This window comes from Pseudoalteromonas sp. MQS005 (genome assembly GCF_001661605.1).
GTDB lineage: Bacteria > Pseudomonadota > Gammaproteobacteria > Enterobacterales > Alteromonadaceae > Pseudoalteromonas > Pseudoalteromonas tetraodonis.
In genome coordinates this window covers 57,672-115,342 of the sequence record NZ_LYRQ01000001.1, presented here as the reverse complement: position 1 = coordinate 115,342, position 57,671 = coordinate 57,672, and the positions used below count along the sequence as shown (strand labels likewise).

Below are 57,671 nucleotides of genomic sequence, written 5' to 3'. Positions count from 1 at the left end.
AACCATCATGTTATTACCCTAAAAAAAGACTTTGAGCCTAATAGTTTCGATGAATTAAAAGACGCTATTGCAGTGCGAGGCGGTGGCGGTGGTTATTTGTCTAACGAAATTTCGTATCGCAGTATTCGCCTGCGAAATCAGCTAAATTCAGATATTCCGACAGGACATATTCACACCCCACGAATTGCTCAGTTTGAACCCGAAACTGAAGCTAAAATAGTAAAGCAAATTCAAACTATGTTAGAACACAGTCTAATAGCGCTATAAATCCCCTCTAACAATAGCTCTAAAAAAGTCATTATTGGTTAGCAACATGACCAATAATGACTTTTTAACGTTACGTCACTTTACCCGCTAAATTAAAACGTGGCTGGGTATATAGCTGGGTTTTAACCACCTCAGCTAAAATAGTTACTGCTTGGTAAATATCTTCAAACGAGGTGTAAAGAGGTGTAAAACCAAAGCGTAAAATATTAGGCGCACGAAAATCTGCAATTACCCCTTTTTCAATTAATGCTTGGCATATAGCAAATGCGTCGGTATGTGAAAACGCTAATTGGCTGCCTCTTTGGCTCGAGTTCTCAGTAGAACATAAATGCAAATCACGTAAGCATAAATGTGTTTGCACTAATTTAATAAATACGTCGGCAAGTGCAATCGACTTTTCTCTTATTTTTGAAATATCTACATCTTGCCATACATCAAGCGCAGCATCTAAAGCACTCATAGCAATCACACTGGGTGTGCCACATAAATACTGATTTATATTGTTAGCACGTTGATATTTTGCATCAAAAGCAAATGGTTTGGCATGACCCATCCAGCCTGATAAGGGTTGTTTTACAGCAGCTTGGTGGCGTTTTGCTACATATAAAAACGCAGGCGAACCAGGGCCGCCATTTAAGTATTTATAGCCACAACCAACAGCAAAATCAGCATTACAGTCATCAAGTTCAACCGGTATAGCACCTGCACTATGGGCTAAATCCCATATCACCAAAATGCCTTTTTCATGAGCTAGCTGAGTGATTTTTTGCATATCCAACAATTTACCGGTCCTAAAGTTCACTTGTGTTAACAGTAATACTGCCACTGAATCATTTAGGCTTTGTTCAATATTTTGCTCTGAGACGAGTTTTAGCTGACATAAATCGGAGCCTAATAATTCACTTAACCCTTGTACCATGTATAAGTCAGTAGGAAAGTTATCCTCGGTAGATAACACCATGTTACGCTCAGAGTTTAACGATAGTGCACTACTTAATAGTTTAAATAAATTAACCGAAATAGAATCACAACAAATAACTTGGCCTTTGTCGGCACCAATAATAGGCGCTATTTTCTCCCCTACCTGAGTAGGTAAATCAATCCATTGGTGATCATTCCAACTTCTAATTAGGTGACTACCCCATTGCTGGCTTACCACCTCTGCTACGCGCGACTTTACTGCTTTAGGCAAAGCACCTAATGAATTACCATCGAGGTAAATAGTGTCTGCGGGTAAATCAAATTCGTCACGCTTGTGAGCCAGCATATCCGCTTTATCAAGCGCTATAATCTCATTAAAATTCATTGATACATCTCATTCAAATTTTGTATTAGTGTCTTAAATGCAGCTGATCCCGGATGGATCCAATCAAAATGCCCCACGCCTTCTAACATAACAACTGGACGTTTAAGCTGTTCTAAATTAAAAGCAGGCACGATGGCATCTTGGTCACCTTGTAAAATAATGCTTTGCGGATGAAGCGATTGCTCACTCGGGTTAGCTTGCGTGTATGCCTTAGGTTTATCGGTTGGCATACCTTGCATAAAATCTTGAGTCACTTTTTGACAACTATTATCACCACGCGCATACGCTTTTATATCAGTAATAGGGGCCAAGCCAATAACCCCTTTAAGCTGGCTTATTTCACCACCAGCAAGCAATGCTAAATGCCCACCTGCCGAATGCCCTACCGCAACTGATCCTGCTAATTTAAACTCGCCATTATTGTAAGTACTTGCCGCTAAAATACCGGCTTTAACATCATTAAACGTTGCAGGCCAGCCACCACCGCTTGCACCGCTTCTTCTATACTCTAAAGACCATACATTAAAGCCAGCTTGTGCAAGCCCCGTACTTAACGCATACGTATGTTTAATATCGTATGCACTTAGCCAACAACCACCATGGAGTAAAATAACTAATGGCGTTTGCACCAGTGTTTGTTTTGCGCGCCAAAGTAATGCGTACTGTGACTCATCACTGCCGTAGGCTACTTTTTCATCAGCCGAGTTAAACCCAAGCGAAGCCACACTTGCGTATGCAACATTATTATCTACATCAGGAAATTTAACTTGCTGCGCGGTGGCGTTGACCAAAAAAGGCCATACAGAAAAAAATAAAACTACTAAGTTTTTCAAAATAAAGTACTTCCTTTTATAACCTTAAAAGCGATATAACTGAAAACGCTGGCAGTCGTTTATAAATGTTCTATACGACTTACCAGCGCTATTACGCCATTATTAATAAAATAAATCGAATGATTTATTGTTGTTTAAAAACCGTGCCTTCTTTCATAACAAAATCAACATCCAATAAAGCACTTATATCACTTAATGGGCTAGAATCTAAGGCAATAATATCGGCAAACTTACCAGCTTCTATAGTGCCTAAACTCTGACTCATATCAATTAAATCAGCAGCATTGACGGTTGCCGACTTTAAAATATCGGAGGTACTCATACCAGCTTCATACATCAATACGGCTTCTTTTGCGTTAATACCATGCTTTGATACGCCACTGTCAGTGCCAAAAGCAATTTTAACGCCTGCTTTGTAAGCCTTGGCAAAATTGTTGAGCATATCGCCCCCCACTCTCGTTGCTTTAGCCTTAATAGGTGCAGACATAAAATCTGAATTTTTTGCCATATTGACCACAGTATCGCCAGCTAATAACGTTGGTACAAGGTAAGCGCCTGTTTCTTTAAAGAGCTTAATGCCTTCTTCATCGGTGTAACTACCGTGCTCAATACTATCAACCCCAGCACGAAGTGCGGCATTAATACCTTGGGCAGCATGGGCATGACTAGCTACTTTTCGCCCTAAACCATGTGCGGTATCAACTACAGCTTTAAGTTCATCGTCTTGCATTTGCTGCCCTGTGCCCGTAGTAGTATCCGAAAGCACGCCACCGGTAGAAGCAACTTTAATTAAATCAGCCCCATATTTAATTGCATAGCGAGTTTTTTTGCGGCACTCTATTGCACCATCGCACACTGTGGGCGGTGTTTTCATCGTGAGTAAATCAGGGCTCATACCATCAACATCTAAGTGTCCGCCAGTAATAGTAACGCCAGCACCAGCAATAATACGCGGCCCATCAACCCAGCCATTTTCTACGCCTTTACGTAATGCATACATTTGCTCGCTTTGACTTCCCACATCACGCACAGTAGTAAAGCCCGCCAGAAGGGTTTTGTTAGCAAAATGCACACTGCGCATTGCTACATCTGCATCAGACATTTCCACCAGCTCTTTTTTGTTATCTGGCCCAAGCTCACCTTGTAAATGCACATGCATATCCATGAGCCCTGGCATAACAAAGCTGGTCGATAAATCGATTAGCTGAGCATTTTCACCAAAACGGTTGATAGGTAAAAAACCCGCTGATACCGAGAGTACTTTGCCATTTTCTATTACTATAGTTTGTTTTTGTTGTGGTTTTTCTCCGGGAATAGCTAGCAACTCTCCTGCATGAATCACTTTAGTATCCGCATGTGCATTAGTAGCAACGATGTTGACTGCGAAAAAAAACGAGGTAACCACACTCAATCGAAATATGCTCATTAAACTCTCCAATGAATCGTCATTCGTTAATAACAACGAAACAACGTTAAAATATTGTTATATCACTAATACCTTATCAGGAAAGTTATAAAAACAAACCACTATCATACTTTTATTACAAAAAACGGCTGAAAGTCAGACTATTAAAACAAAAAAGCAGCACACCTAATTGGTCTTGCTGCTTTTAAACATCGCAATTAAAAATAAACCTTATATCGTTTCCTGGGCCTAAAGTTAAACTTTAAAGAAGGCAATTTCTTTTTTAAGCGAACCTGACAAATCAGTAAGTACTTTAGTTGCCGTGTCATTTTTATTCATCGATTCAATGGTTTCTTCAGACATTACCGCAACTTGCTCCATTGCAGCACTAAATTCAGTTACCACTTGAACTTGTTCAGATGCCGCGCTCGACACCTGCTTCACCAAGTTCAACGAGTCCATTGCTTGTTCCTCAATGTGTTTGAGTAAATCTGTTGCCTGCATAATTTTCGCTTTGCCGTTTTCAACCTGTGGCTGCGTTGTTTCCATAGCACTTACAGATGCTGCCGTTTGAGTTTGCACATCGTTAATCATAATCTCAATTTGTGAGGTGGCTTCACCGGTGCGCTGTGCTAACTGGCGTACTTCGTCTGCAACAACGGCAAAACCACGCCCCGACTCACCCGCTCTTGCAGCTTCTATTGCGGCATTAAGAGCCAGCAAATTAGTCTGCTCAGAGATACCACTGATCACACTCGCAATGCCGCCTATTTGTTTTGTATTTTCAGCTAATAACCTTATTTGCTCTACCGTTTCATCAACGGTGGTCGCTATGCGTTCCATTTCGGTAGCGGCGGCATTCACCACTTTACGACCTTCCATTGCATAGTTAGCGGTTTGCTCTGAATTAGTCTCTGTTTGTGCTGCAATATCAGCCACTTTATCAATGCTAGCGCTCATACTGCTTAATTGTGAGGCTGTTTGAGTAGTTAATTGAGCTTGTTGCTGCGCACCATTTAGCACCAAAGTAGAACCATCAGACACTTCTTCTACTTTGTCTTGCAGTTTGTTAGACGCATAAATAATATTCTTTGCGATACTGGTCAACTTTGTGCTCATGGTATCTAACGAATCAAGAATACTGCCTGTGTGAGGTGTTTTTAAACTCTTGGTTAAATCACCGTCTGCCAATACAGCTATAACTTGCTGTGCTTCATTAGGCTCACCGCCTAGGGTCGCTCTGAGGCTTTTATCAATAAGTATACCCACAGCAACAGAGAAACTGATCGCGATAGCGCTCAGTATCAGCATAAAGTTTTCAAATGTTCCGGCAACGTCTCTTGCTTGAGGTGTCGCTATTTGGTTTTGATCTTCCTGATAATCAATAAACTGATTGATAGTGTTAAGCCAATTAATAAAAGCAGGTCGAGCTTCATCAAGCACCTTTTCATCAACCGGCTGACCAACCTTTTTCATTGCAATAATTGTCTCCACAATAGGCAATGTTTCAGCCTGAATAGCCTCAATACGGCGTAAAATATCACGCTCTTTTGCTGTAAATATCGTGTCGTTATTTAGCATTTGCCTCATCTGCGTTTCAGATTCAGCATAAAATCCTTCTAATCTTTTGATTTCCTTTTCATATTCTCTAACCCTTGCGTCATTATTTGCAATAGCTATATCTCTAATGGCAATAGCACGGTCATGCACACTGCCTCTAAAGTTAATAGCGTAGCGTTGCTTTACTGAGTTTACATCAGTGATTTTTGCTAGGGTTCTATCGATATAGTTCACACGATTAATACCTTGCGCAGTCAGTAGAACTAACAACGCTAGTACAATTCCAAAACCAATAGAGAGTCTTGCCCGAATGGACAATGACGAAAAGAAGTTCAACATAAATAGGCTCAATGAGAAGTGATAGGCAGTTATACGAATGTTACCAAAAAATAGCCTTCTTTATTATCAATAAAGCTAAGAATAATATAAAAGAACTATTTTTAATTGCAAAAAACGCAAACTATTAAAAAAAGCCAAACAATTGGTTTAAAAAATAACCACAAGCAAAAACAAATATCACTGTTCAATAACAATGATGGCAACGTAAGATCAAAAACTTTTTAAGCTCAAACCCAAAATGAAATTAGTTTTTTCATGCAGCTAAACCTGATAGGTGTGCCTATACTTAATCCAGGTGTTGTAATACTTTTCATATACAGGGAGCTTATGGATATTAAAGACATAAATATTGCACTGCTAGAAAAATGCAACTTTCTTTTAATGCTATTTGATAACCATGATCAGCTCAGTTATCTCTCAGATGGGTGGTCAGAGCTCAATATTACAGCTAAAAACATACCAACCATTGAAAGCCTGTATGCCTGTTGTACAACTGAAAGCAAAACACTATTACAACAACAAATTCTCGCACTAAAATCGCAACATAATGAGTTAGACCAATTTGATATTGAGCTCACATTTGCAACCGATTACTCTATTAAACTGAATTGCTGCTTACATAATGTGGATCAAAACCAACACCAATATATGGTTTTAGTTTTTAACCAGCATTTTGCCCAAGTGTCCTCTGTTATTAATAATAACGAATTACAAACCATCATAGAAAACGCAGGCGAAGTTTTAAAAGTAGGTTATTGGCAGCTCGACTGTAATAGCAACCAATTATTTTGGACCGATGAAATTTACACTATCCATGGTGTTTCCCCTAGTCGCTATTCACCACAGTTAGATACTGCAATAAACTTTTATCATGCAGATGATAAGCCCAAAATAGCCAGCGCTGTCGAAAATGCGCTTTTAACTGGGCAAGAATGGAGTTGTATAAAATTACGTGTTGTAGATGACGACCAACAAGAACGCACGGTAATATCAAGCGGTAACGTATCAAGAAATAAAAATGGTGAAATTACTAAGCTATATGGCATTTTTCAGGATATAACAGGAAGTGAAAAAATAGCCCTTGAACGAGACTTTTTAGTCACTGCACTCAAAGAAACCACGGTGGGAATGGTCATTGCCGATAAAAATAAGCATGTCATTTGGGTTAATGGGTCATTCGAAAAAATGACGGGGTATAGCCTCAATGACGTAGAAGGAAAAAAGCTCGGCTCTATTTTGCAAGGTGAAAATACTGATTTAAAAACGATAGCTAAACTTAAAACTCACCTTAAAAAAGGACTGCCTATAAGCACACGAATTTTAAACTACACACAAGGCGGAGACCCCTACTGGAATGAGCTGGCAATATCGCCGATTTTTAGAGACGGAAAAATCGCTTATTACTTTGCCGTGCAAAACGATGTAACCAAAGAAATAAATATAGAACACAAACTCATAGCCCTTAATACCAGTTTAGAGCAAAGAATACAGGCGCGCACTCAAGAGCTATCTACACTTAACAAAGAGTTAGAAAAACAAGCTAATGTAGACCCACTTACAGGATGTTTAAATAGGCGAACCTTATACAGGTTCCTTACCGATGAGCTATTAAAAACACAAGATGAAAATACCTATATTTCATTATTAATGCTCGATATAGATCACTTTAAAGCCATAAATGATAACTACGGCCACGAAGCTGGAGATAAGGGTTTAAAAGAACTCGCTAATATTTTACATGGCCTCACCAGAAAAAATGACGCCGTATTTCGCCTTGGCGGTGAAGAGTTTTTAATTATTATGCCTAACACAAACAAAGCCGAAGCTAAACAAGCCGCTGAGCGTATTAAAAACGCAGTGAATGAACATAAAGTTTACTATCGTAATAAAAATATTAGCTTTACTGTCAGTATTGGACTGCTTACCCACGATGGCACAATTAGCCTACAAAGCAGCTTAAAATACGTTGATGACTATTTATACGAGGCAAAAAATAGTGGTCGAAATAAAATTGTTGATTGACTCCCTATAAGACGGATTGTTTTAAATCAATTCGTAAAAATTTAAAAGGTCATATAAGCTAAATACTTAAGCACAATAATTTAGCTTGAATTTTCAACAGTAGATGAATTCGTAAATAAAAATACACTTTAAGCAAATTGACATTAAACGCGTATTTTTTCATTTTATACTAGCCAATGCGTTATTATTTTTATTCTATTACTCATTGTTAAGCATAACAAAAACAAGGTTACATAATGATAAAAGCGTCAACACCTAAAGATGAACTATCACGGCTAAAAGACTTATATGAGTATGACGTTTTAGACACTGAAGCTGAAAAATCCTTTGACGATTTAACCCAGCTTGCATCTGATATTTGCGAAACGCCAATCTCACTAATAAGTCTTGTTGATCCTGACAGGCAATGGTTTAAGTCAAAGCATGGTATTGATGTAGCCGAAACCGCACGAGATATTTCGTTTTGTTCTCACGCAATTCTAGAAAACCAAGTATTCGAAGTTCAAAATGCACTTACTGACACCCGCTTTCACGATAATCCCTTAGTTACAAACGACCCAAATATTCGCTTTTATGCAGGTGCACCTCTCATCACACCAAGAGGAAACGCTATAGGTACATTATGTGTTATTAGCGATAAACCAAAAAAGCTTTCAAGCAAACAAATAAATGCACTCACAGTTTTGAGCAAAGAGGTCATTGCGCAATTAGAGCTTCGGCTTAATAATAAAAAGCTGTCTATGGCATTAGAAAAACAAAAAAAACACAATAAAGAGCTAGAAAAGTTAAAAGAAGCCGCGGATATCGCCAATAACACAAAGAGTAAATTTTTGGCAAATATGACTCATGAGCTGAGAACCCCATTACATGGAATTTTAAATTTAGCTGAGTTTGCTATCTCAGAGACCACCACAGAGGAAAAAAACAGCACCTTAAAAAGCATATTAAAGTCAGCACATTACTTATCAAATATTATTAACGATATTTTAGACTTTTCTAAAATTGAGGCTGGCAAATTAGAAATTGAACATATCAACTTCAGTCTTAATGAGGTTATTAGCGATGTAATAAAACCCCTGTTACAGCAGGCATCTGCTAAAGGCATAAAGCTGATTACATCGATAGACCCAAAAATAGCAGACAATTTAAAAGGCGATCCTCTTCGGATTTCGCAAATTTTAAATAACCTGTGCTCAAATGCGATTAAATTTACCAACTTTGGCCAAGTAGAACTGAAGATAAGTGTTAAAAATAGTACATTGCAAACACAAGTACTCACCTTTGAAGTTATTGATACAGGCCTTGGTGTTAATGAGACTGTTCAAGCGCATTTATTTAAAGAATTTCATCAGGCCGACTCATCAACCTCAAGGAAATATGGAGGCACAGGTTTAGGCTTATCAATTTGCGCTCGTTTAAGTGAGTTAATGCAGGGGCACCTTAGCTTTACCAGCAAAATAGATAAGGGCTCCACGTTTACCTATGAGCAAAGCTTTGAGATTGCTTTATTGCCACCAACCTCGAAGCAGTGCACTGATATAACAAACCTTCAAGGTAATACTGTTTTAATTGCCGAAGATAATAAAATAAATCAGCTTATTATTGTTAAAATGCTCAAAGCACATAATGCTAATTTAATTATCGCAGAGGACGGTAAAGAATGCGTTAAGTACTTCAAGGAGCACTCGGTAGACTTAATTTTCATGGATATACAAATGCCTGAAATGGATGGCATAAAAGCTACGCAAGCTATTAGAGCGCTTCCTACAGGTCAAACCGTTCCGATTATAGCTATGACAGCAAATACCATAAAACAAGACATTGAACATTATTTAGATATTGGTATGGATGGCTACTTAACTAAACCGTTTGATAAAGCTAAGATCAATAGCTTACTCAATGTTTATAATCCTAAAAACCTCAACCTAAAAAACTTAGCAGTAAAAATTAGCGATCCTAATGTTTCTAGCGACCGGAAGCTAAAGCAAATATGCAAAGAGTTAAAAGTGCTTATTCCCAATGCTAATCGAGTGAGCCTTTGGTTATTTAATAAGGGATACAGTACATTAAATTGCTTAATTTGCCTTGATGAAAATAATGACGTGTCAAGTGGAACTGTTCTATACACAGAAAACTCCCCTGCTTATTTCAACTATATTTTAGCTAACCAAGTACTCGACGCTTCTGATGCCAGAAATAACGAAGTAACCAAGCCGTTCTCTCACTCTTACTTTGAGCCACTCGATATTTATTCTTTACTTGATTACATTTATACACTTAATAGCAAACCGTTAGGTGTCATTTGTTGTGAAAGTGTGGGCTCAAAGGTAACTTGGAGTCAAGCTGATAAAGAGTCGTTAATTAAAGTCGCAGACGTTACTAACTTGTTTTTATCTAAACAAATAAAGCATGAATAAAACAGGCCTATTTAGTGGCTAAAATTACCACTAAATAGGGATAAAACTATTATCAGCCCTTCGTATTAAGCCTGCTCTAACTCACGCTGGGTTTGTTGTTTATCTGCTTTAACCGGCTTTATTTTAAAGAAAAAAGTATACACAACCGGAACAAACCCTAATGTTAAAATTGTTCCCATTGCAAGACCAAACGCAATAGTGCTTGCTTGGCCATAAAACAAAACATCTTTAGATAAAATGAGCGGCATTAAGCCTATTATTGTTGTACAAGTAGACATTAATATAGGTCGTAAACGTCTTAAAGAAGCGCTGATCACCGCCTCATAATTTTGCTGATTATACTGCTCAGCAGTTTGTTGTTCACTGTGCTCAATTTGTTTACGTTCAATATTGATTCGATCTATCAAAATCACCGCATTATTAATGATAATTCCGGCAAGCGCATATAGACCTAAAATAACCATAAACCCAAAGTTTGCCTGCATAATTAACAAACCAAAAGCGGCACCAATGATGATCAATGGCACAGTCAAAAACACAATACTAGTTGCACGGTAAGAGCGAAATTGCGCAATAATAATAAACACCATAATGGCAATACACAGCGGTAAGTTAGCTAAAATTGACGCTTGCGATTCCGCAGAGTCTCCAATTACACCGTCATATTCTATTTCATAACCAGGGGGTAATTTTTCTCGTATTTTATCAAGCTTTCCTTCAATTAATGGCACCATACTTTGCGCCGACATAATCTGGTTTTTAGCTTGTACTGTTACAGTACGAAATAAATTTTCACGCGCAATACGCGCAAATTGCGTTTCATAGCGAATGTCGGCCACTTGCATTAAAGGAACATTAACGCCTCGAGCCGAAGAATAAACATTTACGCTGTTAATACGGTCCAGATCGTAACGTTCACTGTTTTGTGCCCTTAATACTATGGGGAATATGTCATCACCTTCACGAAACTCAGAGATTGTACGTCCCGAAAAGTAGGTTTCTAATGCTTGGGCAACATCGTTTGAACTAACCCCAGCACGACGAGCATTTTGCTGGTTAACCTCAACTTTAAGTGTAGTAATGCGGTTTTCCCAATCACTTTTAATATCGAATGCGCCGTCTGTATTGCGCAATAAGGTTTTAATTTCCTCGCCAATAGAATAAATATAATTACTGTCTGGGCCTTTAATTTGAATCTCTATCAGTGAAGAATCTGATGGCCCTAAAAACATTTTAGTGGCGCGCCCCATAACTTCAGGAAAGTCTTGAGCAAACATGTCGCGCACGCTATTTATTGTTGGCTCAGCTAGTTTTCGCTCTCCAACATCAATCATAAAGAATGCTTTTGAAGGCTCAGGATCAATCGGTGTGAGTGACAAAACAAACCGTGGCCCGCCAAATCCACCATAAGCAGCATATTTTTTAATATGCGGAAAACGCGCTTTATCATCCAATTTTTTTAAAATGGCTTGTATCGTTGCATCAGTTTTACGCATTGACGTGCCGGCTGGCATATCTAAATACACTAAAATTTGCGCGCGGTCGGAGTCTGGAAAAAACTTAGCAGGCACTAAACTCATAGCCCAACCACCAACAAAAAACAGCCCTAATATAACAACAACAAAAATTATGCGAGCGCGCATAATTCGTCTTAATACTTTTTCATAAAGCGGACTAAGGCTATCGAAAAATCCATTAATTTTACGGCGAATAATATTTTGCTTTTGCCTCGTTTCCTTTTTCACAAAGCGATGACACAAGTAAGTAGTAAAGGTTAGGCTCAACGCCCATGAAATAAGCAATGCAATTAACACCACCAGCGAAATAGAGCGTGTATATTCACCCGCACTACTTTGCGCCAACATCAATGGCAAAAACACAAGAATAGTAGTCAACGATGAGGTTAAAGAGGGTATCGCAAGCGTACCCGAGGTATTACGAATAGCTTCGTCACGCGTTTCGCCCTCTTCTATACGCTTTTTAAAATCTTCAGCCATTATTATGCCATCATCAACCAGTAGCCCAAGCGCTATAATTAACGTGGCAAGCGACATACGCTCCAGCGGAATACCCATGAAGTTCATAATTGAAAGCGTGATTAGAATAGCTGCAGGTACAATCGAACCTACAATCAAGCCGGTGCGTAGACCTAAAAACATAATAACCACAATAGAGACAACAACAATGGTTTGTAACACACTAAAGCTCACACCAAATACAGCATCGGCAACCACATCGGCTTGGCGGGTAATATTTTTTAATTGATAGCCCGCAGGTATAGTTTGATTAATTTGAGCTATCATCGCTTCCATTTTAGGAGTGAACTTCAGCACATCCGCTTGTTCATCCTTAGAGATTGCAAAAATAATGGCTTGACGGCCATTGTAGTAACTTGTTCTTGATGGGGGGTCGATCACTTCACGGCTTATTTTGGCAATATCACGTAATAAGATGGTTTGTGATTGATTGGGAACAGTGATCAGCGTATCGCGTATATCAGCTAGGCTTTGGTAATTCCCAGAAGGCTGGATAATAAAGTTTTCACCATCGGCATCAATAATGCCACTGGGGCGTATAATATTTTGATTTTTTAAAGCCGCAATCAATTGTGTGGGTGCAATCCCCAATTGAGCGAGCTTAGCGTTTTTAGTTTCAATAAAAATACGCTCTTGCTGAATGCCTAAAATATCAATTTTTTTTGTGCCCTCAACTTGATGCATCATATCAGCAATATGTTGCGCCACATCTTGGCGATCCCCCATGCTATAAGCGGGATCTGCAATAAGTGCCACCGTTAACACGGCAACATCACCAAAATCATCATTAATAACATAAGGTAAAGTACCACTGGGTAGCTCACCTCGAACCGCGTTAATTTGGTCACGCAGTATATCCCACTGCTGATCAAACTCACTTTGCTCAACACTTTGCTTGAGCTCTGCGTGAATAATAGAGCGACCTGGAATAGATACTGAACGAATTTCGGCAATACTGGGCATTTCACGTATCGCTTCTTCGAGTGTTTTAGTGATCAACAGCTCTACTTTTTTTGCGCTCATGCCAGGGTAAGCGGTTGTTACAACCGCCTCACGAATTTTTATTTTAGGATCTTCTTGTTTGGGTAGTTGATAATAACTAAATGCGCCAAATAGCATAAGACCAAAGACGATGGCCAGCATCAAGCGATTATGATCAAGAGCAAGCTCTGAAATAGTAGGGATTTTCATCGTTTAAATCTCCGTCACGGGTTATGGATTAAGGCGCTTGATTTCACCCTCGATAAGCGTCACTTTTTGCCCATCGTGTAAAAAAGCCATTCCCGCATTAACAATTCGCTCCCCTTCTTTTAAATCGCCTTTAATTTGCGCTTTCTGCGCAAAAAACGTTACTACGTCCACGGTTATTTTTTGTAAAACATAACCTGCTTGTTGTGATTCAGCTTGCGCTGTAGGTACCAGCTTAAAAACAAAATGCTGATTATTTTCTTGCGCCATAATGGCACTTACAGGTACTACAAAAGCACCTGTGGCTTCCTGCTGTTGTTTAAATTGTACTTCAGCACTCATACCCGTTCTAATGTCTGCAACATCATTTGCAGATATCTTTAAAATAACAGGAAACGCATTCGCGCCTTGAGCAGCTGTGCCAATTTCTTTAATTTTGGCATTCAACGTTTTATCTAATGCTGAAATAGTTACCTTAGCAGGCTTATCAATAGCTAATGAGGAGAGAATCGCTTCAGGGGCAAGGGTAGAAACTTCAAAATTTTCTTTACCTTGAATTATAAATGCAGACGTATTTGGGCTTACCTGTTGTGAAGGTTCAATATTACGTTTTGAAATAGTCCCTGCATAGGGCGCAATTAGCGTGGTATCTTGTAACTCTTCTTTTGCCATCGCTAGTCGAACTTTAGCAATATCGACTTTATCTTTGGCACTCTCATATTGCGACTTTGCTACATCGTATTGCGCGCGTGACACAGCGCCATCATCAACCAGTGATGCTTTGCGCTCAAAATCTTGCTTAACATTTAGCAGCATAGCCTTCGCATTAGATACCTGCCCTTCGGCCTCTTGCACTGCCAATAAATACTTTGTTTGTTCCAGCCTGGCTAACGGCTCACCTTTTTCAAAAGCCTCACCAATTTCAAAAAAAACGTCTTCGACCTTTCCGCTAACCTCAAACATTAAAGTGGCTGTGTTAGCAGGTTGGATAACACCTGATAAAATACGACTATCAAACGATTTAGTTTTATTTAACTCTATGACAGAAACAGGTTTTAATTTTTGCTCAGAAACAGGCTCTTCAGAGCACCCTGACAACATAAAAATAATAACTAAACAAACAACTATATGGTTCATAATTTCCCTTGATAAATAGTGTATTCGAACTGATTGTACCACCAAACCAAACCACAATCAGTCTTCACAGTAAGCCATTTAATTTAAAGTATAGCTAACATTGTTATCGACCTAAAAGCTTGAGTATAATGCAATATTCCGGCTGTATTTTTAGCCTCTAAATTGGATCCCCACATGAAAAAACTATCTGCTGTGCAAGTAAAACAACAAGCACTCGTCCTCAGTGTTGCTGATAAAATAGAAGAACAAGGCCGTGCTGAACTCCCTGGTATGTTGCAATGCTGGTTTGATGTGGAATATCATTTATTTCCAGGCTCTTTACTGATGTGTTTTCAATTTGAAAACCAACAAGCATTAACAGCGGCAGAGCCAGAGCTATTAAAATGGCAAAAGCGCTTAAGCGGCGCCATGCTCAAAAAAGGCGTGATTTTAAAAGATATGCGCAAGCATTTAGTGTTTACCTTAAAAGGGCCTGACGACTAAACCACTTATATTGAATGCACACTCTATTTTGGTGCGCTTTCCAAATTAAACTCATTAACGTGCTTAATCAGCTCAGGAAAAAACGCTAAAAAGAGCTCATCTAGCTCACTATAATGGCGGATTATATCTTCAGAGGTACCTGCAAAATTATTAGTAAAGCGAATTCGTTTAGCAATATTATCAAGCGCCCGCCCCACCCCATCAATGCTTTCGTACTCCTTAAACCAATCGTTTTTCGTCATACTGGTTACTACACGCTGCATTTTCTGTGGCATTACAGGTATACGCCTGTCCAAAAGGTCATAACTGGTGTGCTTAAAATCAATTAGTGATTGGTTATTAAACTGCTGCCAATGCGCAATAAGAAAATGATCAAACACCACATCAACTGCCACACCTGCAAAGCGCCTGCGCTTGGCTGAAAAAAGCTGCTTAGCTTCTTTGACTAAAGGATGTGCGTCTGTAAATTTATCCACTAAATAATGATTATCAAGCGCGCTTTTAACGCTTTTAGGTATATGCGTTAACTGCCTTTGACCACCAAAATCTCCCAACAAATTCCCAAAGTGAGAATCAGCCGTAGGCTGTGCTAAATAAAGGTGGGCTAAGTAATTCAAGGTGATCTCAGCAGTTGATCAAAGTAATAAAATAATAACGCAGTTTTGGATAAAATTCATTTTAGGGAAGAACAGTTTTATTAACTTTATTCTTCGAAACTATCCAACCCAATTACAATTGTATTTTATTAATTCAGTAAAGAGTCAGGCCAACTTTGTTATCACTGTTGCTGCATTTTTTCGGTGCTGCATGAGTCATAAAACGCCTTGCTTAGCCTTTAATACAAAATGCTATTTTCTATTGTAACCAGGGCTACTCACGCATCATGACAACAAGCTTTTTAAGTCAATCACAACAGGTCGCACTGCAACAAGCACTGTTCAACAGCAAACTATTAAAAAATGACGCAGTAACGAGTGGTAACCCACCATCACTTGAGCACAAAGCCTATAGCGATATCGCCGTAATGCTCTATCGCTTTAATTTACAAAAAATAAAATGGTCATCTTTTTTAAAAGCAGCCATAAACACTGCAAGCAATGAGTGCCCGTGGTTAACCCGCGAACTTGCCAGATGCCAGCAAAGCTACAAAGCCCAGCCTAATGACGCTGTAATAATTGAACAATCTGCATTCTTTAGTGGTATTTTTAGCGAAGAACTCGCCTACATTGACGCTTTACTTGGAACAGATGCAAAGCCTGAGTAAAGTGATGGGGCAAGCATCTTTAAGCCTGCCCCAAGGGTAAGTTAAAAGTTATATTTTAAGCTCAGTTTATAATTGACTGGCTCACCTGGTTGAGTCCAAATTGCAGAGTAAGAATTTGAGTAATATTCTTTATCCTGCACATTATTAACGTTCAACTGTAAACTCACATCATCATTAACGTTATAAGTTGCAAACAGGTTCACCAGCGTATACGAAGGTAAATAATATGTAGGGTCTATGGTTTCACCTAAGCGTTCACCTTCATACTGTAAAGCTATACCAACAGTCGCATTTAAATCGATTAAGTCATTTAACTCTCTTTTAAGGCGCATATTTGCACTGTGTTTAGGAATGTTAAGTAATGGGCTACCTTTTGGTAATTTTACCCACCAATCTGTATTAACCGTGTCGTTTGCTGTTTTTGCATCGGTGTAGGTATAGGCCAAATCAAATGAGGTGCGCTCGAGCCGTCACGGTCACGAGGCGTATCGAGCTCAAACTCACCATCCTCGGTTTTAACGCGCTTGCTGCTTTTACCGTTGCGACTGTTTGATGATGTAGATTTTTGATTTTTCACATAGCCAAGATGCTCATCCATTTGCTGCATTCAATGCCGCTTCAACGGTGATTTTCTTCAACATCTGACTAAACTCGTTTAAGTCCTCAGGTGTTTTAATGCCTTTGGCTGCTTCCTTTGCGAAAGCTTCTAGCTCTTTTTTATTCATATTCATCTGCCTATCCTTAACTCTCTGTAGAGTATATTGAGATAGGCAGTTACACAAAATTAGTTACAGCCTCTCAAAAAGGTATTTTCACGCCCTCTTCCACGATTCATCAAATGATAAAACGCATTTTCATACTCTATTCGCAACGGCCTAGACATAGCGATTCACTCAATAAACTATAAATCTAGAACTTTGATATCTGAAGTCAAGATTTGACCCCTTTGGTTCTTTCAATAAACTTTAAACTATAAATCTAGAACTTTGATGTCTGAAGTCAAGATTTGACCCCTTTGGTTCAAATTGCAGTAGCAGTACACGTTACATATACGATTTAGGTTACCCTCATTTGTTTTTGTTACTAAAGCTTTTTAAGTATTCCATTTGCTTTTTTTGCCGTCTTTTAAGCCTTTTAATAACATTAACACTCACCTTTAAATACTTACTTTTAAAAAGTAGCAATGTAAATGAATTAAAAATCATAAATAAAAATGAAAGTTCTAAACCATTAAATGAACGTTCATTTTTTTGCTCAAATATTAAACCCAAAATATAAATGAGGGGCACAACTATAGAGCACCCAGCAACTAAGCGGTAAACTTTAATAACCCAGCTTCTACCTGTAGATATGAGCGCCCCAAGAAAGATAAACACGCATATGCCAATAAAAAACCCGATAGCCCTAGGCCCTAGCTCATTTACAGTATCATAAGGCCAAAGCATAACTAATATTGTAAATGCTAATGATGAGTAGCTAATAACGCTTGATACAATAGCTAAAGCACAGACTAAGCTGTATTTTAGTTTTAATATTGAATGACTCTGTAAGTTAGTAGCTCTCATTCCTCTTACCATCACCTAAAGCCATTATTCAAAAATACAGATGAAAACATTAATAGTGCGCAAAGCATAAAAATTACAAAATACACTTTAAATAATCTCGAGACGTAAGCTGGTACCTTGTTTCTATCACTTAATAAATTATACCGTTTTGCATACCAATCAAATAAAAATACACTGCCATAATGAAGTAAACCATGAAGCGCCATAAAAATATTTAGGGAATAGTAGCGATTTCCATGCTCTAAAATATCTTCAACCGTTCTGAGCTTTTTTCCTTTTAAATAAAAAGCTAAAGGTAAAAGAATGATAAAAATAACACTTAAGCCAATACCAAAAAATATCAAATCCATTATTTAATCAACAAAAAAGAAAAGCAGTTAATCTAAACAAAGAAAAGCAGTTAATCTAAACAAAGTAGGCCATTAAGCATGCTAATAAAAACATAAGGCTAAATGTTATAAACAAAATATAATAAAGCTTAAACCACATCTGCAAATTTTTGGGTACCTTTTCTCTCTCCTCTATTACCTTATAACGTCTAGCATACCAATCGAATAGAAATATAGAACCGTAGTGCAATGCTCCGCTACCAGCAGTTATGATATTTAATGAGTAAAAACGATTTCCATCATCTAGAACATCCTCTACCAACCGTGTTTTTTTATCTTTTATAGCTATTAAAATTGGTAATATTATAAAAAAGAAAAGACCCGCAGATGTAAGAAACAGAGTTAAAAACCACAACTTAATAGGCTCCATTACTTTTCAACAACCTCATATATTAACTCGCCTGCAACCCCTCCAGAATAACCTCCAACAGAGCCACCTAGAACACCGCCTGCTCCGCCCGCAACAATACCACACCATAAAAGACTCGTTCCTCCGGATGGTAAACCAAAAACTACATTACATAATGAATAGCCTCCAAGATAGCCTAACCCAGCACCACCTAAAACAGCACCTCCAGCCTTACCTGTCTCAACATACTTGGCCTTGGTACAAGCTTGCTCATTTCCCTCTGTGCATGCTTTTATGATATTTGCACTGGCCTCGACACCTGTCAGCGCAATTCCAACATACCCAACTCTTTTTAGGTTTTTGGCCATATTGGCTACAGTTTTGTAGTTTTGGGCAAATTCAGGAATACTTTTAGCCACCCCTCCTTGTTGTTGCCAATGATGTATCATGCTTTTAGAGCTTAACCCTAAATTTCGTCTTATATCACCCGCCACTAAACTTCCGCCCAAGGCAGGTTGAGCAAAGCGACTTAGAGCCGTATCTAAGCGAGTAAAAAGAAGTTTGCGTCTATGAAAAAACTGTTGATTATTTAAGTTACCATGCGCATTGTATTGATTAACGTATGTCTTTTCTAATTCCTTTAAAATCGCTTTAACTTGCCCAACATGTGAGTTCCATGAGTTGTTAGCAACACCTAAATACAACCCATTATACTTAGCGACGTTACTAAGTAGCTCATAACGTTTAGAAAGTATTTCTTTTTCATGCTCATCAAGCTCTCTTAGCTTTTTATCTACATCAAGGGCTGAAGCTTGAAATTGCTGTTCTAGCTCAGTGCATTCCATTGTATTGATTGGAGATATCAATACGATCTGCCCAGGTTTTGCATAGCCATCAACAATGTGTGAGTTTACAAATTTAAAGTGTTTGAATGTCTTTTCAGAGGGGGTGTTATAGAGTGCGATTATTAAAGCATCGATACTCATTCGCTTTTCTACAATATGAATAGCGTAGTCGTTTGGTACTAAGAATTGGTTAGTCATGTCCGCTCCTTGCGTTATTAATTTTCCCTAAAAAAGCATACTACAGCATGTAGTAATTTGTGCTGTCTCAATGCTTACATATTTTGAAAAGTGAATCAATAAAACATTTCTAAGCTCATGAGAAGTACAATTTATAAAAAACTATATTAACTTAAAAAAAGTGGATGAAAGCGCTTCACTGTCATTAAACAATATGAATGTACTTCAATATTAAAGCGAAGGCTTGCTTGCTCAATGCAATGTAAAAAATACTTAAAGTCGTTATCACTTAAAAAGATATTTTCGCGCCCTCTTCCACGATTCATTACATGATAAAACGCATTTTCATACTCTATTCGCAGCGGCCTAGACATAGTAATTCACTCAATAAGCAGTAAACTATAAATCTAGACCTTTGATGTCTGAAGTCAAGATTTGACCCCTTTGGTTCTTTGGTTCCATTTATCGCACCAAGCATCAGGGCATAATTCGTCTGGGTTATCAGGGTCGTAACCCAAATTAAAACCTAAACCATCTCCTCTGGCTAAGTGTTGGCAAATGAAAGTTGCGTTAGAGTTGCCGTGAGTATCGCAAGCGATTTTACTATCATGGTTAGACACTAAATTACATCCATCCTTTGGTTAATTCGGGTAGTTTGCTTTGTGAGATAGTTACTCGGCATACTTCTCTAATGCTTCTTTAAACTGTGAATCACACTCGTCCTTAAAAACTTTTCTTTCATCAAACAATTTAAGGAGCTTTTCATAAATATTAGAGTAAATTATCTTATGAGCATCATTGCCAATTTTACTCTCTCGTGGGTCATCCATAAAAAACTCGTTTTCTAATGCATGATCAACTATTGATAACAGATCTTCTTTTGTTATCTGTTCTATCGAGTTCCATTGCTCTCCATCGATAGAATACTCAGCTTTCAGTTCATTAATTCTTAAGTATTTCATATGATTTGCCTCTATCCTTGTATGGTTCTATGCCTGCCTCTAAGCAGTTAAGTTGAATTGTATGATTTGGATGAATCTCCCCATTGGGGTTTTTTAAGTGCTTATCATTTGGATAACCAGAATAAATGTCGTACTCGACCTCTCCATTCTTCACCTCTTTCTTCGTGTATAACAAATAATCAGGTTCGATAGACGCGCCAACAGTACTGTTATGTGTAACAACTACAACTGGCATTTGCTTAGATAAATCCTTTATCAATTTGTTTACTTTGTTCAACAAGAAAATATTATCAAAGGATGACTCCGGTTCATCTATCAAAAGTATGTCATATTTATAAGCATCTTTAATACTTTGAAGTAATCTAAATTCAGAGCGCTCACCGCCAGAAACCTTATAACCATTGTTGTTTAAAACTTCATACTTAATGCGTGAAAAAAACCTGTAATAATCACTTGAGTCTACTGAGTCGTTTTCTTTTAAAGTTTGTAAGAATTGGTAAGGGTTAAAGTATGATTTATATGCATCAGTAAACGATCCAACATTTCTATTCACGGCTCTCAATTCCCCAGCACCACTATATTGGCCTTTTCTAGCTACAACCTGAAACCCCTGAACATATTCAATAGTCTCATCTGCTGGTTGCCTTAAAGAATCTGAAATTTTTGAAAACTTTCTCACCTTTTGTCTGTCAATTGCACTCTGGTATAAATCAACTTCTGAGATTGGAGTTGTGGCAGACTGAACGTTTAATTGCGCCTGAATGTCTTTAACGATCCCATTAACAAATATCTTTTCCTTATTTACTTTATAAAGCAGCCTATATTCGTTAACTAATTCTGATAGTAAATTAACTAAATTATTCCGATCTATATTTTTATCAACTATCTCTTTATAGGCCACATTATCTAGTAGTACTTGAGTTGCCTTAATTAAGCTTGTTAAAGAATCCGTGCTTGTAGGCTTAAACTTTTCTTCATTGAACATTGAAGTCGAAGAATAGGAGTCATGTCGGTTTTTATTAAAAGCAAATGTTTTTAATGATTCTAAGTAATTTCCTATTAACTTATCTGAATAATCAAGATCTATATGCTCAACTTCTTCAACAACAGATTTAAATTCTTTTAGATAATCCTCGATATAAGAGCGCCTACCATTTCTCAACTTTTCTTCAAATTTTGATTCATCTTCAGATTCACTTTTTTCTAGCAATTCAAACTGCTTTATATATTTTACTTCTTCGTCTAAAGCCCCTTCCAAAATCGAATCAAGTGTATGTGACTTTCCGCTTGATCTTTGCCCTAGAATCACATTAAGACCAGTCGAGATTTGTACACGCCCATCTAGTATTGAAAAAAAGCTATTACCTTCAAGCTCTGACAGAAACAACTTGTCTCTATTTCTAATTGTAAGTTTTAAAGATTGAAAACTAAGTTCACCTAGATCCACATATGTTTGTCTAGTAGGGAACTGCTTAAGCCCATCCTTGGCTCTCAAATCACTGAATAAAACAGGTGGCAACTTCGCCCCTTGTTTCATCGCATAAAGAAACTTCTTAACACTACGTACTTCTCCACAGTCTAAAAAGTCACCAAACTTATCAAGTGTTTGCTTATTAATTGCGGGGGATTTATCGATATGAGGTATCAAAATGTAATTAGATAAATCACCAAAAATTTCAACAAATCGATTAAAATCTATGTGCGTTTTAGCATCTGGTATATCTTGATTAACCAATTCGCATTTCTTTGTGAATTCATCTATCTCAGAAGGGTCACAAATCACTAATATATGTCCCCCCTCAAGATCTACTTCAATCCCCGGTAATACAAGTATTCCTAAGTGCTCACATATTTTTAAGTATTGGGTTTTATCAAACGTATTGTGATTTGTTATGGCAATACAATCTAACTTTGCTGAAGCAACATATTTTGAAAGCGCATCAATAGAAAACTCAAAATAACTATCGCTAGGTGTTGATATTGTATGCAGGTGCAGATCAATTTTTTTCATATTTTATCCCTACCTATGAAATACATGTAATTTTTAAAGAGTTATGAATAACAAACTAACAAAAACCGTAATTTTGTCCACAAAAAAAGGTGAGCACTAGACTCACCTTTTCTATTCTTTATGAGTCACAAACTATATTCGACTCACAAACTACCAAAATAAAGTCACAGACTTTATTAGAGTACGACAATTGGAGAATCGTTGGGTTTCGTTTCACTCAACCCAACCTACATAAGCATTTGAAATGGTTTTTCACCACACACAAAAAAGCCGTTGCATTGCTGCAACGGCTTTTATAATTTCGATAAATCCCACTCTACAGTGGAACTTACTACCCATTAAAGTTCAAAAATTAGTCGCGGTATGTCTCAATCGGAGGACATGCACATACTAAATTACGGTCGCCGTATACGTCATCGATACGCGTAACCGTTGGCCAGAACTTATCTTTAGCAACTGCTGGGACTGGGAATGCAGCGTAAAAACGGTCATACGCGCGGTCCCATTCATTACCTAACACATCAGCTTGTGTGTGCGGTGCAAATACCAATGGGTTGTTTTCGATAGACCATTCACCAGAAATGATTTTATCAATTTCACCTTTAATCGATACCATCGCTTCGATAAAGCGGTCAATCTCGCCCTTAGACTCAGATTCAGTTGGCTCAATCATTAATGTGCCCGCTACTGGGAACGACATTGTTGGTGAGTGGAAACCATAATCTTGTAAGCGCTTAGCAACGTCCATTTCAGTAATGCCTGAGGCTTCTTTTAATGGGCGTAGGTCAATAATACATTCGTGAGCAACGCGATTATTACGGCCACGGTATAAAATTGGGAAGTGCTTGCTTAGCTCATTGCTTAAGTAGTTAGCATTTACAATCGCCATTTCTGTCGCTTGTTTTAAGCCCTCAGAGCCCATCATGGCAATGTAAGCCCATGAAATAGGTAAAATAGCTGCAGAGCCGTAAGGCGCTGCCGATACTGCACCATTTCCTTCATTAGTACCTGGTACGTTAATTACGCTGTGGTTTGGCATAAATGGCGCAAGGTGCGATTTAACACCAATTGGGCCAACACCTGGGCCGCCGCCACCGTGTGGAATACAGAAGGTTTTATGTAAGTTTAAGTGCGATACGTCTGAGCCAATGAAGCCTGGGCTAGTAACACCTACTTGCGCGTTCATGTTTGCGCCATCCATGTAAACTTGGCCACCATGCTGGTGAACAATTTCACATAATTCACGAATCGTTTCTTCGTATACACCGTGGGTAGATGGGTACGTTACCATGGCACATGATAGGTTTTCAGAGACTTCTTCAGCTTTCGCTTTTAGGTCTTCCATATCGATGTTGCCATTTTTATCACAGTTAACAACCACAATTTTCATGCTGGCCATTTGTGCCGAAGCTGGGTTAGTACCGTGTGCAGAACTTGGGATTAAACATACGTTACGGTGCGCATCCCCTCGTGACTCGTGGTATTTACGAATTGCGATTAAGCCTGCGTATTCACCTTGTGCACCTGAATTTGGTTGCAATGAAACCGCATCGTAACCGGTAATGTTAACTAGCCAATCGTGTAGCTCGTTAATCATTACTTGATAACCCTCTGCTTGGTCTAGCGGGCAGAATGGGTGAAGGTTTGCAAATTCAGGCCAGGTAATTGGGATCATTTCAGCGGTCGCGTTTAGTTTCATGGTACATGAACCTAACGAGATCATAGAATGATTAAGCGCTAAATCTTTGTTTTCAAGGCGCTTAATATAGCGAAGCATGTCTGTTTCGCTGTGGTAGCTGTTAAAGTTTGGATGCGTTAGTATTTCATCATCACGCACTAGGCTTGCAGGAATAGAGTCGCTGCCATTTGCTTCAACATCAGCAGCAATCGCATCTACGCTTAGGCCATGGCCTTCGCCTAAAATAATATCAAATAACTCGGCAACGTCTGCACGGGTTGTGGTTTCTGATACTGAAATTGAGTATTCACCCGCATGGTTAGTAGCAAAGTTAACACCTTTAGCTACAGCACGCGCAATCACGTCGGCTTTGTTTTCATCAACTACGGTTAATGTGTCAAACCAAGTAGTGTGCTTAAGTGCCACACCTTTTGCTTTTAAGCCAGTTGCTAAAATATCAGCAAAACGGTGAATGCGTTGTGCAATGGTTTTTAAGCCTTGCGGGCCATGGTATACCGCATAAAACGCAGCCATGTTCGCTAGTAATACTTGCGCAGTACAAATGTTTGAATTGGCTTTGTCGCGGCGAATATGTTGCTCGCGGGTTTGCATTGCCATACGTAATGCATCGTTACCTAAACGGTCTTTTGATACACCAATAATACGACCTGGTAATGAACGTTTGTACGCATCACGTGTTGCAAAAAATGCAGCATGTGGGCCGCCGTAACCCATAGGTACGCCAAAACGTTGTGCTGAACCCAGTACTACGTCGGCGCCTAATTTACCGGGTGCTTTTAATAGTAATAAGCTCATGATATCGGCAGCTACACAGGCAATCGCTTTTTTGCTTTGTACGCCAGCTATTAGGTCTGTTATGTCAACAATTTCGCCTGATGTTGACGGGTATTGGAATAACGCGCCAAAAATATCGTGGTTCACAGCATCGGCCGCTTTACCTACAATAATTTCAAAACCAAATTGCTCTGCACGGGTGCTCACTACGTCAATGGTTTGCGTGTGTACGTCGTCGGCAATAAAGAACGCATTGGCTTTTTTAGCTTTAGATACACGTTTTGCAAGGCCCATAGCCTCGGCTGCAGCGGTTGATTCGTCAAGCAGTGAGGCACTTGCTAAATCTAGGCCGGTAATATCTAGGGTCATAGTCTGGAAATTTAATAGTGACTCTAAACGCCCTTGTGCAATCTCTGGCTGATACGGTGTGTACGCTGTGTACCAACCCGGATTTTCAAGTACATTACGTAAAATTACGTGCGGTACGTGAGTTGGGTGGTAGCCTTGGCCAATATACGATTTGAAAACTTTATTCTTGCTTGCTACTGATTTTAAGTAGCTTAGTGTTTCAACTTCGGTGTGGCTTTCGCCGATATTAAGACCTTGCTCAAGACGAATACCAGCAGGTACAGTTTGACCGATCAGCTCTTCAACGCTCGATACTTCAAGAGCGCTAAGCATGTCGTTTACTTGCGCTGGGCTTGGCCCAATATGGCGGCGAATAAAATCTTGCTTTTGCTCTAATTGTTCAAGAGATTTGGCGTTTGACATGTGTCCAGATTCCTATGATCCAAATACTAATGGGTAACTAGTATTGATTAAAATATGTGATGATTTAGCTGCTTACTTTGTATGGAAAAATAAGCGCTTTAATCATAAAAGCCCCAATGTTTTAACATAGAGGGGCTTTTATTAATTAACGATTAGTCTTCGTCAATTGTATGCGCGTAACCTTCAGCGTCTAATAAGTTATCTAACTCAGACTCTTCTGACGCTTTAATGCGGAATAACCAACCGTCGCCGTATGCGTCGTTGTTTACTGTTTCAGGCGCATCTTCTAGCTCTTCGTTAATGGCAACAATTTCACCGCTAATTGGCGCGTAAATGTCTGATGCCGCTTTTACTGACTCTGCTACTGCACAGTCTTCGCCAGCATCTACTTCGTCGCCTACTTCTGGTAATTCAACAAATACCATGTCGCCAAGCAGTTCTTGTGCATGCTCAGAAATACCAACAGTGTAAGTGCCGTCGCCTTCGTTACGAACCCACTCGTGTGAAGGTGCGTATTTTAACTCGCTAGGGATATTGCTCATTTTTTTCATCCTTTGGTTTAGATTGGGAGAATACCAATGAATAAGGCTAACTTATTTATTGGTATAACCAAATTATTTAGATTATTGATTTACCGTTACGTACAAAGCCCGATTTAACTACTTTTACGTTAACTAATTTTTTACGCATTTCTACTTGAGCTGTGTCGCCGGTTGAACGTGGCACACGTGCTAATGCAACACTATAGCCCAATGTTGGTGAGAATGTACCAGATGTAATAACACCTTCGCCACCATCAACAATTACTTTAGAACCACTGCGTAGTACGCCTTTTTCTTCAAGAATAAGACCTACTTGCTTGTGAGTACTTTTTTCTGCACGTTGTTTTACCAAAACATCACGACCAATAAAGTCACGATCTTCTGGTTCCCATGCAATAGTCCATGCCATGTTAGCTGCCAGTGGTGATACGCTTTCGTCCATATCTAGGCCGTAAAGGTTCATACCTGCTTCTAAACGCAGTGTATCGCGCGCGCCTAAGCCCGCAGGCGCTACACCGGCATCAAGCAGTTGCTGCCATAAATCGGCTGCTTGCTCGTTTGGTACTACAATTTCATAACCGTCTTCGCCAGTATAACCTGTTGTAGCAATAAATAAATCACCGGCTTGAACACCAAAAAATGGCTTCATGCCTTCAACTGCAGCTTGCTGGTCTGCGTTTAATACCTGGGCTGTTTTAGCACGTGCATTAGGGCCTTGAACCGCAATCATGGCGTATTCTGGGCGCTCAGTAACCGTTACAGCAAAGTCACTCGATACCTTAGCTAAATGTGCTAGGTCTTTTTCACGGGTCGCTGAGTTAACCACTAAGCGATAAAATGTTTCGCTAAAGTAGTAAATAATTAAGTCGTCAATTACACCACCTTGCTCGTTAAGCATGCCGGTGTAAAGCGCTTTGCCAGGTACTGTTAATTTAGCAACGTCGTTAGCCACAAGCTTGCGTAAAAATGCTTGTGCTTGCTCACCTTGTATATCAACAATGGTCATGTGCGATACGTCGAACATGCCCGCATCGTTACGTACGGCGTTGTGTTCTTCTATTTGTGAACCGTAGTTAATTGGCATTTCCCAGCCATGAAAATCAACCATTTTTGCCCCGGCTTCAAGGTGCTTTGCATGTAATACTGTTTTAGAAGTCATAATATTCCTTCACTTTTAAATTAACCCATGTGTGTGGGCGTGGCCTCAATTAAATGAGGGGGAATAACATGGTAGCCATTAATACGCCTACCAAATTGTAATCTTTAACTTTTACTCGTTAGGCTGCTTGCGTGTTGTTAACACTAAAGCCCTGTTGCTGCATATACTGTTGCCACTTATCAAGCGTGGCTGTTTTAGCAATAACAATAAACTGCTGTTCGTTGTTTTGATCTACCGCGGTAACAAACACGTCTCCACTTTGCGCGCCATAACAAAGCTGCGCATCAGCAAGGCGTAAGCCAGGGGTTAATTTAAACGCATCAACTAAGGTATCAAAGGCGTTGCTACCGGTTAAGGTAAAGGTTGCTAAATCGGTGCGTACCACAAAGTCGATATCGTATCTAAGCTGTTGCTCGTTAATAAGCGATTGTAATTGCAGGCTGGCATTAACTGGAAGCACAAATCGAAAGGCGGTTTCGCTAAAGTAGTAAACGGCGTAGCTAAAATCAGAATTTAAATCGCCATCCAATGTGCCTTTGAAACCAAAGCCACTGGCGGTTAGTTTGGTGAGGTCATGACCTAAAATAGCACTTAAAAATACCGATGCTTCACTGCCACTAAAATCAATAACAACGTGGCTGTTATTAGCTTGTAAGGCATTAATAACCGCGCTGTTAGCGTTGCTATGGCGGGCAAACATTATCGGGTTAAAAGTCATAACAAATACCTATCTATCTTTAATAGCAAAAGTATATTGCGCAAGGCTTACAACAACAAATTGTAATTACTTATCAATTGATAAATAATACTTATATATATAGCCATATAAATAGTAATTTTAAATATGAAAAACATTTCAACCGACAGTTTACGTACATTTGTTATGGTGGTTGAGGTAGGTGGATTTGCCAAAGCAGGCGATTTACTTGGCCTTTCGCAACCGGCGGTAAGCTTACAAGTAAAACGTTTAGAAGACTTATTAGGCTATAAATTATTTAAAAAGCAGGGGCAACGCCAAGTACTTAATCAATATGGTGAACTGTTACTGCCTATGGCAAAACAAATGGTGCAACATAACGATGCCATTTTACAGTTATTCACCTCAGAAAGTGTCACTGGTAAAGTGCGCCTGGGGATCCCTAGCGAATTTGCAGCACGTATTTTGCCCTCCATTATTGGCGACTTTGTGGCGCTCTATCCTGAGGTATCACTTGAAGTAAAATCACGTTTGAGTAAACACTTACTTTCGGATGAGCGCCAAGATCAATTTGATTTAGTACTGGCGCTAAATGAGCAGCTTGACTCAGAAAAGTTCCCTATTTTTATTCAAGACCAATTAGTGTGGGTTGGCGATCTTTCACTGGCGCAAAATGAAACCGTTACCTTAGTAACAGCACCTGAAGGCTGTATTTATCGCCGCAGAGCAACCCAAGCGCTTGAAAAAGCAGGTATTAAATACCGTATTGTTTACAGCAACGCCGATTTAACCGGTTTAATTGCGGCATTAAAAGAAGGTTTAGGTATTACTGTATTGGCAAGAAGTACGGTGCCGAACGATTTAACCTATCAATTACACACTAAAAATTTACCTGCGCTCGGTAGCATTGGCATTAGTTTAGTTAAAACTGCCCGCGAACCTGAAAACGCCGTGTTTAAACTCGCTGAGTTTATTAAGCTACGCTTAGGTTACCCCACTCCTTAAATAACCTGAACTCTGGATAATAAATCTATCTCAAGCAACGTTCAGGTTAAATTAACCGCCACCAGCCAATACATTATGTTGGTTTTATAAAGCAAAGCTAAACACTTAGTTAAAAATGTTATAAAAATAGCGTGTTTTTACGGCAAATGTAAATATAACTAAAACTTAATAATATTGATTCTCATTCGTTAACATGTTTAAATTACGCCAATTTTAGTAGTTGAACTATTTTTAGGGTAATCAATGTCACATAAATTTTTAGTTTCCTCGTTAACTGCAGCCGTAGCGCTGTCTTTAAGTGCTACAGCAATGGCAAAAGATGCCGGCGGCGTTGAACGCAACTTTGAACAAATTACCGTTATTGGCTCACAAGCAGCAATTAACGATATTCCAGGATCGGCTACGTTTATTTCAGATGAAGAATTGCAAAAATTCGAATTTACCGATATTTCTCGCGTATTAGCATCTGTACCAGGTGTATACGTTCAAGAAGAAGATGGCTATGGTCTGCGTCCTAATATTGGTATGCGCGGGACAGGTACTGGCCGTAACGATAAAATTTCTGTGATGGAAGACGGCGTACTTGTTGCTCCGGCTCCTTACTCTGCGCCATCGGCTTACTACTTCCCGACTATGGGTCGTATGGAGTCAATTGAAGTGCTAAAAGGTGCTGCCTCTGTTAAATACGGCCCGCGTACAACTGGTGGTGTATTAAACTTACTTTCTCGCAGCCTGCCAACTGAGCCAAATAGCTCAACAGGCATGCTAGATGCTGCCCTTGGTAGCGATGGTTACTACAAAGGTCACGCTTACTTCGCAAAAGAAAAAAACAACACTGCAGGCTTAATTGAAGTGTTTTCTTACGGCGCTGATGGCTTTAAAGAATTACCAGTAGGCGATGACAACACAGGTTTTGAAAAAAACGACGTATTGGTAAAGTTTGGCCATACCTTTGGTGAAAACGATGCGCATAACATTGAGTTCAAAGTAAAGTACTCTGAAGAAACATCAGACGAAACTTACATGGGTTTAACCGATGCTGATTACCAACAAAACCCGTACCGTCGTTACGCAGCATCACAAAATGATGAAATGAACACTCGCCATAATGCATACCAAGTAAACTATGCATACCGTTTTGGTGAAGGTTATGAAGTTTTAGCAACCGCTTATCTAAACGACTTCCACCGTAACTGGTACAAAGCAAGCAGTGTTGGTTCAAGCACACTTGAGCAATACAGCGAGTTTGAAGCAAACCCAACAGCTGCGGGTATTGAAAACATCGGTGTTAAAGCCAATAACCGTGACTACCAAGCAAAAGGTGTGCAGTCTGAATTACACATTCCAGCGGGCGATCACTACATTACGGTTGGCGTACGTTACCACGAAGATGAAATGGATCGTTTCCAGTGGGAAGACAAATACACGCTTAATCAAGATTTAAGCATGACTCTTACCTCACAAGGCGCACCTGGCTCTAATAGCAATCGCTTAGACAGCGCAAAAGCAAGCACCCTATTTATTCAAGACGAATGGACAATGGATGCATTAGTAGTGAGCGCAGGTCTGCGTTATGAAGACATTACTATTACCCGTGAAGAGTGGGCGAAATCAGATCCAACTCGTAGCCAAGGCTTAACGAAAGATATCTCTAACGATACTGAAATTTTAGTACCGTCTTTAGGTGCTACTTACACACTTAACGACAACGTGACGTTACTTGCTGGTATTCAAAAAGGTTACGCCCCTGCAGCACCGGGTAATGCCGACCAAGACGAAGAAGAAAGCGTCAACATCGAGTTTGGCTCTCGTTTTAATGCGGGCGGTTTTAACGGTGAAGTAATTGCGTTTTACTCTGATTACGACAATATGCATGGTAACTGTACTGCATCAGTAGGTTGTAATGACGATAACATTGGTGACCAATACAACTACGGTGAAGTAGAAGTATCGGGCTTTGAATTTAGCGCAGGTCGTACGTTTAATACTGCATCGGTTGCGTTCCCAGTAAAATTCACTTACACCTACACAGATTCAGAATTTAAAAACACGTTTGATTCAGAAATTTGGGGATCAGTAGAAAAAGGCGATGCAATGCCTTACGTACCTGAGAACCAAGTTGCTTTATCGTTTGGCGCAGAAGTGAATAACTTTGTTGTTAACAGCCAAATACGTTACGTGTCTGATGCACATGCTGATTTAACTAACTCAGGCTTAAATGCGATTGATAGCCGTGTTGTATGGGATTTAGCTGCTAAGTACTTAATCGACGAAAACCAAAAAGTATACCTAAGCGTAGATAACCTGTTTGATAAAACCTACATTGCTAACCGTGCAAATGGCGGTATTCAACCTGGTAAACCGCGTTCAGTACAAATGGGCTACTCTTACAGTTTTTAATAAAGTGCTAACTTAAAAGTACAAAAAAGCCGAGGTTGATTAAATCAATCTCGGCTTTTTAATGCCTATGTAATTAATAGGCTTAATTTGTTTCTGCGCGCTGGCGTAATACTTCAAATAAACAAATACCGGTTGCTACCGATACATTTAAACTTGAAACCGTGCCCGCCATTGGAATTTTAACGAGTACATCACAGTGCTCACGGGTTAAACGGCGCATACCCTCGCCTTCAGCTCCCATCACAATCGCCATTGGGCCTGTTAAGCTGGCATCAAATACGTGTGTGTCGGTTTCACCGGCTGTGCCTACAACCCATACACCTGCGTCTTTTATTTCACGTAATGTACGTGCAAGGTTAGTTACCTGAATAAGCGGTACCGTTTCTGCTGCGCCACAGGCCACTTTACGTGCCGTGCCATTAAGCTTTGCTGACTTGTCTTTAGGAACTATCACGGCATGAACACCGGCAGCATCGGCGCTACGTAAGCAGGCACCTAAATTATGCGGATCGGTAATGCCATCAAGTACCAATAAAAACGGGGTGTCTTCGCGTTCAATGATCTCATCAAGATCTTTTTCGTTAAACACACGTGCCGCTTTTACGTTGGCAATAATGCCTTGATGCTGTTCATCTTTCGCTTTGTTATCAAGCGCTTTTCGTTGCATAAACTGTACTGAAATACCAAACTGACGCGCTTGCTCAATCACCGGCGATAAACGCTTATCATCACGTCCCTTAAGGGCGTATATTTCTATAAAGCGCTCTGGCTCTTTTGCTAAAATTGCTTCAACAGAGTGAAAGCCAAAAATTAATTCATTACTCACGAATTGTTTGCTCCTGGGCTACTACGTTTACGGGCATTTTTACCTGGTCTTTTAGGCTTTTTGACCGCTTTCTTTTTGGTTTTTTTCTTAGCGGTGGTGTCATCCGCTTTTACTTTTGATTTGCTCGCTGATTTGCCTTTTGCGGCAGGCTTTTTACCCGCCTTTGGCTTTTTGTCATCACTTGCTGACTTTTTACCCGGGATTTTACCGGCTTTAAGTTGCGAGCGAACGCTCGCTGGAGCATTTTTTTTAGGTGCACGACGACGCGCATAACGATCTTGAGCAACATCGCCTTTAAGCGTTAAGTTTATACGACGATCATCTAAGCTTACCGAGGCAACCTGCACAGTGACTTTGTCGCCTAAACGATAAACCGTATGTGTGTGCTCACCCACCAAACAATGTTTAGCTGCATCATGCTGGAAATATTCATCACCTAAATTAGTAACATGAATTAATCCATCAATTTGTAAGTCATCTAAACGAATAAATAAACCAAAGTTAGTAACCGATGAAATAACACCGTTGAACTCCATGCCTACATGATCTTGCATGTATTCACATTTTAACCAATCGGCTACTTCACGGGTGGCATCGTCTGCGCGGCGCTCAGTGGTAGAACACTGCTCACCAAGTTGATCGACTTCATCATCGCTATAAGCGTATTCACCAGAGGTTTGCTGCCCTTGTGCTTTTAATACTGCTTTAATTGCACGATGCACCACTAAATCTGGGTAACGGCGAATTGGCGAGGTAAAGTGCGCATAAGCCGATAATGCTAAACCAAAGTGGCCTATGTTATCTGGCTGATAAACCGCTTGCTTCATTGAGCGTAGCAACATGGTTTGAATAAGTTCAGCCTCTGGGCGGTCACCTAAACGAGCCAACACATGAGTAATTTCTTTTGGGGTTGGTTCATCACTTAGCGTGCTTTCAATCCCCAGCTCAGTTAAAAACTGAGTAAAGTTACCCAGCTTTTCGCTATCGGGCTCATCATGTACTCGATACAGTGCGCTAGCTTCATGTTTTTCCAGTAATTTAGCCGCCGAAACATTGGCTAAAATCATACATTCTTCAATGAGCTTATGCGCATCGTTACGAATAACCGGCACAATTGATTCTATTTTACGCTGTGCGTTAAATACAAAGCGAGTTTCGAGTGTTTCAAACTCAATGGCACCACGCTCTTGGCGCGCTGCTTTTAATGCCATGTACATTTGCTGTAAGTCAGTTAAATGTGGCACCACGGCTGCGTATTCTTTACGAAGCTTTTCGTCATTTTGTAAAATAGCATTTACTTTGGTGTAGGTTAAACGAGCATGTGAGTTCATCACCGCTTCGTAAAACTTATAACCTGAGAGCTTACCCTCTTGCGATACGGTCATTTCTGCAACCATACACAAGCGATCAACCTCAGGGTTTAGCGAACACAAACCGTTAGATAATACTTTTGGTAGCATTGGAATAACTTGCTCAGGGAAATACACTGAGTTACCGCGCTCTATCGCCTCTTTGTTAAGCGGCGTGTTCATACCTACATAATGTGATACATCGGCAATGGCTACCCATAAGCGCCAGCCACCCGACTTTTTAGGCTCACAGTATACGGCATCATCAAAATCACGAGCGTCTTCGCCATCTATGGTCACAAGCGGTAAGCCGCGTAAATCAACTCGACCTTGTTTATCGGCTTCTTCAACAAATTCACCTAAGTGGGCAACTTGTTGTTCAACCTCTTCAGGCCATACGTGTGGAATATCGTGATTACGCAGCGCAACTTCAATTTCCATACCCGGCGCTAAATGCTCGCCCAGTACGTCGATAACTTTACCTACCGCATTCATATTACGGCTTGGATTTTGGGTTATTTGCACTTGCACCATTTGGTTATGACGCGCGCCTTTTTCGTTACCCGGTAGGATAATAATGTCTTGGGTAATGCGCGGATCTTCAGCCACAACAACGGCAATACCATGCTCAACAAAATAACGCCCTACAATGGGTGCGCGCTCGTTAGTGAGTACTTTGATGATGCGTGCGTCGCATTTTGAGCCTGAGCCGCGTTTAGTGCCTTTGGCAAGAACGATGTCACCGTGTAGCACCATATTCATTTGATGCTTGGCAATAAACCAATCTTTGCTCTCGCCTTCAACTTCTAAAAAGCCAAAACCGTCTCTGTGACCGACTACTTTGCCTTTGGTTAAACCGGCTTCGTCAATCAGGGCATAACATTTAAATTTATTAAAATACAGCTGCCCATCACGCTCCATGGCGCGAAGTCGGCGCTTAAATGCTATTTGTCGTTCTTCATCGTTGACTGCGAGTTCTTCACATAGTTGTGCGTAGTTAGCAGGTTTGGAACGCTCTTGCAGGTGAGTAAGTATAAACTCACGACTAGGGACTGGGTTTTCGTACTTTTCTTGTTCTCGACTGAGATTTGGATCTTGGTTTGACATTCACTATCTTGTTAGTTGGTTATGTAAGTATTTTAACTCATATACTCGCAATGAGACAGGTAAAAGCCATTAAACTTTTAATAAAGCGTTATTACCTTTTGCATTTTGTGAAAATATAACTAAATAACGCTTAACATGTACTTAATTTAAGAGCTTAAAAGTGAGTAAAATAGCAGTGCTGATGTTTACTCACTTTTATATAAACAGCTTACTTTTGCTGTAGCTTCTTCCACAATAGCGTGCTGATGTGTTCAATAAAAGCCGCATCTTGTGCAGCCATAACATCGAGTATTGGTTTGTTCATTTGGCTTTTATTTTGAGAGTATATCCAGCGATTTTTATTAAAGCTTTGCGCAAACTCTAACACACCCGTTTGCAAGGCTTGCTCATCAGCAAAAATTGCTTCTACCACATTTTGCTGTAACAATTTTTGCGCATCAACACGCTCGCCTGTCATGGCTAAGCGGTTAAAAAATTGCAGATTAATCGCTTTATTAATAATCGGAAACATAGACGGTACAAACGGCACTAATACATCGACTTCGGGGAAACAAAAGAAGCCTTTGTCTGATTTCATAAATCTAAAATCACAGGCACACGCCAGTACCGAACCATTACCATAAGTGTGGCCGTTTAGCGCGGCAATAATAGGCATAGGAAAAGTAACAATACGTTTAAACAAGGCACCTATCGAGTTCATGAAAGCGGCAATTATTTGTGGTGTGTTGTCAGGGTTTGCCATCCACTGTAGATCAATTCCCAATGACCAGCTTTTATCGCTGCTTGAGGTTAATACTACGGCGTTAATATCGCCATTGGCTTCTATGCTATCTAAGTGTTGATTAAGTTCAGCTATAAAACTAGGGTTATGGCGGTTTTCAGCGGTATTCATGGTAAGTATTGCCACGTTTTGCTCAGTGGTAATTTTTATTAATGCGGTCATTCGAGCCTCTTTGAGTGCATTTAACTGCGATTTTAGCACTTTTCGTTACTTTTATAGTTATTAATAGCATAGTAACGTGTAGTTTTGATTTTACAATCGCTATTGCACTTAAAAAGTTAACTCCTTAATGGTTGCATGTTAATTATTAAGCCTTTTAAAAATTTCATCTTCTGAGTGTAAAAGCAATGCTAATATAGCCAAAAAAAGTGACAAGGAAATCTCGTGCAGTCCCAACAACAAAGCTTAATTTACTTACATATTGCCGTCCTTTTATTTGGCGGCACCGCCTTATTCGCAAAGCTAATTGGTTTGAATGCATTAGATATTACCGCTTATCGCGCGGCTATTGCTGGGGTGGCAATTTGTGTGCTACTAACTTTGCAAAAAAAACCAATTAAGCTGCATCGCGCTAAAGATTATGTGATTGCCATTTTATTAGGTGTTGCCGTAGGTATTCACTGGGTAACCTACTTTGCTGGCATGCAATTGGCAGGAATAACCGTGGGCATGTTAGCCTTTTTTACCTATCCCGTGATCACGGTATTTTTAGAGCCCCTATTTAATAAAAGTAAGCCCAAGACAAAAGATATAATAAGCGCTGTAGTGGTGATTACTGGTATTTATTTATTGATCCCTAACATTAATTTAGGCGATGACATCACCTTAGGTGTTGTAACGGGCGTGGTATCAGCATTGTTTTTTGCTATTCGTAATATTACCCATAAACGCTACTTTAGCGAATATGGTGGGCCTCAAACCATGTTTTATCAAACGTTAGTCGCAAGCTTGATGCTGTGTGCTTTTATTGAAGTGCCCATAACACAAATTAATGATACTGATTTAATATTTCTGCTTATTGCCGGTGTGGTGTTTACTGCGATGCCGCATTCCTTATTTGCAGCAAGTTTAAAACATTTATCAGCAGCGACCGCTGGATTGATTTCTTGCTTACAGCCCCTTTATGGCACAATACTGGCTATAATTATTTTGCACGAACGCCCCTCAGTGATGACCCTGATTGGTGGCGCACTGATTGTTAGTGCTGCGTGCTTTGAAACTTGGTCAATCTCACGGAAAAAGCAGCCATGAAAATATTTGCTCATAGAGGCACAAGCACACACTTCCCCGAAAATACGCAAAGCGCCATTATGGCGGCGTTAAAAGCAAATGTAGATGGCATTGAAGTTGATGTACAAAGCGCACTTGATGACTACGTGATTATTCATGATACCTACCTAGATAGAACCACTAATGGTAAAGGTAAAGTGTGCGACCTAAGCGCTCAGCAAATTCAACAATTTGATGCGGGAAATGGTGAGCAAGTACCTACCCTGCAGCAATTAATTGACTGGAATAATAACCAAACCTTACTTAATTTAGAGCTAAAACATACCTTTGAACTAGAAAAGTTTGCCACCCAACTGGAAATGAATATTGCCGCAAACAAAATATCCGCTGACAATATTTTAGTTTCATCATTTAATCATCATCAACTACACTGGCTAAAGAGCCGTTTACCGTGGCTTAAAATTGGCGCACTTACTGCATCAATTCCATTGCAGTATGCAAAGTTTGCACAAGACTTACAGGCCTACAGCATTCATATTGACAAAAACTTTATGAACAAACCGTTTGTAGACGATGCCAAAATGCGCGGTTTACAAGTATTTGCTTACACCGTAGATGAAGTCGAAGATATTAAACTGATGCTTGCCTGTGGTGTTGATGGTATTTTTACTAACGACCCTGAACGAACTAAGCATTATTTAGCGCAATTAAATGAACTATAACTAATTATTTAATTGCCATTTATGCTGTAAAAACAATAATTTAGTAGGTCACTATTTAATGAGTAGCTACATGCGTATTTATAATTTTTTAGAACAAACACTGTTTTATACTTTAACCCGAAAAATAGTTGGGAATTTAAGTTTTGTTTTTTTATTTCAAGCCATTACTTTGTTTTGGTTGCACAGTAGCTTAACCGAAAACCAGCAAAGCACTGGCTTATTTTGGGCACTTGCGCTACTTATTATTGCAGGCTTTATTTTTACTATTTTTTATATGCGCTTTTTAATTGTGCGCCCGGTAAAAGCAATGCGCGATACGCTCATTAATATTAATCAACAAGATGCGAATTTAGCAGCCAAATTACCCCATTTCACGTTTGATGAATTTAGAGACTTAAGTGAGCAATACAATCAATTTACTACCCATTTAAATAGTTTATTAAGCACTACCTATACCAGCGCCCAAGAGAGTGTGCAGAGTAACAGCCAAGTAACGCAATCAATGCAGCACACAGAGCAGCTAAGCGAACAGCAAATTAATTTAAGTCACACCATTATTAATGCCAGTAATCAAATTACCCAAAGCCTGCAGGCTATAGTAAGCAACACTGATAGCGTACATCAGGTTAATAATGAACACCTTAATTTTGTAAAGCTCTCTGCTGGTGAGCTATCAAAACTAGTTGAGCAGGTAAGGCTTATTAATGAAATGCTGGGTAGTTTTTCTAAAACGATTGCGGGCTTGAAAGAGAACAGCGAAAACATTCGCAGTATTTTAAAAATGGTTGAAGAGTTTTCGGATCAAACTAACTTATTAGCACTAAATGCAGCCATAGAAGCGGCACGCGCTGGTGAAGCGGGGCGAGGTTTTGCCGTGGTTGCCGATGAAGTTCGTACCCTATCGGTTAAAGTAAGTGATGCAACACGCCAAATTAGTGATTTTATTACCCAAATGAATGAGCTCGTTAATGAAACGAATAAAGAGTCAGAGCAATTAATAAACCACTCAAATAATGCGCAAACATCAATTAACACCACCTCTGATGGGTTTGGTAAAATGCTCAATGAATTTGAGCATAATCAGCAGCAGTTACAGCAAATAGCTAACGCGGTGCATTTACTCGAAGATACCCAAAACCAAACGCATGAATCGGTTGAGCAAATTGTGGCGCTAGGCGAACAAGCCAAGCAACAAATAGATACAGCACTGCATGATTCTGAACAATCACAAAAGCTAAGCCAACAAACCCAACAACAGTTAAAACGCTTTGTAGATTAGGCAATAACAATTTCACCCAAGCCGCGATTATGCTAAATTAAGCGGCTTGTCATTTAACTGTGTGAAGTATGTGAGCGACGTAAAACCAAACTATGAACAGCTAGCCCAGCAAATAAAATTATGGGGTCAAGAACTTGGCTTTAGTGAAGTGGGCATTACTGACATTGATTTAACTAAGCATGAAGCACAGCTTCAGCGTTGGCTTGATGCAGGGTATCATGGTTCAATGGATTACATGGCAGCCCATGGTATGAAGCGTGCTCGCCCTAATGAGCTAGTGCCCGGAACACAGCGGGTTATTTCAGTTAAAATGAATTACCTGCCGCCAGATTCAGGCTTTGCCAAAAACCTTAAAAATACCGAGAAAGCCTATATCAGCCGCTATGCGCTTGGCCGTGACTATCACAAATTAATGCGTAATCGGCTCAAGCAATTAGGTAAAAAAATTGAACAGCAGGTAGGTGACTATGGCTTTAGGCCTTTTGTTGATTCAGCGCCAGTGCTTGAGCGTCAATTAGCTGAAAAAGCAGGGCTTGGCTGGCGAGGTAAACATTCTTTATTAATAAATAAAGAGGCGGGTTCTTGGTTCTTTTTAGGTGAGCTTTTTGTCGACTTACCTTTACCTATTGATAACGAAAACACTTTTGAGGGCTGCAGCAAATGCGTTGCCTGCATAACACTATGCCCCACTGGTGCTATTGTAGAACCTTATGTGGTAGATGCACGTAAATGCATATCGTATTTAACCATAGAGCATCAAGGGGCTATTCCTGAGCAATACAGAACATTAATGGGAAATCGCATTTATGGCTGTGACGATTGCCAATTGGTATGCCCATGGAACCGCTACGGAAAAATTACTGATGAGGCTGACTTTCATCCTCGTACACAATTAAAAAACAAAGATTTACTCGAGTTATTTGCTTGGGATGAAACTACCTTTTTAAAAAATACCGAGGGCAGTCCAATCCGCCGCATTGGCCATGAACGTTGGCTACGAAATATAGCGGTTGGCTTAGGTAACGCAGATTTTAGCCCAGCGATTATTCATGCACTTGAAGATAAACGCAAAACGCTCAGTGACATGGTGAATGAGCACATAGAATGGGCACTTACCCAGCAACATGATAAACAAAGACAAAAGCTGCGCAAAACAGCACGGCTAATACGGATTGTTGAAAAAGGCCTACCCAGAGACGCGTAAGCCTATTGCCTAAAAAAACGCGACATAATGTCGCTGATACAAGCTATCTGCCTAATCGTAGCAAGGAATTTACCCCGCGCCTCGCAGCCCGCACCTTTAAGCTTTGTCTGTAATCACTCTCTTTACGAGCTCTTTGCTCTCTTTGTGCATAATTAACTAAGATCTGATTTAACACAGAGAAGAAAATGAGGAGTAAATGAGAAACCACAATTAAAATACCGATCTTAGTTAACCTGTTACTCATACCTTTCGTCTTTAACCTTTAAAAGACGCGACATAAAGTCACTGCTACAAGTTAATATATCTAATCGTAGTAAGGAATTTACCCCGCGCCTCGCAGCCCGTAGCCCGCACCTTTAACCTTTAACCTTTAACCTTTAACCTTTAACCTTTAACCTTTAACCTTTCAACAATAAAGCAAGATCTTGCTCTATTTCTGCAAAGGCTTTTTTAACTTGATCTACTGACTCCTGACGTGCAACCGAGTTTTGTATGGTTTCGTCTACTTTTTTATAAATAAAAATTTCTTGGTCTTCATCCAATCCCATAGTTGGGATCCGCTCTTCGAGTTCTTCTTGTAAATGCTTAAATACTTTTTCGTTATTAATACGACTGTCGTTCAACATCCCAATTAAACGATGAAACTTACTATGCACAGTACCAGCAACTTTATTTAACCGCTCCTGCTGCGATACCAGCATCTGCTTGGTGGTAATGGCTCGTAATTGTTGCTCGGTTACACTTACAATAAAGCAAATATGATCACGTATGCGTCCGTGCTTTTGCTCGTCATGCTCTGGCATATTTAAAATCAGTAAACTCACAAGCTCGTAGTTAACCAAAATGCGATGAGAAAACTCATGCAATCGTCCTTTGCTTTTAAGCATTTCAAATAACTCAATTACAATCGGCGAACACACCCCATTGAGCGCAAAGTGCGACTTAGTATCGTTACATCTAAATTCAATATTACTTTGTAGGCCAAATGCCTGTAAGCATTCTACTAATGCTTTGCCAAGCTCTTGTATATCGTTAATAAAACCAATATTTTCAATGTAATTTACTATCTGACCCATTTCGCTGCTATTTGCCATGGCATTAAAGGCGGTAGAGGTCGCTTCTTTTACTTGCTTTTCAAGCTGTTGTTTTTCTATTAAGACTTGATTTAGTTTATTCAGTTTTTGCTTTAATTCGTCGTGCCCAAACGGTTTTACAATATAGTCTTCCGCGCCTACTGAATAACCTTCCATGCGCTCCTCAACCGTACCTCTTGCAGATACAAACATCACGATGATGTCATTGGTAATGGGGTTAGCTTTAAGCTCTTTACATACTTCATAACCATTCATTTTTGGCATACTTACATCAAGTAATATAACTTGAGGCATATACTCTTCAACCATACTTAAGCATTCAGGGCCGCTTGAAGCTAGCTTAAGTTCAAAATCAAGATCCTCTAATATTTCTTCAATTATTTCGAGGTTAAATGGTTCATCGTCGACTGCAAGAATTTTAGTTAAAGCCATAATTTTTCATCCATATAAATTAAAACAATTCGATTGTTAGCCGCTATTTTTCACTAATTGCTCATCAGCTAGGTATTCATCTAAGTTTATTTCTAAAGGAACTTGTATCGAAATTGTTGTTCCACCAAGGCTGTTATTGCATGCTTTAATACTGCCTTGATGCAATGAAACAAACTCACGACACAAGGTAAGACCCAACCCGGTTCCACCTGCACCACTATTCGTTTTACTGCTTTGCTCAAATTTATTGAAAACCATTTCAAGTTCCTCTTCAGGTATTCCAATACCGCTATCTATCACTGCAATGTTTGCATTGTCATCGTCTCTTTGCATGACAACTTCAACAGTACTGTGCTCTTCACTAAATTTGAGTGCATTACTCAATACATTTCTCAAAACCTGATTTATTTGCTCTTCATCGCACTGTGCAACAATCGGCGCGTTATCAGAGCTAAAAACAATATTTATATCTTTTTCAATAGCAATACCGGCAACATCATCAATACTGGTTTTAACAATAGTCGCTAAATCATAAGCCCGTGGGTTGAATGGAAATTTACCAACATCTAATTTAGAAAGGTCGAGTAAATTATTAAGTAACGATAGTAGTCTTTGCCCACTTGATTCAATACGAGTTAAATACTTCAAAAGTTTATCTTTGCTAAAATCACCCTCTTGTAACTTGCTAATACCAAAACGTGAAAAGCTCAATATAGAGTGCATAGGGGTTCTTAGCTCATGCGACATATTTGCCAAAAACTCTGATTTACTTAGATTAGCCGCTTCGGCAATATTTTTCGCATGCTCAAGCTGTGAAGTACGTGCCCTTACTTGCTCTTCTAAAAGATCTTTGGCTTCCAACAGTAGATCTTCTTTTTGTTTTAAATGGCTAACATTTTTAAAAATAACCGCTAACGCTATTTCGCCATGGTGGTCTATTTCATTAAATGATCCAACTAGCGGAATTTTACTTCCGTCTTTATTTACAATGTGTAAGTCACAACTAAACTGACGATTACTGTTTAATGTAGAGATTTTATCTTTTATTGCCTGCACCGAGTCATCATCTAAAAAATGAAATAACGAGTGAGCAATGAGCTTTTTAAACTTTAAATTAAATAATTTTAAGCAGGCATCATTGGCCTCGACTATCTTGCCTTTGCGTTCAAATAATAAAATAGGATCGGGGGTATTTTTAAAAATGACCTGCAGTAGGCTGTCTTTTTCAATCAGCACATCAACTGTTTCTTGTAATCTTTCTACTAGCTCAGCATTGTGACGTTTTAGCAGCTCGGTTTGCCATAATTTATGTACAGCTTGTAGTAACACATTGTCATTTAAAGGCTTGATTAAAACATCTTCAACACCTTGGCGAATGGCTTCTAACATAGATTGTTCAGGGCGTGAGGTTACTAACAAGCAACGACTATGCGGTTGTATTTTTTTTAAACTCGAAAATATCTCTAAACCAGAACCCGGTTGTAAGCTAAAGTCACTGATTAAAATATCAATACTCCTGAGCTTGGCAATATTAATTGCTTCATCATGGTTTGTTGCGGTGTATACCTCAATATGAGCGCCATAAAGGCTACTTTTGAGTGACTCTAATCGCTCATTAACATGGTCAACGAGTAAAATTGTCGGTAGTTTAAAAATGTGATCTGGACCTATCTCTAATAAGGCCTCAATTAAAGACGTTATTTCTTTATTGGAAAAGAAGGGGTAGATAATGGTGGCATTGGGTATCAAGTCATTTAATTTGGAAAATGCGCTAAGCAACTCCCCTGATTCTGCTTTTGGCGCTAATAACAAAAATGATTGATAAGTCGCTTTTTCAACAACTATCGATACAACATCGGTTGGCACGCCTTGAGAAAATACCAGTAAGTCATAAATGTCTATGTCTGTATTTTCATCAAACATAGCAAAGTGGACTAATTCAACTTGGCAGCCAATTAGTTCTAATAACACTTTTAAGCGCATAGCAATCATGCTACTGCTATCAATAATAAGTATTTTTCTCGCCATTTAGACACACTTTAAAGAGTTAATTAAACACCTTTTCAGCATAGTCTAGAATTTTTGGTTTAGCATAATCACCTACGTAAAAGTGAATTTTGCTGCCTTTTGTTATGGTACTAGGTTAAATGCTTACCAAAAATAGTCAGGCTGTACAGCTGATTGTCCATTCTTGCTACGTTAGGCAGCTCTCCCCATACTGCAAAATCAAAATGCTTAAATAATTTAATGCTCGGTTCGTTGTGACTAAAAATAAACCCAAGTAATACTTCTATATTAAGCTGCTTGGCTTGTTGTTGTGCAAATTGCATCAGCTTTTTACCCAACCCTTTTCCTTGGGCTGCTGCCGTAATGTAAATGCTTAACTCAACGGTGCCATCGTAAGCTGGGCGACCATAAAACGATTTATAACTAAGCCACGCTAATACTTGGTTGTTCTCACAGTAAACAAAAATAGGGCGTTGAGCAGTATGGCTATCAAACCAAGGTTGTTTATCAGCGACGGTCACCTCTTCGGTATCGGCGGTGACCATTCGACTAGGGATAGTTTCATTGTAAATAGCAACAATGGCAGTTAAATCATCAGGTTTTGCTAAACGTATAGTCATAGAAAATAAAGTAAAATTGATCAATTTAGCCTATAGTAGCGTATGATAAGTTACATAAATACTCTAAAAACGCACTTAAGGTAATAGCATGATAAAAAAAATAATACTTGGTTTAACCCTCGCGTTAAGTTGTGTTTCGCTAAATACATATGCCGCAGACTTGCCCGCCCCTTCATTAGATGCAAACACCTGCAATGATTTCACGAATGTTTCACTTAGAAAGTTGCGCTCAACTGAAACCATTAACTTATGCGATTTTAAAAACCAGCCTCTTTTAATTGTTAACACTGCGAGTAACTGCGGTTTTACGCCGCAATTTGAAGGTTTAGAAGCGCTTTATAATAAATACAAAGACGAAGGCTTGGTGGTATTAGGCTTTCCATCAGATGATTTTTTTCAAGAAGAGAACGATGAAAAAGATACCGCAAAAGTGTGTTATGTAAATTATGGTGTTACTTTCCCTATGCTGGCCACCAGCGCAGTACGTGGTAGTGACGCAAACCCTATTTTCAAGCATTTAAACGCCCAAACCAGTTCACCAAACTGGAACTTTTATAAATACGTGGTATCGGCCGATCGCAAAACGATTACGCGCTTTAACAGCCGCGTAGCACCGGATTCAGCAAAACTAGAAAGCACAATCAAAAGTGCATTTTAACTTTGTGTTTTCAGTTTAACCTTACTAAGATGTTGCTATCAAATTTAAAAAACTAAACTTACAGGTAGGAGAACTTATGGCAGTTGCAAGTGCAAGGCACATACTCGTAGACAGTGAAGCACAATGTTTAGACCTTAAAGATAAAATTGAGCAAGGTGAAGACTTTGCAGAACTCGCTAAACTGCACTCTAATTGTCCATCAGGTCAAGATGGTGGTGCATTAGGTGAGTTTGGCCCAGGTATGATGGTGCCTGAATTTGACAAGGTGGTATTTTCAGCGCCGCTAAATCAAGTACAAGGCCCTGTACAAACACAGTTTGGTTACCATTTATTAGAAATAACCAGCCGCTCAGAGTAAGTAAATCGATTTATTAATAAAGCCGCATCAGCGGCTTTTTATTTATGTGGAGTTGGCAAAAGCCCCATTATGCAACTATTTGGCTCTATTCCTTCCCCTTATGTTCGCCGTATTAGAATCTGGGCACAACAAAACAATTGTGCGCTTGAATTTATTAATCTCGATATTTTTTCTAAAGACGATCGGCCGTTGGTGGTCACAAAAAATCCAGCAGCCAAAATTCCTATATTGGTCGATGACACGCTTACCCTAAGTGATTCAAATACCATACTGCGTTATTTACTTGAAAAAACCCAGCAACCCCCACTTACATGGCCTCAAGAGCACTTTTTAATTAGGGCCTGCAATGATTCATTCGTTGAATTACTGTTATGCCAACGTTCTGGATTTGACACGCAAGCTGATAAACTATTTTTTAATCTGCAAAATGAGCGAGTTGCGCAAACATTAGACTATTTAAATGATCATTTATGCGATGATGAATTTAAAAGCTGTGAATGCCTCAACATCAGTTTATACTGCTTACTTGATTGGATATGCTTTCGTGAACTCACTGATTTTAGCGCGCAGCCGCAATTAGTTAAGTTTTATGAAGCGTTTAGTCAGCGTCAAGCGGCTAAAAATACCAACCCTCGACTTAAATTTTAAAAGGTGGATACATGAGCGATATCGAAATTGAATCACAACTAGTTAGCTTTGTAGAAAAAGTACGTGTTAGTGAGCAGATCTGGGCACTGGGTGCCGATGATGGTGGCTTTGTTGTATGTGAGTCAAATCAGTTTGACGACACCGATGTACTTTTACTGTGGGAATCACAAGACGCAGCACAAGCACAATGTAAAGAAGAGTGGCAAGACTACAGTCCAGTAGAAATAAACCTAGATGAATTTTTAGATGATTGGGTTGAAGACCTAAAATCTGATGATGCATTAGTGGGTTTAAATTGGAATGACGATCAGGTGTGTGTAGAAATTGAACCGGTTGGTTTAGCTCGCGCGCTAAGCGAATAAGTTTTAGGCGTTAGTTCGCTGACATTATCCCAACTAACAGCAACGGTTAGTTGGGGTATAAAAATAATAAAAACTGTCAAGGTAATACGTTGAAAACCCATCTTGGTCGTCGTCCATTTTCAGCTATGGAGCTGCATACTCTCTATAACGGATATATTTATAGTGATACACGGCTTGCCCGCGAACAAGCTAAACACTGGCATTTTTGGCTGCCCTTAATTGCTTATTACAGTGGCGCTTACAGTGATGAAATTGGCTGCTTAACCCTTGATGACCTAATACTTAAAAATAATATTCTCTGTTTTAGTTTTCATACCCACGGTAAAATTAAGCCACGTTTAGTGCCTGTTCATCACGCCCTTATTAGCGCTGGGTTTAATGACTATTTAGCTTATGTAAAAGCACAAAATCACTCCCGTTTAATGTTCGATCTTCCTGCTAAAACAGGGCGCTATAGCGAAAAAGTGCGCATATGGTTTTCAGGAGAGGGTGAACGCGCAGGATATTTGCAAAAATGTGCAATTCCTTCGGTGGATCAACTCGGTATGAAAACCGCCATTAGTAGTCTACGGCTTAACTTTGAACAGCAAATTCGTATTTATGCCCTGCAAGCAGGCAACAAAGACTGCTTTAATTATTTAATGGGCTTTAATGATTACCCTCATGATAACTTTAACGATATAGCCTTGTTAAATAAGGTGCTACAACAGATCCGGGTTATCAATTCCCACATTCATTGGCAGCGGTTTTTAGCCCGAGATAGCCACTGACAAACTTTGTTACTCTTTTCCTTAGCGATCTGCGCTTACTCTAGTAAAAAAAGCTGTTAGGATGAAGTGCCGTCTATATGACTGTTTCTAACAACAAAAAATCTAGGGATAACTATGTTTTTAAAAAGCCTCTTAACCGTGAGCGTTGCGCTTGCGATGAATGCTGCTCACGCTAACGAATTCGTCATTGAAAAACTCGCAAAGCCAAGTTCACAAAAAGTCGCTTTAACGCTCGACCCAAGTCAGGATACCTTTACAGGAATGACCGAGATCAGCTTAGAAGTGCTCAAACCAACACACTACATTGAGCTCAATGGTGTTGATTATGCAACTAAAATGGTGCAACTACTAGGCGAGCAAAACTGTGATTTAAACAGCGAAATGCTTAAAACAGGTAAGGTTAAATTTAGCTGTGAAGAGCAAATTCAGCCAGGTAAATACACCTTAAAAATAGATTTTTCAGCGCCTTATAACCGCCAGAGTGTGGGGTTATATAAAACCCTAGATCAAGGCGTTCCGTACTTGTTCACGCAATTTGAAATGAGTGATGCGCGCCGTGCATTTCCGGTGTTTGACGAACCAAGCTATAAAATTCCGTTTCAGTTAACCATTACCGCCCCCACCTCACAAAAAGTGTATTCAAATACACCTGAGCTAAAAACGACGGTGAATGGCGATATGACCACCCATTACTTTGATAAAACGCCACCAATTCCATCTTACTTAGTGGCTATGGCTGTAGGTCCATTTGAAGAGCTAGAAATTAAAGGCATGCCTATTCCTGGGCGTGTGATCACCCCACAAGGTAAAATTCATTTAGCGCAATATGCAAAAGAGAACATGCCTAAAGTACTGGGCGCACTTGAAGAGTACTTTGGTATTCCTTATGTATATAAAAAGCTAGATTCAGTGGCTGTTCCTGAATTTCCGTTTGGCGCTATGGAAAATTCAGGCTTAGTGACTTACCGCGAAGATATTCTTCTGGTTGATTTAGAAGCTGCAACGCGTAGTAAAAAACAACGTAATGTCTCTATTATTGCCCATGAATTAGCTCATCAATGGTACGGTAACTTAGTGACTATGAAGTGGTGGAACGACTTATGGTTAAACGAGGCGTTTGCAAGCTGGATGGCGGCAAAAATTACTAAGCAGCTTAATCCTGAGTTTGAATCACACCTAGATTTACCACAAAACAACGTAATGGCGTTAGATGCACGTTTAAGCACTAAGCCAATTCGCAAACCAATTAAAACCGAAGCCGATATTATGGATGGTTTAGGCCTTGCCTACAGCAAAGGCAGCTCAGTACTGGCGATGGTTGAAAACTGGATTGGCGAAGAGGCATTTCAAGCTGGTATTCAGAACTACTTAAAAGAATTCTCCTATAAAAATGCAGAAGCTGCCGATTTATGGGAAGCACTTGGTAAGGCTTCAAATAAAGATGTAGCGAGCGTTTTAAAATCGTTTATTGAACAGTCGTCATTCCCGCTAATTAACGTTAAGCAGCAAGGTAAGAGCATTACGATTTCGCAAAGTCGTTTTGCCAATGCCGGTGTTGAAGCTCCTGCTCAACTGTGGAATGTACCGGTTGCGATTAAATATGGTGCTGGCGATAAAGTACAAACAGCCAATGTATTATTAAATAAACAAAGCCAAACGCTAGCATTAGACTTTGAACCAGAGTGGATTTATCCAGATCAAGGCGCGCTAGGTTATTACCGTTGGGTAATGGATGATGCGCAATTTAATGCGTTAATAGATAATGCAGCTAGGGTATTAAACGACCGTGAACGCTTAGCCCTATTATCGGCAACAGATGCCCTACTTGATGCCGGTGTCATTTCAGCGGCTAAATTAATGCAAACGCTTGAAGTATTTGCCAGCGATAGTCATCCGCGTGTTGCTAATACTGCTTTAGGTTATTTAGCGTCACAGCAGCGTACTTTTAAAGACGATAGCAATAAAGATTTATGGCCTACGTTTATTCAAAATGCAGTGATGCCTGCCGCTAAAAAATATGGCCTAGAAGCAAAAATGGGCGAAGATGGCGCAGTAGCTCAACTTCGTGCCGCGGTGGTATCACGCTTAGGGTTTGATGGTGAAGATAAAAATGTGATCAATAAAGCCAAACAGCAAACACAAACTTACTTAAACGATCCACAAAAGGTAGACCCTTATTTAGCAGGTACTTATTTACGCCTTGCGGCTTTTCATGGGGATAAGGCGTTGCTAGATCAGTTTATGACAACCTTTAAAACCACCAAAGATCCACAAGTGCGTACCAATATGCTGGCAGCAATGGGTTACTTTGGTAAACCTGAACTACAAAAAGCGGTACTGGCGTATAGCTTAACAGACGAAGTAACGGCTTCTGATATGCGTACTATTTTATCGGGTCAAAGTTACACCGATGAACGCCAAGCACTGTTTATTGATTGGATTTATAGCAACTACGATAAAGTAACAGCAAGCTTGCCACCATTTTTTGTGCCTAACTTACCTTACTTTACTACCACCAGCTGTGACGCTGACAGTTTAGCTACAACGCAAAGTTTCTTTGACGCTAAACTGGATGCTGTACCCGGTTATGCGCGTACGTTAAGTAAACTTGCAGAGAGCACCAATGACTGTATTGCACTTAAAAACCGTGAACTGAAATCAGTCAATAGCTTTTTAAATAGCAAATAAGTTAAAGTTTAAAGGATGGCGGGCTGCGGGCGACGAGTAACGGGCCGAAAACCTCAAACTCGGGCTAATGGCTGATGTTTTCTCATTTACTTCTCATTGTCTTCTCTTTGTGTAATAAGATCTTAAAAAATTTATTCACAAAGAGGTTAAGAGGCGCTGCGCTTTTAGAGGTAGTAATTAAAGACAAAGGTTAAGGGTTAAAGGTTAAAGGTTAAAGGTCGAAGATTTTATCTTACACCTTTTGCCTTTAGCCCTGCACCATTCTATTAACCACCAATAATCATCGTTAGCTTAGCTATAAACTCTTTTGCCGCTTGTTCAGAGTTAATTTTAAAAGCGACACCATAATGAATAGGCTGCGCGCTTTTATAAATACGAGTCGGAAAACGGGTCATTTCACTGCTATGAAAATAGCCTTGAGTACGCACAACCCCATCAATATCAGTAAAGTCATCACTAAACACTTCAAATGCGGGGCGGATCACAATTTTACCTTTCCCCGTTTCGGCATGGGTGTAAAACGCTTCTTTAGAGTTTGCTAGCATATACTCAGCAATGTTTTTTATTTTAAAGTTACTTCTACACTCTAGTTTGATCAGCTGCTCTGTTAACTCGTCTGCACTAAATGCCACGTGACTTTCCTTTTTATTTAATAGGGGGTTAGGGTCTGTTGACCTTTCAAAGTTAAATTTGCAGCAGTCTGTTTGGTATTTAGCCAAGGTAAAGCATATGTAATGTGGTTATTCCCCATAAATAGGCGATAACGCAGCATCAATGCCAAACAGGCACTGCCCTTCGGGTTCTGCCTAGGGGCGATTTACTCTTTGTTGCTCAGTTTTGACTTAGCCCACTAGGTTACAAACCTCGCGCCGCGATTAAACCGCCCCTAGTTTGAACAAATTGTAATCCGCAAAGGTCAACAGACCCTAGACTAACTCATGCATGAGTGAAAGTCCGAAATTTATTTATTCACTACACACAAAAGCTAATTGCTGATTTCTATAACTCAACCGACTAATTTCAGTATCGCAATATTGGCTTAAATCAAGCCACTGCGATATAGCAGAGCCGCGTGTTAACTTACGCTGGTAAACACGGTTTTTAATTGCGTAAGCAATGGTATTTTCATCTTTTAAGATGAAATCTTGTACTTGGTTTGGCAGTCTAAGTATATCGGTAACTTGCTTAGTTTGTGGATCAAAACGCGCTAAGTGATGCTGCCCGTGTTTACTATGGCTAAATAAAAACTCAGCCTGCGCTTTATTATAAATAAGCGTGCGACCAATATCGCTTGCTACCACCTCACCTTTTGCCGCAGCAACCGAGGTATATTGCAAAGTGTGTGGTTCGCCTAAAATAAACATCACTAAATCGTTGTTACTTCCCCAAGCGTGATAGCCTACAGGTTCAATCCAATCAAAAATACGACTTGGCGCCTGCTCTGTGCTCAGCGGATATTGCCATAACTTTTGTTTGCCATCTTCTTCAACCACGATAGCAGATAAACTATCACCACTCGGTGTTACTGTTGGCGAATACTCACTTACAGCTGTATTGGTGATCATGGAGGTTTGTTTTGATGATAAATCGTAAAGCGCAATATCAGTTTGGCTTTGATTATTACTGATTACCTCACGCGTATAATAAAGGCCCGTATCGGTTAAGTGGGGCTGATTGTTGTAGCTGGTTTTATCACTAACAATGCTTACACGTATACCATGTGGAGTATTTAAATCGGCGAGCAAAATTTGGCTTTTAGGCATATTTGCCTGGGCAACGCCCAATGTTAAAGCATTAATTGTTATTAGCCCTAACAACGGTTTGATCAGTTTCATGCTTTCTCTCGTTTTAATTTTAAGCACCTCATGATAACGTTATTTACTGATGACGTCACTTGACCTAGCTTAGTAAGGTCTTTATAACTAACGGGTCATAAAAAAGAGAACAAACATGTCAGCTAAACACCCTATTATTGCAATCACCGGCTCATCTGGAGCAGGCACTACAACCACCACCAATGCCGTGAAGCATATTTTCCGCAGCCTCGACATCAATGCGGCATTTATCGAAGGTGATAGCTTTCATCGTTATACACGTCCTGAAATGGACAAAAAAATTCGTGAAGCACAGCAAGAAAGTAAACACATTAGCTATTTTGGCCGAGAAGCTAACGACTTTGGCGCCTTAGAAGACTTATTTACTAAATACGGTGAAACCGGCGAAGGAAAACTTCGTCGTTATTTACACACCTTTGATGAAGCCGTGCCTTATAACCAGTTACCTGGGACATTTACCCCATGGCAAGAGCTTGAGCAAAATACAGATCTGATGTTTTACGAAGGTCTACATGGCGGTGTAGTTGATGAAGATCATGATGTTGCTAAACATGTTGATTTACTCATAGGCATGGTGCCTATTATTAACCTTGAATGGATCCAAAAGCTCATTCGCGACACCTCAGAACGCGGCCACTCTCGTGAAAAAGTCATGGACTCTATTGTGCGCAGTATGGATGACTACATTAATCATATAACGCCGCAATTTTCTCGTACCCATATTAACTTTCAGCGAGTCCCCACCGTTGATACTTCCAACCCATTTAGCGCTAAAGATATCCCCTCCCTTGATGAAAGCTTTGTTGTGATTCGCTTTAGGGGGATTGATGATGTTGATTTTCCGTATTATTTGCGGATGATTGAAGGCAGTTTTATGTCACGTATAAACACCTTAGTGGTGCCTGGTGGTAAAATGGGTCTCGCGATGGAACTGGTGCTCACGCCTCTAATAAAAGATATTATTTTGAAAAAACGCGCCTTAGCAAAGTTAGCCCCGCCTGAAATTCCTATTTAGACTCTTTTTTGTGAACCCTAACTCACGTACACTGCTGATTTTAAGTATGACGAGTTTAATATGTCGCAATCAATTAAAATTATTGTTGGGTCTAAAAACCCAGTAAAAATCAATGCCGCTAAACATATTTTTGCGATGTATTTTCCTGAGCGTGTAATCGAATGTAGTGGTGTTCACGCGCCCTCAGAGGTACCCGATCAACCCTTAGGTGAAGAGCAAACCTGCTTAGGGGCACAAAATCGCGTTAATTACTGTAAAAACCACTATCAGGCAGACTACTATGTGGCGATGGAAGGTGGTGCAGCGCAATTTAGTTATGGTGCGGCAACCTTTGCCTATGTAGTTATTGATAATGGCGCACAGCAAGTTACAGGCCGAAGCAGTAACTTACCCCTGCCCACTGTGTTTTATAAAGCATTGCTTCAAGGTGAAGAGCTTGGTGACGTGATGGATAAAGCCTTTAATACCACCAATATTAAACAGCAAGGGGGTGCTATTGGCTTGTTAACTGATCATCATGCAACACGAGAAAGTACCTATACTCAAGCGCTGACACTCGCCATGGCGCCTTTTCTTAATCCCACTCTATATAATCAATAACGGATGTTTTAATGAAGTATAACTACGTATTATTTGATGCCGACGAAACCTTATTTAGCTTTAATGCCTTTGCTGGCCTTAAAAACATGCTAGCAACCTATGACATGGATTTTACCGAGGCAGATTATGCCCATTATCAAAACACCAATAAGTCATTATGGATTGCTTATCAAAACAACGAGATCACCTCAAGTCACTTACAAGTAACTCGTTTTAGCGAACTGGCAAATAAACTAGATGTGCCAGCTCAACAGCTCAATGATGATTTTTTATCAGCAATGGCCGAAATTTGTATGCCTTTACCCGGCGCCGTTGAATTATTAAATGCCCTTAAACCCCATGCCAAGCTGGGCATTATTACCAATGGTTTTTCTCAGTTACAAGCACGTCGCCTAGCGCATACAGGGCTGCAAGATATGTTTGACTGGTTAGTTATTTCTGAGCAAGTCGGCATTGCTAAACCTGCAAAAGAGATATTTGAGCACACCTTTAACTTAATGGGTAATCCACCGAAAGAGCAAATTTTAATGGTCGGTGATACCGCCAGCAGTGATATTCTTGGCGGTCAAAATGTGGGAATTGACACTTGTTGGCTGCAACATCCTGGCGTGAACTTGCCTGAGGGAATTAAACCAACATATCAGGTAACCCAGCTTAAACAGTTGCAAACTATATTAGGACTTTGATAATAAAAGCCTGAGTGTAATTTAGCTGTTTAGCTAATTAACAAACAAAAAAAATGACGCTAATAAGCGTCATTTTTTATAACTGTATATAAGTGATTAACTAATTAGGCGTTAGCTAGCTCAAGGCCGGGTGCAGGCATCGTCACAGGCGTTTCAAAGGTTGCCCACTCCCATGCTGACTCAGTTGCCATAATTTTGCGTAGTAACTTATTATTTAAATCATGACCTGATTTAAATGCGGTTACTTTGCCTAAAAGGTTGTGACCTGTCATAAACATGTCACCTACACAGTCTAGAATCTTATGCTTAACGAACTCGTCTGCGTAACGCAAACCGTTCGGATTTAAAACTTTAAATTCATCAAGTACCACTGCGCTATCCATGCTGCCCCCTAGTGCTAGGTTGTTCGCATGCATGTATTCAATGTCTTTCATAAAGCCAAAAGTACGCGCACGGCTTATCTCTTCAGTAAAGCTTTGTGCCGTAATATCTAAACCAACACGTTGGCGGCTTTCATTGATTGCAGGGTGATCGAAGGCAATTTCGAAATCGATGTGGAATCCGTCGTAAGGTTCTACTTCGGCCCATTTATCACCTTCTTCAATACGTACTTTTTCTTTAATACGAATAAAGCGTTTTGCAACATTTTGCTCTTCAATGCCGCCTTTTTGTAATAAATAAATGAATGGCAATGCACTACCATCCATTATTGGTACTTCTGAGCTATCAAGTTCAACAATTAAATTGTCGATTCCCATTGCCGCAACCGCCGCAATTAAGTGCTCAGTAGTCGATAAGCGAACGCCATCTTTGTTAATTAAACAGGTACACAATTGCGTATCACCAACGGCTTCAGGTGTTGTTTCAAAATCAACAACCGGATCAAGGTCGACACGACGAAATACAATCCCAGTATTTGCGCTCGCAGGTCGGAGAGTTATTGTGACCTTCTCACCTTTATGAAGTCCAATTCCTATGGCTTTGACTACTTGTGCAATCGTACGCTGTTTAATCATAGGTTCGCTCACTTTAGTATATATTACAGTTAGACGACGGAGTGTAGCATAAATACGGTATAACTACAATATTCGTTCACATTTCGCACAAAAGTACTGTTTTTTATTAATCTGCTTGTTTACGTAAAAAAGCAGGGATGTCGAAATAATCGCCACCTTCAGATTTATCTGTTTTCTTAGCACTACTTGACGACGTATTCGCTGAAGAACTTGAAGAGCTCGTCGATGTGCTTTGCTCTTTTGATTCTGTTTGCGATGTCGTGGCAGGCTCTTCAGTCGTGCTTGTGCCTTGGCTTGCAAAGCTAGGTACATACATGCTGCTGCTCGTTTGCGTGCTTGAACTGGCTACATCAGAACCTGATGCTTTTTTAAAGCCGTTATCTACAATACCAAACTGCGGACGACGATCGCCGCCTAAGCCAGTTGCAACAACCGTTACACGTAGCTCGTCTGTCATTTCAGGGTCGATTACCGCACCCACAACCACCGTTGCGTTTTCAGACGCTAGCGCCTTAACGTGATTACCCACGATTTCAAATTCTTCAATCGCGATATCCATGCCGGCAGTAATATTAACCAAGATACCTTTAGCACCGGTTAAATCAACGTCCTCTAGTAATGGGCTTGAAATAGCCGCTTCTGCTGCTTCTTGTGCACGATCAGGACCCGAGGCAGATGCAGTCCCCATCATGGCTGTACCCATTGCAGACATAACAGTACGTACGTCGGCGAAATCCACGTTAATTAGACCCGAGCGTGTGATTAGCTCAGCAATACCCTGTACCGCACCAAATAATACGTCATTTGCTTTAGCAAACGCATCCAGTAAAGTTGTCCCTTTACCTAATACTTTTAGTAATTTGTTATTTGGAATAGTAATTAACGAGTCCACGATTTCAGACAATTCGCTAATCCCCTGCTCTGCAGCAGCAGCACGTTTTTTACCTTCAAAATCAAATGGACGCGTTACAACTGCCACGGTTAGAATGCCCAGCTCTTTAGCAATTTTAGCCACGACTGGCGCTGCTCCGGTCCCTGTACCGCCGCCCATACCTGCCGCTATAAATACCATATCGGCGCCTTCAAGGCTGGCACGAATCGTTTCTGCGTCTTCTTCAGCCGACTGACGGCCTACTTCAGGGTTTGCACCCGCACCTAACCCAGAGGTTATTTGCGTACCTAATTGTACCGTTACATCAGCGGCTGAATTACGTAATGCTTGTGCATCCGTATTCGCTGCAATAAAACGAACACCTTCTATTTGTTGTTTTACCATGTGCTCAACTGCGTTACCGCCACCGCCACCAACACCGATTACTTTTATTACAGCTTCTTCGCTGTGTTGTTCCATTATATCAAACATATTTACTCTCCGACTTGAGTACTAAAACTCGCCTTGAAACCATTTTGTGATGCGGTTCCACCAATTATTATTATCATCCGCTTTCGACTTTTGTGCATTCATCGACTGCATAGTACGCCCGTATTGTAACAAACCTACAGCGGTTGCGTACGATGGATCATCAACATAATCAGTTAAACCTACTACACCAATTGGTTTACCTATTCTTACTGGCATCTGAAAAATATCTTCAGCCACTTCCATTGCGCCAGTCATTTTAGCAGTTCCGCCAGTAATGACGAGACCTGCTGCAATTTGGTCTTCTAATCCTGAACGACGAATTTCTTCCATCGCCAGTTCAAATAATTCTCTAAAACGTGGCTCAACCACTTCTGATAACGTGTGCCTAGACATCAGTCTTGCTGGTCGCCCACCTACGCTTGGCACTTCAATCGTGTCTTCGCTGCTCGCCATTTGGCTACTTGCGCAGGCATATTGTACTTTGAGTGACTCAGCATGTGATATAGGTGTACGAAATATTTTTGCAATATCACCGGTTACTTGGTTACCTGCCACCGGAATAACCGCCGAATGACGCAGCGCACCATTAATATAAATAGTGATATCCATAGTACCACCACCAATATCAAGCACCGCAACACCTAACTCTTTTTCGTCATCCGTCAGTACGGAATAACACGAAGCAAGCGCTGTGAATATAAGTTGGTCAACTTCAAGCCCGCAACGTTCAACACATTTTTCTATATTTTTAGCCATGTCGTTGGAGCAGGTAATAATGTGCGCGCGTGCTTCCATGCGCACACCGCTCATGCCGAGTGGGTTTTTAATCCCCTCTTGCATGTCAATGCTGTACTCTTGCGGCAAAGCATGCAACATTTTGCGTTCAGCTGAAATTGGCACTGAACGAGCAATGTGTATTACATTTTCAATGTCTTCATCGGTTACTTCGGTGTTATTAATAGCCACAACACCGCTTTCGTTCTGACACTGAATATGCTTGCCAGAAATACCCAAATAAACCGAGCTAATACGACAATCAGCCATCAATTCGGCTTCATCTATAGCGCGGCGAATAGACTCAGACACTAAATTTAAATCGTTAACACCGCCTTTATCCATTCCATGAGATACTTGGCTCCCCACGCCAACAATGCTGAGCTTGTTATCTGTGGTGATTTCACCTACCGTGGCCACTACTTTAGAAGTGCCAACGTCTAATCCAATCACTAGGTTTCTTTCTGCTGACTTAGTCATGCCTTACTCTTTATTATAATTGCTGTTCTTGCAGTGGCTTATAGCTCACTGCAAGGCCGGTATCGTAGCGTAAATCAATTGCATCTATCTGTGCATCAGCACGTTTTTCTATACGTGAATAAACGTCTATAAAACGTTGTACACGTTTGGCTTTATCTTTGCGTC

At 39.9% G+C, this 57,671-nt stretch carries 52 protein-coding genes and 1 pseudogene (2 of these 53 cut by a window edge); 20 read left to right on the top strand and 33 right to left on the bottom strand.

Annotated features, from left to right (window positions below; genetic code table 11):
* On the top strand, positions 1–267 hold the 3' portion of the coding sequence (locus tag A9479_RS00575; protein WP_064662443.1) for a hypothetical protein. Its footprint begins 891 nt before the window's first position; only the last 267 of its 1,158 coding nucleotides appear in the window; the start codon falls outside the window, past its left edge; it ends in the stop codon at positions 265–267.
* Between the two features lie 70 nt (positions 268–337).
* On the opposite strand, the gene kynU is transcribed toward A9479_RS00575, so the two are convergent.
* The 4 genes from kynU to A9479_RS00555 all read right to left on the bottom strand — a co-directional run bounded on the left by kynU (position 338) and on the right by A9479_RS00555 (position 5,710).
* On the bottom strand, positions 338–1,573 hold the full coding sequence (gene kynU / locus A9479_RS00570; protein ID WP_064662442.1) for a kynureninase: 1,236 nt from the start codon (positions 1,571–1,573) through the stop codon (positions 338–340).
* On the bottom strand, positions 1,570–2,406 hold the full coding sequence (locus A9479_RS00565) for a S9 family peptidase (RefSeq protein ID WP_064662441.1): 837 nt from the start codon (positions 2,404–2,406) through the stop codon (positions 1,570–1,572). Before A9479_RS00565 ends, kynU begins: the two co-directional genes overlap by 4 nt.
* 124 nt (positions 2,407–2,530) lie before the next feature.
* Complete coding sequence (locus A9479_RS00560) at positions 2,531–3,832, bottom strand: amidohydrolase family protein (protein ID WP_064662440.1); 1,302 nt, start codon at positions 3,830–3,832, stop codon at positions 2,531–2,533.
* A 234-nt stretch (positions 3,833–4,066) separates the two neighbouring features.
* Complete coding sequence (locus A9479_RS00555) at positions 4,067–5,710, bottom strand: methyl-accepting chemotaxis protein (protein ID WP_082918285.1); 1,644 nt, start codon at positions 5,708–5,710, stop codon at positions 4,067–4,069.
* 327 nt (positions 5,711–6,037) lie between these two features.
* Between A9479_RS00555 and A9479_RS00550 the strand changes: the two genes are divergently transcribed.
* Together A9479_RS00550 and A9479_RS00545 are read left to right on the top strand one after the other, a co-directional pair.
* Positions 6,038–7,732, top strand: coding sequence for a sensor domain-containing diguanylate cyclase (locus tag A9479_RS00550; RefSeq protein ID WP_064662439.1), 1,695 nt, complete (start codon positions 6,038–6,040; stop codon positions 7,730–7,732).
* Positions 7,733–7,968: 236 nt separating this feature from the next.
* Positions 7,969–10,149, top strand: coding sequence for a response regulator (locus tag A9479_RS00545; RefSeq protein ID WP_064662438.1), 2,181 nt, complete (start codon positions 7,969–7,971; stop codon positions 10,147–10,149).
* A gap of 65 nt (positions 10,150–10,214) precedes the next feature.
* Here the strand turns inward: A9479_RS00545 and A9479_RS00540 are convergent, their stop codons facing one another.
* Both A9479_RS00540 and A9479_RS00535 read right to left on the bottom strand, forming a co-directional pair.
* Complete coding sequence (locus A9479_RS00540) at positions 10,215–13,376, bottom strand: efflux RND transporter permease subunit (protein WP_064662437.1); 3,162 nt, start codon at positions 13,374–13,376, stop codon at positions 10,215–10,217.
* A gap of 21 nt (positions 13,377–13,397) precedes the next feature.
* Positions 13,398–14,510: an efflux RND transporter periplasmic adaptor subunit gene (locus A9479_RS00535; RefSeq protein WP_064662436.1), complete on the bottom strand. Its 1,113-nt coding sequence runs from the start codon at positions 14,508–14,510 to the stop codon at positions 13,398–13,400.
* Between the two features lie 174 nt (positions 14,511–14,684).
* Here A9479_RS00535 and A9479_RS00530 point away from each other — a divergent pair, with 174 nt between their 5' ends.
* The gene (locus A9479_RS00530; protein WP_064662435.1) at positions 14,685–14,993 is read left to right on the top strand and encodes a hypothetical protein; all 309 of its coding nucleotides are present in this window, start codon (positions 14,685–14,687) and stop codon (positions 14,991–14,993) included.
* 23 nt (positions 14,994–15,016) lie between these two features.
* Here the strand turns inward: A9479_RS00530 and A9479_RS00525 are convergent, their stop codons facing one another.
* Entirely contained in the window at positions 15,017–15,610 is a 594-nt protein-coding gene (locus tag A9479_RS00525; RefSeq protein WP_064662434.1) for an ACP phosphodiesterase, read from the bottom strand.
* 266 nt (positions 15,611–15,876) lie between these two features.
* Here A9479_RS00525 and A9479_RS00520 point away from each other — a divergent pair, with 266 nt between their 5' ends.
* Positions 15,877–16,257: a hypothetical protein gene (locus A9479_RS00520; protein ID WP_064662433.1), complete on the top strand. Its 381-nt coding sequence runs from the start codon at positions 15,877–15,879 to the stop codon at positions 16,255–16,257.
* Positions 16,258–16,298: 41 nt separating this feature from the next.
* Here A9479_RS00520 and A9479_RS00515 read toward each other — a convergent pair whose 3' ends face one another.
* The 14 genes and pseudogenes from A9479_RS00515 to A9479_RS00445 form a co-directional block, all read right to left on the bottom strand.
* The gene (locus A9479_RS00515; RefSeq protein WP_082918284.1) at positions 16,299–16,703 is read right to left on the bottom strand and encodes a TonB-dependent receptor; all 405 of its coding nucleotides are present in this window, start codon (positions 16,701–16,703) and stop codon (positions 16,299–16,301) included.
* A pseudogene (locus tag A9479_RS19575) lies at positions 16,703–16,982 on the bottom strand (transposase); the annotation flags it as partial. The pseudogene A9479_RS19575 and the gene A9479_RS00515, both read right to left, overlap by 1 nt.
* Before the next feature lie 342 nt (positions 16,983–17,324).
* Positions 17,325–17,822 (bottom strand): hypothetical protein, encoded by a 498-nt coding sequence (locus tag A9479_RS00500; RefSeq protein WP_156520086.1) that lies wholly within the window; start codon positions 17,820–17,822, stop codon positions 17,325–17,327.
* An 11-nt stretch (positions 17,823–17,833) separates the two neighbouring features.
* On the bottom strand, positions 17,834–18,172 hold the full coding sequence (locus tag A9479_RS00495) for a hypothetical protein (RefSeq protein WP_064662428.1): 339 nt from the start codon (positions 18,170–18,172) through the stop codon (positions 17,834–17,836).
* Positions 18,173–18,227: 55 nt separating this feature from the next.
* Positions 18,228–18,581 carry a hypothetical protein gene (locus A9479_RS19895; RefSeq protein ID WP_036956032.1) on the bottom strand — a complete coding sequence of 118 codons (354 nt, stop codon included), beginning with the start codon at positions 18,579–18,581 and terminating at the stop codon, positions 18,228–18,230.
* On the bottom strand, positions 18,581–19,603 hold the full coding sequence (locus tag A9479_RS00485; RefSeq protein WP_064662427.1) for a hypothetical protein: 1,023 nt from the start codon (positions 19,601–19,603) through the stop codon (positions 18,581–18,583). The genes A9479_RS19895 and A9479_RS00485 overlap by 1 nt, the downstream gene beginning before the upstream one ends.
* Before the next feature lie 146 nt (positions 19,604–19,749).
* Positions 19,750–19,956 carry a hypothetical protein gene (locus A9479_RS00480; RefSeq protein ID WP_064662426.1) on the bottom strand — a complete coding sequence of 69 codons (207 nt, stop codon included), beginning with the start codon at positions 19,954–19,956 and terminating at the stop codon, positions 19,750–19,752.
* 54 nt (positions 19,957–20,010) lie between these two features.
* Positions 20,011–20,202, bottom strand: a complete 192-nt coding sequence (locus tag A9479_RS00475) for a hypothetical protein (protein WP_064662425.1) — start codon at positions 20,200–20,202, stop codon at positions 20,011–20,013.
* A 51-nt stretch (positions 20,203–20,253) separates the two neighbouring features.
* The gene (locus A9479_RS00470) at positions 20,254–20,544 is read right to left on the bottom strand and encodes a hypothetical protein (protein ID WP_064662424.1); all 291 of its coding nucleotides are present in this window, start codon (positions 20,542–20,544) and stop codon (positions 20,254–20,256) included.
* Positions 20,525–22,555 (bottom strand): hypothetical protein, encoded by a 2,031-nt coding sequence (locus tag A9479_RS00465; protein WP_064662423.1) that lies wholly within the window; start codon positions 22,553–22,555, stop codon positions 20,525–20,527. Before A9479_RS00465 ends, A9479_RS00470 begins: the two co-directional genes overlap by 20 nt.
* A 352-nt stretch (positions 22,556–22,907) precedes the next feature.
* On the bottom strand, positions 22,908–25,799 hold the full coding sequence (gene gcvP, locus A9479_RS00460) for an aminomethyl-transferring glycine dehydrogenase (protein ID WP_064662422.1): 2,892 nt from the start codon (positions 25,797–25,799) through the stop codon (positions 22,908–22,910).
* Positions 25,800–25,951: 152 nt separating this feature from the next.
* On the bottom strand, positions 25,952–26,341 hold the full coding sequence (gene gcvH / locus A9479_RS00455; protein ID WP_008112430.1) for a glycine cleavage system protein GcvH: 390 nt from the start codon (positions 26,339–26,341) through the stop codon (positions 25,952–25,954).
* A 76-nt stretch (positions 26,342–26,417) separates the two neighbouring features.
* Positions 26,418–27,500, bottom strand: coding sequence for a glycine cleavage system aminomethyltransferase GcvT (gene gcvT, locus A9479_RS00450; RefSeq protein WP_008112433.1), 1,083 nt, complete (start codon positions 27,498–27,500; stop codon positions 26,418–26,420).
* Between the two features lie 118 nt (positions 27,501–27,618).
* Complete coding sequence (locus A9479_RS00445; protein ID WP_064662421.1) at positions 27,619–28,218, bottom strand: hypothetical protein; 600 nt, start codon at positions 28,216–28,218, stop codon at positions 27,619–27,621.
* 126 nt (positions 28,219–28,344) lie between these two features.
* On the opposite strand from A9479_RS00445, the gene A9479_RS00440 reads away from it, so the two are divergent.
* Positions 28,345–29,202, top strand: coding sequence for a LysR family transcriptional regulator (locus A9479_RS00440; protein WP_064662420.1), 858 nt, complete (start codon positions 28,345–28,347; stop codon positions 29,200–29,202).
* A gap of 243 nt (positions 29,203–29,445) precedes the next feature.
* Complete coding sequence (locus A9479_RS00435; protein ID WP_064662419.1) at positions 29,446–31,602, top strand: TonB-dependent receptor; 2,157 nt, start codon at positions 29,446–29,448, stop codon at positions 31,600–31,602.
* 82 nt (positions 31,603–31,684) lie between these two features.
* Here A9479_RS00435 and rlmB read toward each other — a convergent pair whose 3' ends face one another.
* The 3 genes from rlmB to A9479_RS00420 form a co-directional block, all read right to left on the bottom strand.
* Positions 31,685–32,428, bottom strand: coding sequence for a 23S rRNA (guanosine(2251)-2'-O)-methyltransferase RlmB (rlmB, locus tag A9479_RS00430; RefSeq protein ID WP_008112440.1), 744 nt, complete (start codon positions 32,426–32,428; stop codon positions 31,685–31,687).
* Positions 32,425–34,884, bottom strand: a complete 2,460-nt coding sequence (gene rnr, locus A9479_RS00425) for a ribonuclease R (RefSeq protein ID WP_028834423.1) — start codon at positions 34,882–34,884, stop codon at positions 32,425–32,427. The genes rlmB and rnr overlap by 4 nt, the downstream gene beginning before the upstream one ends.
* Positions 34,885–35,092: 208 nt before the next feature.
* Positions 35,093–35,827: an enoyl-CoA hydratase/isomerase family protein gene (locus A9479_RS00420; RefSeq protein ID WP_064662418.1), complete on the bottom strand. Its 735-nt coding sequence runs from the start codon at positions 35,825–35,827 to the stop codon at positions 35,093–35,095.
* 222 nt (positions 35,828–36,049) lie between these two features.
* Here A9479_RS00420 and A9479_RS00415 point away from each other — a divergent pair, with 222 nt between their 5' ends.
* From A9479_RS00415 to queG, 4 genes are all read left to right on the top strand, one after another.
* Positions 36,050–36,916, top strand: a complete 867-nt coding sequence (locus A9479_RS00415) for a DMT family transporter (protein ID WP_064662417.1) — start codon at positions 36,050–36,052, stop codon at positions 36,914–36,916.
* Entirely contained in the window at positions 36,913–37,617 is a 705-nt protein-coding gene (locus tag A9479_RS00410; RefSeq protein ID WP_064662416.1) for a glycerophosphodiester phosphodiesterase family protein, read from the top strand. The genes A9479_RS00415 and A9479_RS00410 overlap by 4 nt, the downstream gene beginning before the upstream one ends.
* Before the next feature lie 58 nt (positions 37,618–37,675).
* On the top strand, positions 37,676–38,896 hold the full coding sequence (locus A9479_RS00405) for a methyl-accepting chemotaxis protein (RefSeq protein WP_024601218.1): 1,221 nt from the start codon (positions 37,676–37,678) through the stop codon (positions 38,894–38,896).
* A gap of 70 nt (positions 38,897–38,966) precedes the next feature.
* Positions 38,967–40,100, top strand: coding sequence for a tRNA epoxyqueuosine(34) reductase QueG (queG, locus tag A9479_RS00400; RefSeq protein WP_064662415.1), 1,134 nt, complete (start codon positions 38,967–38,969; stop codon positions 40,098–40,100).
* 398 nt (positions 40,101–40,498) lie between these two features.
* Here the strand turns inward: queG and A9479_RS00395 are convergent, their stop codons facing one another.
* The 3 genes from A9479_RS00395 to A9479_RS00385 form a co-directional block, all read right to left on the bottom strand.
* Positions 40,499–41,626 (bottom strand): PleD family two-component system response regulator, encoded by a 1,128-nt coding sequence (locus A9479_RS00395; RefSeq protein WP_064662414.1) that lies wholly within the window; start codon positions 41,624–41,626, stop codon positions 40,499–40,501.
* A 36-nt stretch (positions 41,627–41,662) separates the two neighbouring features.
* A complete protein-coding gene (locus tag A9479_RS00390) occupies positions 41,663–43,654 on the bottom strand; it encodes an ATP-binding protein (protein ID WP_024601215.1) in 1,992 nt (663 codons plus the stop codon).
* A gap of 110 nt (positions 43,655–43,764) precedes the next feature.
* Positions 43,765–44,253: a GNAT family N-acetyltransferase gene (locus A9479_RS00385; RefSeq protein ID WP_013464075.1), complete on the bottom strand. Its 489-nt coding sequence runs from the start codon at positions 44,251–44,253 to the stop codon at positions 43,765–43,767.
* Positions 44,254–44,341: 88 nt separating this feature from the next.
* Between A9479_RS00385 and A9479_RS00380 the strand changes: the two genes are divergently transcribed.
* The 6 genes from A9479_RS00380 (at position 44,342) to A9479_RS00355 (ending at position 49,737) form a co-directional block, all read left to right on the top strand.
* Entirely contained in the window at positions 44,342–44,911 is a 570-nt protein-coding gene (locus tag A9479_RS00380; protein ID WP_064662413.1) for a glutathione peroxidase, read from the top strand.
* Positions 44,912–44,987: 76 nt separating this feature from the next.
* Entirely contained in the window at positions 44,988–45,269 is a 282-nt protein-coding gene (locus A9479_RS00375; RefSeq protein WP_013464073.1) for a peptidylprolyl isomerase, read from the top strand.
* Positions 45,270–45,338: 69 nt separating this feature from the next.
* Positions 45,339–45,917: a glutathione S-transferase family protein gene (locus A9479_RS00370; protein ID WP_064662412.1), complete on the top strand. Its 579-nt coding sequence runs from the start codon at positions 45,339–45,341 to the stop codon at positions 45,915–45,917.
* 11 nt (positions 45,918–45,928) lie between these two features.
* Positions 45,929–46,279, top strand: a complete 351-nt coding sequence (locus A9479_RS00365) for a DUF2750 domain-containing protein (RefSeq protein WP_013464070.1) — start codon at positions 45,929–45,931, stop codon at positions 46,277–46,279.
* An 89-nt stretch (positions 46,280–46,368) separates the two neighbouring features.
* Positions 46,369–47,049 carry a hypothetical protein gene (locus A9479_RS00360; protein WP_013464069.1) on the top strand — a complete coding sequence of 227 codons (681 nt, stop codon included), beginning with the start codon at positions 46,369–46,371 and terminating at the stop codon, positions 47,047–47,049.
* Positions 47,050–47,163: 114 nt separating this feature from the next.
* Entirely contained in the window at positions 47,164–49,737 is a 2,574-nt protein-coding gene (locus A9479_RS00355; RefSeq protein WP_064662411.1) for a M1 family metallopeptidase, read from the top strand.
* A 266-nt stretch (positions 49,738–50,003) separates the two neighbouring features.
* On the opposite strand, the gene A9479_RS00350 is transcribed toward A9479_RS00355, so the two are convergent.
* Both A9479_RS00350 and A9479_RS00345 read right to left on the bottom strand, forming a co-directional pair.
* Positions 50,004–50,369, bottom strand: coding sequence for a hypothetical protein (locus A9479_RS00350; protein WP_008114788.1), 366 nt, complete (start codon positions 50,367–50,369; stop codon positions 50,004–50,006).
* 333 nt (positions 50,370–50,702) lie between these two features.
* Entirely contained in the window at positions 50,703–51,572 is an 870-nt protein-coding gene (locus A9479_RS00345) for a hypothetical protein (protein ID WP_064662410.1), read from the bottom strand.
* A gap of 115 nt (positions 51,573–51,687) precedes the next feature.
* Between A9479_RS00345 and A9479_RS00340 the strand changes: the two genes are divergently transcribed.
* The 3 genes from A9479_RS00340 to yjjG are packed head-to-tail and all read left to right on the top strand — an operon-like array spanning position 51,688 to position 53,873.
* Positions 51,688–52,587, top strand: a complete 900-nt coding sequence (locus tag A9479_RS00340; RefSeq protein WP_008114793.1) for a phosphoribulokinase — start codon at positions 51,688–51,690, stop codon at positions 52,585–52,587.
* 60 nt (positions 52,588–52,647) lie between these two features.
* Entirely contained in the window at positions 52,648–53,187 is a 540-nt protein-coding gene (gene yjjX / locus A9479_RS00335) for an inosine/xanthosine triphosphatase (protein WP_024601200.1), read from the top strand.
* Between the two features lie 11 nt (positions 53,188–53,198).
* A complete protein-coding gene (yjjG, locus tag A9479_RS00330; RefSeq protein WP_013464063.1) occupies positions 53,199–53,873 on the top strand; it encodes a pyrimidine 5'-nucleotidase in 675 nt (224 codons plus the stop codon).
* Positions 53,874–53,977: 104 nt separating this feature from the next.
* Here yjjG and lpxC read toward each other — a convergent pair whose 3' ends face one another.
* From lpxC to A9479_RS00310, 4 genes are all read right to left on the bottom strand, one after another.
* On the bottom strand, positions 53,978–54,889 hold the full coding sequence (gene lpxC, locus A9479_RS00325) for a UDP-3-O-acyl-N-acetylglucosamine deacetylase (protein ID WP_013464062.1): 912 nt from the start codon (positions 54,887–54,889) through the stop codon (positions 53,978–53,980).
* 106 nt (positions 54,890–54,995) lie between these two features.
* Positions 54,996–56,252, bottom strand: coding sequence for a cell division protein FtsZ (gene ftsZ, locus A9479_RS00320; RefSeq protein WP_013464061.1), 1,257 nt, complete (start codon positions 56,250–56,252; stop codon positions 54,996–54,998).
* A gap of 21 nt (positions 56,253–56,273) precedes the next feature.
* Positions 56,274–57,506: a cell division protein FtsA gene (ftsA, locus tag A9479_RS00315; RefSeq protein ID WP_013464060.1), complete on the bottom strand. Its 1,233-nt coding sequence runs from the start codon at positions 57,504–57,506 to the stop codon at positions 56,274–56,276.
* 13 nt (positions 57,507–57,519) lie between these two features.
* Positions 57,520–57,671: the 3' portion of a cell division protein FtsQ/DivIB gene (locus A9479_RS00310; protein ID WP_064662409.1), read on the bottom strand. Its footprint extends 610 nt past the window's final position; the window shows 152 of its 762 coding nt (coding positions 611–762); its start codon lies beyond the right edge, outside the window; its stop codon occupies positions 57,520–57,522.

What these genes read in the sequence shown, in the direction of transcription:
- A9479_RS00440 (WP_064662420.1), top strand. Translation starts at nt 28,345, where the DNA reads ATGAAAAACATTTCAACCGACAGTTTACGTACATTTGTTATGGTGGTT.
- A9479_RS00495 (WP_064662428.1), bottom strand. Translation starts at nt 18,172, where the DNA reads ATGGATTTGATATTTTTTGGTATTGGCTTAAGTGTTATTTTTATCATT.
- A9479_RS00375 (WP_013464073.1), top strand. Translation starts at nt 44,988, where the DNA reads ATGGCAGTTGCAAGTGCAAGGCACATACTCGTAGACAGTGAAGCACAA.
- lpxC (WP_013464062.1), bottom strand. Translation starts at nt 54,889, where the DNA reads ATGATTAAACAGCGTACGATTGCACAAGTAGTCAAAGCCATAGGAATT.
- gcvP (WP_064662422.1), bottom strand. Translation starts at nt 25,799, where the DNA reads ATGTCAAACGCCAAATCTCTTGAACAATTAGAGCAAAAGCAAGATTTT.
- A9479_RS00420 (WP_064662418.1), bottom strand. Translation starts at nt 35,827, where the DNA reads ATGACCGCATTAATAAAAATTACCACTGAGCAAAACGTGGCAATACTT.
- A9479_RS00550 (WP_064662439.1), top strand. Translation starts at nt 6,038, where the DNA reads ATGGATATTAAAGACATAAATATTGCACTGCTAGAAAAATGCAACTTT.
- A9479_RS00445 (WP_064662421.1), bottom strand. Translation starts at nt 28,218, where the DNA reads ATGACTTTTAACCCGATAATGTTTGCCCGCCATAGCAACGCTAACAGC.
- gcvH (WP_008112430.1), bottom strand. Translation starts at nt 26,341, where the DNA reads ATGAGCAATATCCCTAGCGAGTTAAAATACGCACCTTCACACGAGTGG.
- A9479_RS00345 (WP_064662410.1), bottom strand. Translation starts at nt 51,572, where the DNA reads ATGAAACTGATCAAACCGTTGTTAGGGCTAATAACAATTAATGCTTTA.
- A9479_RS00520 (WP_064662433.1), top strand. Translation starts at nt 15,877, where the DNA reads ATGACAACAAGCTTTTTAAGTCAATCACAACAGGTCGCACTGCAACAA.
- A9479_RS00385 (WP_013464075.1), bottom strand. Translation starts at nt 44,253, where the DNA reads ATGACTATACGTTTAGCAAAACCTGATGATTTAACTGCCATTGTTGCT.
- ftsZ (WP_013464061.1), bottom strand. Translation starts at nt 56,252, where the DNA reads ATGTTTGATATAATGGAACAACACAGCGAAGAAGCTGTAATAAAAGTA.
- kynU (WP_064662442.1), bottom strand. Translation starts at nt 1,573, where the DNA reads ATGAATTTTAATGAGATTATAGCGCTTGATAAAGCGGATATGCTGGCT.
- A9479_RS00545 (WP_064662438.1), top strand. Translation starts at nt 7,969, where the DNA reads ATGATAAAAGCGTCAACACCTAAAGATGAACTATCACGGCTAAAAGAC.
- A9479_RS00555 (WP_082918285.1), bottom strand. Translation starts at nt 5,710, where the DNA reads ATGTTGAACTTCTTTTCGTCATTGTCCATTCGGGCAAGACTCTCTATT.
- A9479_RS00370 (WP_064662412.1), top strand. Translation starts at nt 45,339, where the DNA reads ATGCAACTATTTGGCTCTATTCCTTCCCCTTATGTTCGCCGTATTAGA.
- yjjX (WP_024601200.1), top strand. Translation starts at nt 52,648, where the DNA reads ATGTCGCAATCAATTAAAATTATTGTTGGGTCTAAAAACCCAGTAAAA.
- ftsA (WP_013464060.1), bottom strand. Translation starts at nt 57,506, where the DNA reads ATGACTAAGTCAGCAGAAAGAAACCTAGTGATTGGATTAGACGTTGGC.
- A9479_RS00470 (WP_064662424.1), bottom strand. Translation starts at nt 20,544, where the DNA reads ATGAAATACTTAAGAATTAATGAACTGAAAGCTGAGTATTCTATCGAT.
- A9479_RS00355 (WP_064662411.1), top strand. Translation starts at nt 47,164, where the DNA reads ATGTTTTTAAAAAGCCTCTTAACCGTGAGCGTTGCGCTTGCGATGAAT.
- A9479_RS00465 (WP_064662423.1), bottom strand. Translation starts at nt 22,555, where the DNA reads ATGAAAAAAATTGATCTGCACCTGCATACAATATCAACACCTAGCGAT.
- A9479_RS00405 (WP_024601218.1), top strand. Translation starts at nt 37,676, where the DNA reads ATGAGTAGCTACATGCGTATTTATAATTTTTTAGAACAAACACTGTTT.
- A9479_RS00410 (WP_064662416.1), top strand. Translation starts at nt 36,913, where the DNA reads ATGAAAATATTTGCTCATAGAGGCACAAGCACACACTTCCCCGAAAAT.
- A9479_RS00340 (WP_008114793.1), top strand. Translation starts at nt 51,688, where the DNA reads ATGTCAGCTAAACACCCTATTATTGCAATCACCGGCTCATCTGGAGCA.
- gcvT (WP_008112433.1), bottom strand. Translation starts at nt 27,500, where the DNA reads ATGACTTCTAAAACAGTATTACATGCAAAGCACCTTGAAGCCGGGGCA.
- A9479_RS00380 (WP_064662413.1), top strand. Translation starts at nt 44,342, where the DNA reads ATGATAAAAAAAATAATACTTGGTTTAACCCTCGCGTTAAGTTGTGTT.
- A9479_RS00390 (WP_024601215.1), bottom strand. Translation starts at nt 43,654, where the DNA reads ATGGCGAGAAAAATACTTATTATTGATAGCAGTAGCATGATTGCTATG.
- A9479_RS00395 (WP_064662414.1), bottom strand. Translation starts at nt 41,626, where the DNA reads ATGGCTTTAACTAAAATTCTTGCAGTCGACGATGAACCATTTAACCTC.
- A9479_RS00435 (WP_064662419.1), top strand. Translation starts at nt 29,446, where the DNA reads ATGTCACATAAATTTTTAGTTTCCTCGTTAACTGCAGCCGTAGCGCTG.
- A9479_RS00540 (WP_064662437.1), bottom strand. Translation starts at nt 13,376, where the DNA reads ATGAAAATCCCTACTATTTCAGAGCTTGCTCTTGATCATAATCGCTTG.
- A9479_RS00480 (WP_064662426.1), bottom strand. Translation starts at nt 19,956, where the DNA reads ATGTCTAGGCCGCTGCGAATAGAGTATGAAAATGCGTTTTATCATGTA.
- A9479_RS19895 (WP_036956032.1), bottom strand. Translation starts at nt 18,581, where the DNA reads ATGGAGCCTATTAAGTTGTGGTTTTTAACTCTGTTTCTTACATCTGCG.
- A9479_RS00530 (WP_064662435.1), top strand. Translation starts at nt 14,685, where the DNA reads ATGAAAAAACTATCTGCTGTGCAAGTAAAACAACAAGCACTCGTCCTC.
- A9479_RS00485 (WP_064662427.1), bottom strand. Translation starts at nt 19,603, where the DNA reads ATGACTAACCAATTCTTAGTACCAAACGACTACGCTATTCATATTGTA.
- A9479_RS00500 (WP_156520086.1), bottom strand. Translation starts at nt 17,822, where the DNA reads ATGAGAGCTACTAACTTACAGAGTCATTCAATATTAAAACTAAAATAC.
- A9479_RS00365 (WP_013464070.1), top strand. Translation starts at nt 45,929, where the DNA reads ATGAGCGATATCGAAATTGAATCACAACTAGTTAGCTTTGTAGAAAAA.
- A9479_RS00535 (WP_064662436.1), bottom strand. Translation starts at nt 14,510, where the DNA reads ATGAACCATATAGTTGTTTGTTTAGTTATTATTTTTATGTTGTCAGGG.
- A9479_RS00560 (WP_064662440.1), bottom strand. Translation starts at nt 3,832, where the DNA reads ATGAGCATATTTCGATTGAGTGTGGTTACCTCGTTTTTTTTCGCAGTC.
- yjjG (WP_013464063.1), top strand. Translation starts at nt 53,199, where the DNA reads ATGAAGTATAACTACGTATTATTTGATGCCGACGAAACCTTATTTAGC.
- rnr (WP_028834423.1), bottom strand. Translation starts at nt 34,884, where the DNA reads ATGTCAAACCAAGATCCAAATCTCAGTCGAGAACAAGAAAAGTACGAA.